The 54,783-nt window shown below is 62.7% G+C and carries 58 protein-coding genes, 1 tRNA gene and 1 pseudogene (1 of these 60 only partly in view); 35 read left to right on the top strand and 25 right to left on the bottom strand.

Annotation, left to right across the window (positions count from 1 at the left end):
* A protein-coding gene (locus DQW77_RS00305) for an ABC transporter substrate-binding protein (RefSeq protein ID WP_113256181.1) crosses the window boundary here: on the bottom strand, positions 1-1,540 show its 5' portion. Its footprint begins 41 nt before the window's first position; 1,540 of the gene's 1,581 nt are visible here — the first part of the coding sequence; it begins with the start codon at positions 1,538-1,540; its stop codon lies off the left edge, out of view.
* Positions 1,541-1,641: 101 nt separating this feature from the next.
* Here DQW77_RS00305 and DQW77_RS00300 point away from each other — a divergent pair, with 101 nt between their 5' ends.
* Positions 1,642-2,307 carry a DUF1028 domain-containing protein gene (locus DQW77_RS00300; RefSeq protein WP_113256180.1) on the top strand — a complete coding sequence of 222 codons (666 nt, stop codon included), beginning with the start codon at positions 1,642-1,644 and terminating at the stop codon, positions 2,305-2,307.
* A gap of 13 nt (positions 2,308-2,320) precedes the next feature.
* Here DQW77_RS00300 and DQW77_RS00295 read toward each other — a convergent pair whose 3' ends face one another.
* Complete coding sequence (locus DQW77_RS00295; protein ID WP_147094911.1) at positions 2,321-2,872, bottom strand: hypothetical protein; 552 nt, start codon at positions 2,870-2,872, stop codon at positions 2,321-2,323.
* A gap of 200 nt (positions 2,873-3,072) precedes the next feature.
* Positions 3,073-4,173 (bottom strand): GTP cyclohydrolase FolE2, encoded by a 1,101-nt coding sequence (gene folE2, locus DQW77_RS00290; protein WP_113256178.1) that lies wholly within the window; start codon positions 4,171-4,173, stop codon positions 3,073-3,075.
* Between the two features lie 301 nt (positions 4,174-4,474).
* Here folE2 and DQW77_RS00285 point away from each other — a divergent pair, with 301 nt between their 5' ends.
* Positions 4,475-5,227: a hydroxypyruvate isomerase family protein gene (locus tag DQW77_RS00285; protein ID WP_113256177.1), complete on the top strand. Its 753-nt coding sequence runs from the start codon at positions 4,475-4,477 to the stop codon at positions 5,225-5,227.
* Between the two features lie 25 nt (positions 5,228-5,252).
* Here the strand turns inward: DQW77_RS00285 and DQW77_RS00280 are convergent, their stop codons facing one another.
* The 4 genes from DQW77_RS00280 to DQW77_RS00265 form a co-directional block, all read right to left on the bottom strand.
* Positions 5,253-5,666: a universal stress protein gene (locus tag DQW77_RS00280; RefSeq protein WP_113256176.1), complete on the bottom strand. Its 414-nt coding sequence runs from the start codon at positions 5,664-5,666 to the stop codon at positions 5,253-5,255.
* Between the two features lie 283 nt (positions 5,667-5,949).
* Complete coding sequence (locus DQW77_RS00275) at positions 5,950-6,822, bottom strand: class I SAM-dependent methyltransferase (RefSeq protein ID WP_113256175.1); 873 nt, start codon at positions 6,820-6,822, stop codon at positions 5,950-5,952.
* Between the two features lie 70 nt (positions 6,823-6,892).
* A complete protein-coding gene (locus tag DQW77_RS00270) occupies positions 6,893-7,927 on the bottom strand; it encodes a polysaccharide biosynthesis protein (RefSeq protein WP_309301300.1) in 1,035 nt (344 codons plus the stop codon).
* Between the two features lie 316 nt (positions 7,928-8,243).
* Positions 8,244-8,320 (bottom strand) — tRNA-Pro (locus tag DQW77_RS00265).
* A 150-nt stretch (positions 8,321-8,470) separates the two neighbouring features.
* Here DQW77_RS00265 and DQW77_RS00260 point away from each other — a divergent pair.
* The gene (locus DQW77_RS00260; protein WP_113256173.1) at positions 8,471-10,036 is read left to right on the top strand and encodes a Na/Pi cotransporter family protein; all 1,566 of its coding nucleotides are present in this window, start codon (positions 8,471-8,473) and stop codon (positions 10,034-10,036) included.
* 26 nt (positions 10,037-10,062) lie between these two features.
* Here DQW77_RS00260 and leuB read toward each other — a convergent pair whose 3' ends face one another.
* The 3 genes from leuB to DQW77_RS00245 all read right to left on the bottom strand — a co-directional run bounded on the left by leuB (position 10,063) and on the right by DQW77_RS00245 (position 12,945).
* Positions 10,063-11,169, bottom strand: coding sequence for a 3-isopropylmalate dehydrogenase (gene leuB / locus DQW77_RS00255; RefSeq protein ID WP_113256357.1), 1,107 nt, complete (start codon positions 11,167-11,169; stop codon positions 10,063-10,065).
* Positions 11,170-11,288: 119 nt separating this feature from the next.
* A complete protein-coding gene (locus DQW77_RS00250; protein WP_113256172.1) occupies positions 11,289-11,954 on the bottom strand; it encodes an OmpA family protein in 666 nt (221 codons plus the stop codon).
* Positions 11,955-12,078: 124 nt separating this feature from the next.
* On the bottom strand, positions 12,079-12,945 hold the full coding sequence (locus DQW77_RS00245) for a bifunctional helix-turn-helix domain-containing protein/methylated-DNA--[protein]-cysteine S-methyltransferase (RefSeq protein WP_113256171.1): 867 nt from the start codon (positions 12,943-12,945) through the stop codon (positions 12,079-12,081).
* 99 nt (positions 12,946-13,044) lie between these two features.
* On the opposite strand from DQW77_RS00245, the gene nth reads away from it, so the two are divergent.
* Complete coding sequence (gene nth / locus DQW77_RS00240) at positions 13,045-13,689, top strand: endonuclease III (protein WP_113256356.1); 645 nt, start codon at positions 13,045-13,047, stop codon at positions 13,687-13,689.
* On the top strand, positions 13,686-14,672 hold the full coding sequence (locus tag DQW77_RS00235) for an adenosine kinase (RefSeq protein ID WP_113256170.1): 987 nt from the start codon (positions 13,686-13,688) through the stop codon (positions 14,670-14,672). Before nth ends, DQW77_RS00235 begins: the two co-directional genes overlap by 4 nt.
* A gap of 265 nt (positions 14,673-14,937) precedes the next feature.
* Here DQW77_RS00235 and DQW77_RS00230 read toward each other — a convergent pair whose 3' ends face one another.
* Together DQW77_RS00230 and DQW77_RS00220 are read right to left on the bottom strand one after the other, a co-directional pair.
* A complete protein-coding gene (locus DQW77_RS00230) occupies positions 14,938-15,687 on the bottom strand; it encodes a phosphate ABC transporter ATP-binding protein (protein ID WP_113256169.1) in 750 nt (249 codons plus the stop codon).
* Between the two features lie 223 nt (positions 15,688-15,910).
* Positions 15,911-16,729: a sulfotransferase family protein gene (locus tag DQW77_RS00220; protein WP_113256167.1), complete on the bottom strand. Its 819-nt coding sequence runs from the start codon at positions 16,727-16,729 to the stop codon at positions 15,911-15,913.
* Positions 16,730-16,877: 148 nt separating this feature from the next.
* On the opposite strand from DQW77_RS00220, the gene DQW77_RS00215 reads away from it, so the two are divergent.
* Together DQW77_RS00215 and DQW77_RS00210 are read left to right on the top strand one after the other, a co-directional pair.
* On the top strand, positions 16,878-18,452 hold the full coding sequence (locus DQW77_RS00215) for a DUF5928 domain-containing protein (protein ID WP_113256166.1): 1,575 nt from the start codon (positions 16,878-16,880) through the stop codon (positions 18,450-18,452).
* Positions 18,453-18,460: 8 nt separating this feature from the next.
* Positions 18,461-18,847, top strand: coding sequence for an HIT domain-containing protein (locus tag DQW77_RS00210; protein WP_113256165.1), 387 nt, complete (start codon positions 18,461-18,463; stop codon positions 18,845-18,847).
* Positions 18,848-18,880: 33 nt separating this feature from the next.
* Here the strand turns inward: DQW77_RS00210 and DQW77_RS00205 are convergent, their stop codons facing one another.
* On the bottom strand, positions 18,881-19,810 hold the full coding sequence (locus DQW77_RS00205; RefSeq protein ID WP_113256355.1) for an ABC transporter ATP-binding protein: 930 nt from the start codon (positions 19,808-19,810) through the stop codon (positions 18,881-18,883).
* A 74-nt stretch (positions 19,811-19,884) separates the two neighbouring features.
* Here DQW77_RS00205 and DQW77_RS00200 point away from each other — a divergent pair, with 74 nt between their 5' ends.
* The 3 genes from DQW77_RS00200 to polA all read left to right on the top strand — a co-directional run bounded on the left by DQW77_RS00200 (position 19,885) and on the right by polA (position 23,451).
* The gene (locus tag DQW77_RS00200) at positions 19,885-20,064 is read left to right on the top strand and encodes a zinc-finger domain-containing protein (RefSeq protein WP_113256164.1); all 180 of its coding nucleotides are present in this window, start codon (positions 19,885-19,887) and stop codon (positions 20,062-20,064) included.
* 19 nt (positions 20,065-20,083) lie between these two features.
* Positions 20,084-20,458, top strand: a complete 375-nt coding sequence (locus DQW77_RS00195) for a diacylglycerol kinase (RefSeq protein WP_113256163.1) — start codon at positions 20,084-20,086, stop codon at positions 20,456-20,458.
* A gap of 185 nt (positions 20,459-20,643) precedes the next feature.
* The gene (gene polA / locus DQW77_RS00190) at positions 20,644-23,451 is read left to right on the top strand and encodes a DNA polymerase I (protein WP_113256354.1); all 2,808 of its coding nucleotides are present in this window, start codon (positions 20,644-20,646) and stop codon (positions 23,449-23,451) included.
* Between the two features lie 75 nt (positions 23,452-23,526).
* On the opposite strand, the gene DQW77_RS00185 is transcribed toward polA, so the two are convergent.
* Positions 23,527-23,838 (bottom strand): SH3 domain-containing protein, encoded by a 312-nt coding sequence (locus tag DQW77_RS00185; RefSeq protein WP_181711161.1) that lies wholly within the window; start codon positions 23,836-23,838, stop codon positions 23,527-23,529.
* A gap of 300 nt (positions 23,839-24,138) precedes the next feature.
* Between DQW77_RS00185 and DQW77_RS00180 the strand changes: the two genes are divergently transcribed.
* The gene (locus DQW77_RS00180; protein WP_113256161.1) at positions 24,139-24,816 is read left to right on the top strand and encodes a hypothetical protein; all 678 of its coding nucleotides are present in this window, start codon (positions 24,139-24,141) and stop codon (positions 24,814-24,816) included.
* Positions 24,817-24,863: 47 nt separating this feature from the next.
* Here DQW77_RS00180 and DQW77_RS00175 read toward each other — a convergent pair whose 3' ends face one another.
* Both DQW77_RS00175 and DQW77_RS00170 read right to left on the bottom strand, forming a co-directional pair.
* The gene (locus DQW77_RS00175) at positions 24,864-25,217 is read right to left on the bottom strand and encodes a cytochrome c (RefSeq protein WP_258523617.1); all 354 of its coding nucleotides are present in this window, start codon (positions 25,215-25,217) and stop codon (positions 24,864-24,866) included.
* A gap of 105 nt (positions 25,218-25,322) precedes the next feature.
* The gene (locus tag DQW77_RS00170) at positions 25,323-26,897 is read right to left on the bottom strand and encodes a lysine--tRNA ligase (RefSeq protein ID WP_113256160.1); all 1,575 of its coding nucleotides are present in this window, start codon (positions 26,895-26,897) and stop codon (positions 25,323-25,325) included.
* Positions 26,898-27,012: 115 nt separating this feature from the next.
* Here DQW77_RS00170 and DQW77_RS00165 point away from each other — a divergent pair, with 115 nt between their 5' ends.
* The 7 genes from DQW77_RS00165 (at position 27,013) to DQW77_RS00135 (ending at position 32,343) form a co-directional block, all read left to right on the top strand.
* Positions 27,013-27,438, top strand: coding sequence for a tellurite resistance TerB family protein (locus tag DQW77_RS00165; RefSeq protein ID WP_113256159.1), 426 nt, complete (start codon positions 27,013-27,015; stop codon positions 27,436-27,438).
* 99 nt (positions 27,439-27,537) lie between these two features.
* Complete coding sequence (locus DQW77_RS00160; RefSeq protein WP_113256158.1) at positions 27,538-27,774, top strand: Lrp/AsnC ligand binding domain-containing protein; 237 nt, start codon at positions 27,538-27,540, stop codon at positions 27,772-27,774.
* 41 nt (positions 27,775-27,815) lie between these two features.
* Positions 27,816-28,958 carry an ABC transporter substrate-binding protein gene (locus DQW77_RS00155; RefSeq protein WP_113256157.1) on the top strand — a complete coding sequence of 381 codons (1,143 nt, stop codon included), beginning with the start codon at positions 27,816-27,818 and terminating at the stop codon, positions 28,956-28,958.
* Between the two features lie 56 nt (positions 28,959-29,014).
* Positions 29,015-29,935 (top strand): branched-chain amino acid ABC transporter permease, encoded by a 921-nt coding sequence (locus DQW77_RS00150; protein WP_113256156.1) that lies wholly within the window; start codon positions 29,015-29,017, stop codon positions 29,933-29,935.
* On the top strand, positions 29,932-30,915 hold the full coding sequence (locus tag DQW77_RS00145; RefSeq protein WP_113256155.1) for a branched-chain amino acid ABC transporter permease: 984 nt from the start codon (positions 29,932-29,934) through the stop codon (positions 30,913-30,915). Before DQW77_RS00150 ends, DQW77_RS00145 begins: the two co-directional genes overlap by 4 nt.
* Positions 30,908-31,657, top strand: a complete 750-nt coding sequence (locus DQW77_RS00140) for an ABC transporter ATP-binding protein (protein WP_113256154.1) — start codon at positions 30,908-30,910, stop codon at positions 31,655-31,657. Before DQW77_RS00145 ends, DQW77_RS00140 begins: the two co-directional genes overlap by 8 nt.
* Entirely contained in the window at positions 31,654-32,343 is a 690-nt protein-coding gene (locus DQW77_RS00135; RefSeq protein WP_113256153.1) for an ABC transporter ATP-binding protein, read from the top strand. Before DQW77_RS00140 ends, DQW77_RS00135 begins: the two co-directional genes overlap by 4 nt.
* A gap of 9 nt (positions 32,344-32,352) precedes the next feature.
* Here DQW77_RS00135 and DQW77_RS00130 read toward each other — a convergent pair whose 3' ends face one another.
* Positions 32,353-32,895, bottom strand: a complete 543-nt coding sequence (locus tag DQW77_RS00130) for a glutathione peroxidase (protein ID WP_113256152.1) — start codon at positions 32,893-32,895, stop codon at positions 32,353-32,355.
* 120 nt (positions 32,896-33,015) lie between these two features.
* On the opposite strand from DQW77_RS00130, the gene DQW77_RS00125 reads away from it, so the two are divergent.
* Entirely contained in the window at positions 33,016-34,422 is a 1,407-nt protein-coding gene (locus DQW77_RS00125; RefSeq protein WP_113256352.1) for an FAD-binding oxidoreductase, read from the top strand.
* 1 nt (position 34,423) lies between these two features.
* On the opposite strand, the gene hemC is transcribed toward DQW77_RS00125, so the two are convergent.
* Entirely contained in the window at positions 34,424-35,371 is a 948-nt protein-coding gene (gene hemC / locus DQW77_RS00120; protein WP_113256151.1) for a hydroxymethylbilane synthase, read from the bottom strand.
* 96 nt (positions 35,372-35,467) lie between these two features.
* Between hemC and hemE the strand changes: the two genes are divergently transcribed.
* Positions 35,468-36,502 (top strand): uroporphyrinogen decarboxylase, encoded by a 1,035-nt coding sequence (hemE, locus tag DQW77_RS00115; RefSeq protein WP_113256150.1) that lies wholly within the window; start codon positions 35,468-35,470, stop codon positions 36,500-36,502.
* Positions 36,503-36,529: 27 nt separating this feature from the next.
* Here the strand turns inward: hemE and DQW77_RS00110 are convergent, their stop codons facing one another.
* Positions 36,530-36,853: an HNH endonuclease gene (locus DQW77_RS00110; RefSeq protein ID WP_181711159.1), complete on the bottom strand. Its 324-nt coding sequence runs from the start codon at positions 36,851-36,853 to the stop codon at positions 36,530-36,532.
* A gap of 68 nt (positions 36,854-36,921) precedes the next feature.
* On the opposite strand from DQW77_RS00110, the gene DQW77_RS00105 reads away from it, so the two are divergent.
* The 6 genes from DQW77_RS00105 (at position 36,922) to DQW77_RS00080 (ending at position 41,378) form a co-directional block, all read left to right on the top strand.
* On the top strand, positions 36,922-38,100 hold the full coding sequence (locus DQW77_RS00105) for a TIGR03862 family flavoprotein (protein ID WP_113256149.1): 1,179 nt from the start codon (positions 36,922-36,924) through the stop codon (positions 38,098-38,100).
* A gap of 160 nt (positions 38,101-38,260) precedes the next feature.
* On the top strand, positions 38,261-39,085 hold the full coding sequence (gene trmD / locus DQW77_RS00100; RefSeq protein ID WP_113256148.1) for a tRNA (guanosine(37)-N1)-methyltransferase TrmD: 825 nt from the start codon (positions 38,261-38,263) through the stop codon (positions 39,083-39,085).
* Positions 39,086-39,187: 102 nt separating this feature from the next.
* On the top strand, positions 39,188-39,496 hold the full coding sequence (locus DQW77_RS00095; protein ID WP_113256147.1) for an EthD family reductase: 309 nt from the start codon (positions 39,188-39,190) through the stop codon (positions 39,494-39,496).
* 284 nt (positions 39,497-39,780) lie between these two features.
* Positions 39,781-40,164 (top strand): 50S ribosomal protein L19, encoded by a 384-nt coding sequence (rplS, locus tag DQW77_RS00090; RefSeq protein WP_113256146.1) that lies wholly within the window; start codon positions 39,781-39,783, stop codon positions 40,162-40,164.
* An 11-nt stretch (positions 40,165-40,175) separates the two neighbouring features.
* The gene (rpmE, locus tag DQW77_RS00085) at positions 40,176-40,397 is read left to right on the top strand and encodes a 50S ribosomal protein L31 (RefSeq protein WP_113256145.1); all 222 of its coding nucleotides are present in this window, start codon (positions 40,176-40,178) and stop codon (positions 40,395-40,397) included.
* Positions 40,398-40,568: 171 nt separating this feature from the next.
* Positions 40,569-41,378 carry a division plane positioning ATPase MipZ gene (locus DQW77_RS00080; protein ID WP_113256144.1) on the top strand — a complete coding sequence of 270 codons (810 nt, stop codon included), beginning with the start codon at positions 40,569-40,571 and terminating at the stop codon, positions 41,376-41,378.
* Between the two features lie 89 nt (positions 41,379-41,467).
* Here DQW77_RS00080 and DQW77_RS00075 read toward each other — a convergent pair whose 3' ends face one another.
* Together DQW77_RS00075 and DQW77_RS00070 are read right to left on the bottom strand one after the other, a co-directional pair.
* Complete coding sequence (locus DQW77_RS00075; protein ID WP_113256143.1) at positions 41,468-42,337, bottom strand: DMT family transporter; 870 nt, start codon at positions 42,335-42,337, stop codon at positions 41,468-41,470.
* Positions 42,338-42,392: 55 nt separating this feature from the next.
* Entirely contained in the window at positions 42,393-42,836 is a 444-nt protein-coding gene (locus DQW77_RS00070; RefSeq protein ID WP_113256142.1) for a MarR family winged helix-turn-helix transcriptional regulator, read from the bottom strand.
* A 66-nt stretch (positions 42,837-42,902) separates the two neighbouring features.
* Between DQW77_RS00070 and hmgA the strand changes: the two genes are divergently transcribed.
* The 3 genes from hmgA to DQW77_RS00055 are packed head-to-tail and all read left to right on the top strand — an operon-like array spanning position 42,903 to position 46,077.
* Complete coding sequence (gene hmgA / locus DQW77_RS00065) at positions 42,903-44,264, top strand: homogentisate 1,2-dioxygenase (RefSeq protein ID WP_113256141.1); 1,362 nt, start codon at positions 42,903-42,905, stop codon at positions 44,262-44,264.
* On the top strand, positions 44,261-45,118 hold the full coding sequence (locus tag DQW77_RS00060; protein ID WP_113256140.1) for an MBL fold metallo-hydrolase: 858 nt from the start codon (positions 44,261-44,263) through the stop codon (positions 45,116-45,118). The genes hmgA and DQW77_RS00060 overlap by 4 nt, the downstream gene beginning before the upstream one ends.
* Positions 45,115-46,077, top strand: coding sequence for a fumarylacetoacetate hydrolase family protein (locus DQW77_RS00055; protein WP_113256139.1), 963 nt, complete (start codon positions 45,115-45,117; stop codon positions 46,075-46,077). The genes DQW77_RS00060 and DQW77_RS00055 overlap by 4 nt, the downstream gene beginning before the upstream one ends.
* On the opposite strand, the gene DQW77_RS00050 is transcribed toward DQW77_RS00055, so the two are convergent.
* Positions 46,074-46,697, bottom strand: coding sequence for a DUF2585 family protein (locus DQW77_RS00050; RefSeq protein ID WP_309301299.1), 624 nt, complete (start codon positions 46,695-46,697; stop codon positions 46,074-46,076). The two genes, DQW77_RS00055 and DQW77_RS00050, sit on opposite strands and share 4 nt — an antisense overlap.
* Here DQW77_RS00050 and DQW77_RS00045 point away from each other — a divergent pair.
* Entirely contained in the window at positions 46,691-47,641 is a 951-nt protein-coding gene (locus DQW77_RS00045) for an MBL fold metallo-hydrolase (RefSeq protein WP_113256138.1), read from the top strand. The two genes, DQW77_RS00050 and DQW77_RS00045, sit on opposite strands and share 7 nt — an antisense overlap.
* Positions 47,642-47,792: 151 nt before the next feature.
* Here the strand turns inward: DQW77_RS00045 and DQW77_RS00040 are convergent, their stop codons facing one another.
* The gene (locus tag DQW77_RS00040) at positions 47,793-48,365 is read right to left on the bottom strand and encodes an HdeD family acid-resistance protein (protein ID WP_113256137.1); all 573 of its coding nucleotides are present in this window, start codon (positions 48,363-48,365) and stop codon (positions 47,793-47,795) included.
* Positions 48,366-48,476: 111 nt separating this feature from the next.
* Between DQW77_RS00040 and DQW77_RS00035 the strand changes: the two genes are divergently transcribed.
* Positions 48,477-50,072, top strand: a complete 1,596-nt coding sequence (locus tag DQW77_RS00035; protein WP_113256136.1) for an FAD-dependent oxidoreductase — start codon at positions 48,477-48,479, stop codon at positions 50,070-50,072.
* Between the two features lie 3 nt (positions 50,073-50,075).
* Positions 50,076-50,273 (top strand): DUF2783 domain-containing protein, encoded by a 198-nt coding sequence (locus DQW77_RS00030; RefSeq protein ID WP_113256135.1) that lies wholly within the window; start codon positions 50,076-50,078, stop codon positions 50,271-50,273.
* Between the two features lie 37 nt (positions 50,274-50,310).
* Here DQW77_RS00030 and DQW77_RS00025 read toward each other — a convergent pair whose 3' ends face one another.
* Complete coding sequence (locus DQW77_RS00025; protein WP_113256134.1) at positions 50,311-50,721, bottom strand: VOC family protein; 411 nt, start codon at positions 50,719-50,721, stop codon at positions 50,311-50,313.
* Positions 50,722-50,804: 83 nt separating this feature from the next.
* On the opposite strand from DQW77_RS00025, the gene DQW77_RS00020 reads away from it, so the two are divergent.
* The 3 genes from DQW77_RS00020 (at position 50,805) to parE (ending at position 54,543) form a co-directional block, all read left to right on the top strand.
* Complete coding sequence (locus tag DQW77_RS00020) at positions 50,805-51,578, top strand: aldolase/citrate lyase family protein (protein WP_113256133.1); 774 nt, start codon at positions 50,805-50,807, stop codon at positions 51,576-51,578.
* The gene (locus DQW77_RS00015) at positions 51,568-52,503 is read left to right on the top strand and encodes a glucokinase (protein ID WP_113256132.1); all 936 of its coding nucleotides are present in this window, start codon (positions 51,568-51,570) and stop codon (positions 52,501-52,503) included. Before DQW77_RS00020 ends, DQW77_RS00015 begins: the two co-directional genes overlap by 11 nt.
* Positions 52,504-52,584: 81 nt before the next feature.
* The gene (parE, locus tag DQW77_RS00010) at positions 52,585-54,543 is read left to right on the top strand and encodes a DNA topoisomerase IV subunit B (RefSeq protein ID WP_113256131.1); all 1,959 of its coding nucleotides are present in this window, start codon (positions 52,585-52,587) and stop codon (positions 54,541-54,543) included.
* A 108-nt stretch (positions 54,544-54,651) separates the two neighbouring features.
* Here the strand turns inward: parE and DQW77_RS00005 are convergent.
* Positions 54,652-54,783 (bottom strand): annotated as a pseudogene (locus DQW77_RS00005) (IS481 family transposase); the annotation flags it as partial.

Genomic DNA, 54,783 nt, shown 5'->3' with positions numbered 1-54,783 from the left:
GTGCGAGGCGGAAATCCTCGACCCGGTCGTTGGTCACGGCGTTCTGCTTCCAGTTCGCCACGAAGACCCAGGGTGCTTCCTCCTGCACGATCACCTGCATTTCCTTGTAAAGGCGGGCGCGCTCGGCCTGGTCGGTGGCAGTGCGGGCCGCTTCGAGAAGCCGGTCCACCTCCTCGTTGGCATAATAGCCCGAGTTGAAACCGCCCTTGTCGGGCCACGCTTCCGAACGCAGTGCCAGGTAGGGCAGGGTATCGGGATCGTTGGTCATCCAGGCCATTTCGGCCATGTCGGCCTTGCCTTCCAGTCCCGGATTCACCTCGCCCAGGAAGGTATTCCACTCATATGTTTCGATGGTCACGTCGAAGCCGACGGCTTCAAGGTCGGCCTGGATCGCGGTTCCCATCGGCACCGGGTCAAGCATGCCCGAGCCGCCCTCGGTCACGTAGAATGTCAGTTCCGCGCCTTCCGCGCCGGCGGCCTTGATCAGTTCGCGCGCCTTGTCGGGATCGTGGGGATAGGGATCGAGATCCTCGTTATACGCCCATGCGAAAGCCGGCGGCGTGGGGCCAGCGGCAACCGTTGCCGTGCCTTCCAGGACATCGTTTGCGATCGCTTCCTTGTCGATGGCGTAATTGGCCGCCTGGCGCACGCGCTTGTCAGCGAACGGGCCTTCCTTTGCATTGAGGATCAGGAACCAGACATGCGGGCCGGCCTGTTCGTGCACGGTGTACCCGTCACCCTGAAACTGACCGAGAGAGGTTGGCGGCACTTCGACCATCAGGTCGATTCCGCCGGCCAGCATTTCGGCCACGCGCGTATTGGCGTCGGTGATCGGCCGGAAAACGATCGCCTGGCTGGCGGCGTTTTCCCCCCAGTAATCCTCGTGGCGGTCAACCACGACACGCTCGTTCGACTTCCATTCGACGAACTTGAAAGGGCCTGTACCGACGGGGTTGCGGCCCACGTCCTCGCCATGTGCCTTAACCGCGGCGGGTGAAACGATCAGGCCGGTGGGATAGGCAAGATTGGACAGGAACGGCGCATATGGCGCGTTCAGGGTGAATTTCACCGTCATGTCGTCGATCACTTCGGTTTTCTCGACGGAGCCGAAAAAGAAGCTCAGCGGGAAGGGGCCGGTATCATGGTAGGGATGGTCCTCGTTGAGCATCCGGTCGAAGTTGAATTTCACCGCCTCGGCGTTGAAGGGCGTGCCATCGTGAAAGGTCACGCCCTCGCGCAGGGTGAAAGTGTAGACGGTGCCGTCCTCGCTGATCTCCCATTCGGTCGCGAGCGCCGGTTCGGGTTGCAGGGTTCCGGCCTTGTAGCGCGTCAGCCCCTCGTAGAGATTGACGAGAATTCGGAAATCGTTGACCGCCGTAACCGCCGCCGGATCCAGCGATTTGGGTTCGGCGATCTGCCCCACGATCAGCACGTCTTCGGGCGTTTGTGCCGAGGTTGGTGCGGGTGCCCCGCCCAGAGCCAGAACCGCCCCGATCGCAAAGGCCGCAAGCCCTCGGCGGGTCCATGTCACGAGTTTCATTTGATCGTCTCCCTGTTGGTTTTGATGGTTTTATTTATCATGATAAATTGCGCCGGTCAATTTTTCATGATAAACGAGGTCGAAATGACCGAAGAAAACAGATGACATTTTCAATTCTTGTGCAGGATGCCGAAACAGGCGCCATTGGCGGAGCCGCCGCCACGGGGAGCCTGTGTGTCGGGGGCTGGGTTTTGCGCGGTGACATCGACGCGGGTATGAGCGCCAGTCAGGGCGCCGCGCCAAGCACCTTCTGGGGGGAAGACGTGTTGCGTGCCATGCGTGACGGGGCCTCCGCGACAGAGGCGGTAGCGCGTGTTACCGCGCCCGACAGCGGGCGGGAATGGCGTCAGCTGGCCAGTTTGGACCTGGCCGGGGGCACTGGCGCCTTCACGGGAAAGCATAACGAGCCCGCGCGTGGCAGCCACGTCTTTTCAGGGGGCATTGCAGCGGGCAACGTGCTCAGTGGTCCGTCGGTCCTGTCGGCGATGGCCGAGGCTTTCGCCGGCGCGTCGGGCAGCATCGCCGAGCGGCTGATGGCGGCGCTGGATGCTGCGGAGACCAGCGGCGGAGACAGCCGCGGCTTGATGTCCGCGGCACTCCTTGTGCTCAGGCGGGATGCCCCGCCGCTGAACCTGAGAATCGATCATGCCGCGGCCCCGCTGCCGGCGCTTCGGGCGCTGCACGACCGCACCACCAGCGGTGATTACCATGATTGGACAACCCAGGTGCCCTGTCCGGACGCGCCTGAAAGACGTCTTAGGGACTGAGGGGCGGGCCGGGTTATTTCCCGGATGCGTCCTCGGGTGTCGTGGTCCGGTCCGGCAACGCCGGCGGTGCTGACGGTGACCGGGATCGCTTGGGCGAAGCCGCCCCGGACCCGGTTTTCTTCGTGGCGCGTTTGCTATCCCCTGAAGCCGCGGCAGGCTTGCGCGGGCTGTCCGATCCCGCCACTTGTTCCGGGCGCGCGCCGGTCCTGGTGCGGGGCTTGGATGTGGTCTCATTCGTGAGGGCGGGCGCGGATACGTTCTCCTCCGGTTTGGCGGGCTTTGCGGTGACGGCCGTTGCAGGTGTGACTTGTGCCGGGGCCGCCGGCTTGGGTTTCTCCGATGCCTTGGGTGTTGCAGGGGCCGGGCCGGGAAGGATGCCCTCGCCGGGGGACGGGTCCACCCGGCGGCCGTGATAACGCTTTACCCCGGCAGGAGCGAGAAACGGGTTGGCCCGGATCGCGGCCACGCCAAAGACCTGCGCCACGCGCATGTGGTTCTCCAACATGTATCCGGCCATTCGAAGACCGGCGGCTGACATTCTGAGTTGCGGTGTGACAAATGACATCTGCGGATCCTTTCGATCTGACGGTAAGGACCATACACACCGAGAGTGACAGGCCCGTGAAACCGTGCAGACGGGTCGATCTCATGCTGCGCCTCGGAATTCAAGGTCTTGGCCCGCCATCGCGTCAAGCACAGACCTTCTCGGGCGGCAAGTGACCGATAAAGAGGCGCTTTTGCCGGATTGTCAGCAAAGCATGGTCGTCAGCCGCCGTGAACCAGGGTTCCGAAAAGCTTCGGGTCAATGCTTCCGGCGGCGAATGTCTCGCCTTCGGTGACAATGCTCACGGCGTCATGGCTGTGCAGGCTTTCCTGATGGCTTGCGATAACCCGGAAATCCCCGATGCGCTGATCCTTCAGCAACTCCGCGCAGAAAAGCCGCGCAGCATCCTCCACGAAGATCGGATTGGCCGCGTTGAGTTCGGCAAAGGCCTGCTCGTCCTCGCGTTTGACCATGACCTGCGTCTCGGTGGGAACGGCCGAGCGGGCGGCGTCGATCAGGTCCTCGAACCACAACAGGCTGCCCGGTTCGACGGCGACGGAAATCCGCGCCACCGACCGCTGTGAATGCGGGGTTGCCAGCTGTCCTCGTGTCTGTCTTGCGTGCTCGCTCAGTTCGAGGGAACACGGACAGGTCGACGAATAGACATAATCAAGATGCATGTAATGGTGGCGCCTTCCCTCATGCTCCACCAGTTCCAGCGCGATATCGTAATATTGGTAGCCGCTGATCCCCGAGCGCAACGACCGGATTTCCGTCGGATAGGAAAACCGCATCTGCAGGCGCGCATCGATGCTTTGAAGATCCGCAATGTAGTCATCCAGCGCCGCTTCCATCACCTCGAAGCTGAAGGTCTTGCCGGCATGCTTGTAGAAGCTGCGCATGATCCGGGACATGTTGATGCCCTTCTTGCCCGCCTCCAGACTGACCGTGCCGGTCACCGAGGTTTCAAGCGTCAGGTCGCTTCCGTCCCGGCTGTGAAAGCGGATCGGCAGACGGAAATTGGAAATGCCCACGTGTTGAAGATGCTGACGCGCACCGCGGATCAGGGAGCTGGGCCCGTTCTGCAAATCGGGAAGCGACCGGCGGTAGTCATCGGTCACCGTGAACTCCCCGGGGTATTCGCGCGACAGGTCCGGATAATCCGAGGGCGCGCCCCCGGGCAGGAGCCGGGCGATGGCCGGATCAAGATCCGCGATCTCGTCCTCGCTGGCGGAACTGGCCCAGCGACGCAGGAGTGCCAGCGCATCCCGCGCCTCCTCGCGCTCGGGGGCGCTGTCCAGATCCTTGGAGTGGAAATTCATGCCGAAGCTCCCTGTCCGTGCCGACAGACCATTACATAAGCCCTGCCGGCCTATTTGCCAATTGTTGTCCGGTCTACGCCGCAAGCGACGCCGCGGATCACAAATCGCCGTGCCGAAGCGCGGAGCGGCAGAACCACGGCACCATGCAGGCCCTCCGGATCCCGGGGCAGGGCCGCGGGGCGTTCAGGACTGCGATGTCGCGGCTCAGGGTATCCGGCCACGGACCGGCCGACCTGAGCAGGCTTTCGCCGTCGAAGTTCACTACCCGTGTCAGATCAGCGCACAGGATGTATGATAAGTCATGCCACGTTTCGCCGCCAACCTTTCGATGCTGTTCCGCGAGGTTCCATTGCCCGAGCGTTTCGCGGCCGCCTGGGCCGCCGGGTTCGAGGCGGTCGAGGTGCTTTTCCCCTACGATGACCCGGCCACGGAATTGCGACGGGCGCTGGATTCGGCCGGGCTGCCGCTGATCCTCTTCAATACGCCACCGCCCAACTGGACCGGCGGCGAGCGCGGCTTTGCCGCGGTGCCCGGGCGCGAGACGCGCTTTCGCCATGATTTCACCCGCGCGTTGCGCTACGCCGAGCTGCTTCGTCCGCGGATACTGCATGTCATGGCCGGCATGGCCGAGGGCGAGGAGGCATACCGGGTCTTTGTCGACAACCTAAAGTGGGCTGCTGCCGAGGCGCCGCACCTGACCTTGACGATCGAACCCATCAACATCATCGACATGCCGGGTTATTACCTTGATGATTTCGGCAGGGCCGCCGCGGTTCTCCAAGAGGTTGACGCGCCCAATCTCGCCCTGCAATTCGACGCGTACCATGCCCACAGGATCACCGGGGACGTGATGGGGACATGGGTGGCTCATGGCCACCTCGCCGCGCATGTACAGGTGGCCGGGGCGGAAGGCCGCCATGAGCCGGTGCGCGGCGCCATCGACTACCCGGCCTTTTTCGACCGGCTGGACGCGGATGGTTACACCGGGTTCGTGAGCGGCGAATACACGCCCTCGGGCCCGACCACGGAGGCCGGGCTCGGCTGGATGCGCTGATCTGTCAGGCGGTACCGCGCCTGCCTCAACCGCGCACCACGTAGACCGAGCATTCGGCGTGGGTCACGACATGGCTGGCCGTGGTCCCGAGAAGGTAGTCCTGCACCTTGGGGTTGGCCGCTTCCATCACGATCAGATCGACCTTCTGATCATCGGCCAGCTTGACGATCTGCCGATGCACGGCCCCCTTGCGAACCATTGTGGACACCTCGACCCCGTCGGCAGGATGCGTGGCAAGGAATTTCTTGAGCTCGTCGCCCCAGTACTTGTCGGAATCGTAGATGTTGAGATTACGCTCGATCTCGGGGGCGACAGTCGCCACGATCAGGCGCGCACCGCGACGGCGAGCCATCTCCACGGCCTCGGTATAGGCGTTGTATTCGACTTGCGCGTGGCGCAGATTGACGGGGCAAAGGATCAGCTTGGTTTCGCGGGGCATGGGGCACCTCTCGTGGCCTAAAGAGCGCAGGATGCACCGCTCTAGACGATTCGCAAAATCCGGAGTGGTCAACTGCGCCGGATCGAACGGCAAAAACGTCACCCCGGTTGAATGGGCTGACCTGTGTGGAACGGCAAGATGAACCTTTCCAGGAACGCCCCCGCCTCGTCCGACATGACAGCCGTTCTTCGTGGATCCTTGCAGACCGACCTTGACACATTCACACGATCGAAGGGCGATCGCACCAGCAGAACCCGACGAAATCCTGCCTGTCGCCTTGCATTCATTTTCTTTGGGCTAGAAATGCCTGGGAACGAAAATCGAGATTCCAAGCTGCGCCATCTTCAACCACCTCTCGTATGGAAAGCCCGGCTTTTTCGATCACGTCAAAAACCACTTTTTGTGGCAATATATGCATCTCCATTGAATCGGTATTCTCCAGAAGATCTGAGTCCGAGCTGTAGCTGTAGCCCACCTTGTATGTTGGAATCTGGACATACAGAAAACCGCCACGCTCAACACGGGAACAAAGCCTCGAAAGCAGCTCTCGCATGACGGGCGGCGGATTATGTTGAAGAACGATTATACTGTACACAAGATCGCATTTTTGCAGAGTCTCGATCTCGCTCACGCTTGTCAGTCTACTCGTCTGTATGTTTTCAATCCCCAAACTCCTGAAGCAGGAATTCGCCTCCCGCAAATGGCTGGCCGAAATATCAACACCGATCACCTTATCAAAGTGACGCGACAAGATAACAGACAAGCGGCCGACACCGCATCCGAAATCCATAACAGATCGCACCCTGGACAATTGCGCGCCCGCGCGTTGCAAAGCGGCCAAGAGTCTTTTGACATCCCCCTCGCCCATGTCGAAGAAATCCGTCAGAGTATCGTCAATATTCTCCTTACGGAATTTATTGTCCGTGATCACCGACCAATGTGCATCTTCTTCTCCCAGCCTGGACCAGGTCCTTTCAACACGCGCCTGCAACCTCGCGAAAGTATCCGGATCAACCTCGGTTTCTATTTCATTTGGCGGCGCTTCGGAGTGACGCATGAGTAAATCGAAGAAATCGGCCAGCGCGACTTGCTCGTCCGGTTGGGGTGTTTCGCGGGAATTGCGGGGAGCTGGAAGGAATTTCTTGAAGAAGTTCATCGTAAACGCCCAAGCAGCCGGTCTTTGGCTAGCCGCGATGTGGATCTTTTCGAGAGTGACACGGATGCGCTCACCGACTCGATTGCCACGCCGAAAGTTCTTCACGCAGTGGCGGAAGGCTCAGCAACAAGTCCCTGACTTCGGCGCGCGACAAGCATCCGGTGTTATGCGAACTGTAATCATCGGCGCTTTCCCCGGCCGCTTTTGTGGGTTCAAGGTAGGCCCCGTAGTTCAGGTCCCGACCGTCCATTCGGATACGCAGGTAATCACCCAGATCTTCCGAGTTGATCATTTCCTGAGCACTGGCAAGGGTTTCGTATCTTTTCTCGGCATGCCGCAACCCGATGACCTCGACCGGATGGTCCGGGACGTCGAATATCTCCTTGAGTGCCTCGACAAGATCGGCAAGTGTCGATGCGCTTGCCTTGCGAATGAAAAGGTCGCCGGGGCGCGCGTAATCGAAGGCATGGTTCACCAGGTCGACACAATCGGCCGAGGATGTCAGGAAACGGGTCATCGTGGGATCGGTGACGGTGATCGGCTTGCCGGTGCGGATCTGACGCACGAAGAGCGGCACCACCGATCCGCGCGAATAAATGACATTGCCGTACCGCACACATGATATCATGGTGCGTGCATCTTCCCCGAGTTCGCGCGCGGCTGCCTGCGCCGCCTTTTCCATCATGGCCTTGGACAGGCCCATGGCGTTGACCGGGAAAACCGCCTTGTCAGTAGACAGGCAAACAAGGCTGCGCACCCCGGCCGCGATGGCCGAACGGATGACGTTCTCGGACCCCTGGATATTGGTCCGCATGGCCTCGATGGGGAAGAACTCGCAGGACGGAACCTGCTTGAGCGCCGCGGCGTGAAACACGCAGTCGACGCCCGCCATCGCCTTGTCGACGCTGTCACGATCGCGGATATCGCCGATATAGAACCTCACTCGGCTGTCGCGAAGCTCTCTGCGCAGCGCGTCCTGCTTTTCCTCGTCCCGGCTGAGGATTCGCACCTCGCCAACGCTCTGGGCAAGGAGATGACGCAGCATGGTCCTTCCGAAAGAGCCCGTGCCGCCCGTGATCAGGATTGGGGATTTCGTTCTGCTCAAGTCGCGCTTTCAGGCTTTGGTTGCTCGGAGCCGATCAGACGGCAATCTGCATGTTGTTTGCTGTATCAGTTCTGGAAAAGCAACCTTAGAAGCCATGACCGCTCACTATTTCGACTGCTTTTCAACCAGATGCGTGCCGCATGGCCGAATTGCCCGCAAGCCTGCCTGTACGCGGCGTGGATTTCCGTCCGGTGGTCGCAGGTCCGGTCAGACGCCATGAAGCGATGAGGCCGATCCTGCTGATCCCGAGGCCCGTGGCCAGATCCGCATCAAGACAATCAGGGTACACCATAAAGGCTTGTTCGTGGCGGGAAACTGGTCGGAGTGGCAGGATTCGAACCTACGACCCCTGCCTCCCGAAGACAGTGCTCTACCAGGCTGAGCTACACTCCGACCGTGGGCACGCCGATTAAACCTCGCTCGAAGGATTTGCAAGGGCGTTGATGACCGATAGGGAATTGATTTCCCCGGTTCGCGGCGCGAAAGCAAGGCCGGCCTTGTACACACCACAGAGCCGGATAGGCTTTGTTGAGAGATGACCCCATGAATGACGCAATACTATTCATCCTCGGCGGTATCGGCCTGTTCCTGATCGGCATGAAAACCATGACCGAAGCCTTGCGCGAGGCAGCAGGCACACGGTTGCGGCAGTTCGTCAGTCGCTTCACCACCACACCACTGAGAGGTGTTCTGAGCGGCACCGCAGTCACCGCGCTGGTGCAATCCTCAAGCGCGACGACGGTCATGACTGTCGGCTTCGTGGGGGCCGGGCTGCTGAGTTTCCAGCATGCGCTCGGGGTGATCTACGGGGCCAATATCGGCACCACCGTGACCGGCTGGATGATCGCGCTCCTCGGGGTCGAGATGGAACTGGGTACTCTCGCCCTGCCGGGCATTTTCCTTGCCAGTCTGCTGACCCTTGTCTCGAACGGTCGGGGCGCGCGCATCGGTCGGGCCGCGGGCGGGTTTTGCCTGATCTTCATCGGGCTTGACATGATGCAGGACGGCGCTTCGGGTTTCGACAAGGTGCTGACTCCGGACAGCCTGCCCTCCGGCGGTCTTGCGGGGCTTGTCCAGCTGATGCTTCTCGGGCTTGCGATGACCGTGGTGATGCAATCCTCAAGCGCCGCAATGGCGGTTGCGCTGGTTTTCCTGGCCGGAGGAACGATATTGCTGGAACAGGCGGCGGCCATGGTGATCGGAATGAACCTGGGCACCACGGTCACCGCACTTCTGGCATCTGCCGGGGGCGGACGCATGATGCGCCGTACGGCCGTGGCGAACGTGATATTCAACGCTGTGACCGCCCTACTGGCCTTCCCGATCCTTTTCCTCGGGGCGGCGGCGTTTGCCGGCTTGGCACAGCGGTTCGGAGACGCGACTGCGCTGGTCCTGTTTCATTCCGCCTTCAACTTGGCGGGGGCCGCCCTATTCGTGCCTGCGACGACGGTTTTCGCACGTGTCGTGACCCGCCTGATGCCGGATGAGGGTGATCGGCTGACCAGGACACTGGATCCGGCCCTCCTGAGTGACGAGGGTGCGGCGATGGATGCGGCGCAGGCGGCGGCGACGGCGATCACCGATCTTGTCTTCGGCGCGCTCGGCAGGGCCTTGCAGGCCGAGGCGCCGGAGGATGGGCTGACGCGGCTTTGCCGTCGAACCGATCCCGCACTGAACGAACTTTCCGACTACGTGGCGCGCATTCAGGTCCCCGAAGGAAAACCGCAGGAGGCGGCACGTCTCACCGCGATCCTGCACCAGATCGACCATCTGCGCCGTCTGAGCCGCCGCGCCGGACGCGAGGGGCTCATAACCCCGCTTCTGGACGATGACCGGTTGCGCCGCCCGGTTCAGTTTTTCGCCGCCGTCCTGCGCGACGGCGCCACGCCCGATCGCCGGGCGCGACGGCTCGCTTGGCTTTCGGCACATGTTGCGGGTCTGACCCGGACCCACAGGCGCGCGACCCTTCTGAGCGAACATGTCGGGCTGATCACCGTATCCGAGATGTTCAAGCGCACGGATGCCCTGCGCTGGTTCTCGCGCAACCTGCACCACGCAGAGCGGATTGCGCATTACGCCTGCCTCGGACGGCACGACCCTGCGCCCTGACCCCGCCGAGGCCGAAATCACGTCAATCAGAGGCTCTTTTCGAGGGCGGCGACGATCGCATCGCCCATCTCGACGGTGGAAACCGGGCTGCCGCCCTCCTCTCCCAGCAGATCGCCGGTGCGCAGACCGTCCGCCAGAACCTGTTCCACGGCCCCTTCCAGACGCGACGCTTCATCCCCGTTGTCAAAGCTGTAGCGCAGAGCCATGGCGAAGCTCAGGACGCAGGCGATCGGATTGGCCTTGCCCTGTCCGGCGATATCCGGAGCGGAGCCATGCACCGGTTCGTAAAGTGCCTTCGGTCTGCCATTTGGCATCGGCGCCCCCAGCGAAGCCGAGGGCAGCATGCCAAGCGATCCGGTCAGCATCGCCGCCGCATCCGACAGAAGATCGCCGAACAGGTTGTCGGTGACGATGACATCAAACTGCTTGGGCCAGCGGCAAAGCTGCATCGCACCCGCGTCGGCATACATGTGGCTGAGCTCGACATCGGGATAATCGGCGTCATGTACCTTTTGCACGACCTCGCGCCACAGGATGCCGGATTCCATCACGTTGGCCTTTTCCATGGAACAGACCCTGCCATCGCGTTTGCGGGCAAGATCGAAGGCGGCGCGCGCGATGCGGTCTATCTCGGACTCGGTATAACGCTGTGTGTTGATGCCCACGCGTTCGTTGCCTTCCTCGAAGATCCCGCGCGGTTCGCCGAAATACACGCCCGAGGTCAGTTCGCGCACGATCATTATGTCGAGACCGGCCACGACCTCTTTCTTGAGCGAACTGAAATCGGCCAGCGCGTCGAAACACTGCGCGGGACGCAGATTGGCAAAAAGGTCCATCTCCTTGCGGAGCCGCAGCAACCCTCGTTCGGGTTTCACCGAGAAATCCAGATCATCGTATCTCGGCCCGCCCACAGCTCCCAAAAGGACGGCATCCGCTTCCTGGGCGCGCGCCATCGTGTCATCATGGAGGGGGACACCATGCGCATCATATGCGGCGCCGCCCACAAGATCCTCCTCAACGGTAAATGTCAGGCCGCGCCGGTCGCCAAACCATGCGATGACCTTGCGGACCTCGGCCATGACTTCGGGGCCGATCCCGTCACCGGGCAGAATGAGAAGCGAGGGCGTGCTCATGAGGCGGTATCCTTCCTGTGGATGCATGGGCAACCGCCTATCCCGAACCCTGCGAAGCGTCAAGAAAGCACGCCTGTCAGCCCGTCAAGACGGCCCCCGCGCCACGACCGAACTGAGGTTCAGCGCGCGTTTGGCAGGATCACGATTTCCACGCGGCGGTTCTGCGCCCGGCCTTCCGGTGTCAGGTTCGATGCAACCGGCTGATCCTCGCCACGGCCTATCGTCTGGATGCGCCCGAAGGACACGCCGCCGGACATCAACACATCCGCCACCGCGTTCGCCCTGCGTTGGGAAAGGGCCTGATTGTAAGATGCCTCGCCGGTGTTGTCCGTATGGCCCACGACCTGCACGCTGGTGTCCGGATAGGTCTTGAGGCTGTCGGCGACGGTCAGAAGATCGGATCTCAGGACCGGGTTGACCTCGGAACTGTCAGTCTCGAAGAGAATGTCCTGCGGCATGGTCACGATCAGGCGGTCGCCGGTATTGGTGATGCCCACGCGCTCGTTTTCAAGGTCGCGGCGCAGTTCGGCCTCCTGCTTGTCCAGCGCGTTGCCGATCGCCGCGCCGCCAGCGGCGCCAACGGCCCCGCCGATGATCGCGCCCTTGGCCTTGTCGTCGCTCGCAAGCGCGCCGGTGATGGCGCCGAAAACACCCCCCAGGAGGGCACCCTGCTTTGTCTTGCGATTTGGATCGTCGGGATTCACGGTCGCCGGATCGGTGCAGGCACTCACCGCCAGAAGCGATGCGCCGGCCATCAGGGAAATCGCGGATTTTGCTCTTGTCATGATCTCAGCCTCTAATTCGTCGCCCGCCGTTCCGGGCCTGTGGCCGGAACTATATGTACTGTCGCGGCTCAACCCAACGACAAAAGGAGAAACCTTGGCATCATTCCGCCCAGAAGGGGCGATTTCATACGCCGGCGCGGGCGGACTCCCAGGCCAGGATCGCACGCTTCACGGGCAATCCCCAGTGATAGCCGCCAAGGCCGCCCGACTTGCGAAGCGCCCGGTGACAGGGGATCAGGTAACTGACCGGATTGCGCCCGACCGCTGTGCCCACGGCGCGTACGGCGCGCGGGTTGCCGACCGACCGTGCGATCTCCGAATAGGTGGTCACCTGGCCTGACGGAACCTGCAGCAGGGCCTCCCAGACCTTGATCTGGAACGGCGCGCCGATGAGGTGCAGTGGAACCTCGTTCTGCGGCCGGCTGGCGACGTGACCGGCGCTGCCATTGCCGAAAACCGTCTCGATCCAGGGCGACAGCGCCGCCGGCCTCTCCACGAACCGGGCTTCTGGCCAGCGCCCGGCAAGATCCTCCATCGCTGCCGCCTCGCCGGTTTCCCCGGCAAATCCCATGCCACAGATTCCCCGCTCGGTTCCCATCACGAGGACCGGGCCGAACGGGCTGTCGAACCACCCCCAACGGATTTCCAGCCCCGCCCCCTTTCGGGCGAACTCGCCAGGGCTCATCGCTTCCCACCTGAGGAACAGATCATGCAGGCGCCCGGATCCGGAAAGCCCCAGTTCATGCGCTGTCTGAAGCGTCGTGAAGCGCCGCGACAAAAGGGACTTTGCGTGATCCAGCGTGAGGTATTGCTGATACCGCTTGGGCGACACGCCAACCCATGCCGTGAAGACACGCTGGAAATGCGATGGGCTCATCTGCATCTCTGCCGCCAATTCGTTCAGTGTCAGCGCCGCTTCCGCACCATCGATCAGACCGATTGCGCGCCGCATGACATGGTAATGGTAACTGTGATCGTTTCGTCGGCTCATTGCGTCCCGTCCGGCTGCTTGCGAACCCAATACCGGTGCCGGCTGGCGCCTGCGACCCGAATGTTGCGCATTGGCGGTTTTGTGGGCATACGGATGCCCATGCAGTCGCAGATGGATTACCACACCATGCGCGCGGTCTTCGAGCGATTCCGCAGCGCCGAGCCAGAACCGCAAGGCGAGCTGTCGCATGTCAACGCCTATACTCTGCTGGTGGCCGTCGCCCTGAGCGCACAGGCCACGGACGCGGGCGTCAACAGGGCCACGCGGGATCTCTTCGAAGTTGCCGACACACCGCGGAAAATGCTCGAATTGGGTGAGGAAGGTCTGATCGGGCATATCCGCACCATCGGCCTTTACCGCAACAAGGCCCGCAACATCATGAAACTCAGCCGTATCCTCGTGGAGGAATATGGCGGTGACGTGCCCAGTTCGCGCGCGGCGCTCCAGTCACTGCCCGGCGTCGGGCGCAAGACCGCGAACGTGGTTCTCAACATGTGGTGGGGGTTGCCCGCGCAGGCCGTGGATACGCATATTTTCCGGGTCGGCAACCGCAGCGGAATCTGCCCGGGCAAGGATGTGGCCGCGGTCGAACGCGCGATCGAGGACCATGTTCCGGCCGAATTCCAGCGCCATGCGCATCACTGGCTGATCCTGCACGGCCGCTATACCTGTCGCGCGCGCAAGCCCGCCTGCGGCGCCTGCCTTATCAATGATCTCTGCAAGTTCGAGGACAAGACCACATGAGCGAATACCAGGCCGTCGGGATCGGCAATGCCGTCGTCGACGTGATCAGCCAATGCGACGATATTTTCCTCACCCGCATGGGGATCGAGAAGGGAATCATGCAGCTTGTCGAGCGCGAGCGCGGCGAGTTCCTTTATGACGCGATGGAGAACCGCCACCGGCTTCCGGGCGGGTCTGTCGCGAATACCATCGCCGGGCTCGGGGCTCTCGGTCTTTCCACCGGGTTCATCGGGCGGGTTCAGGATGATGCCCTGGGGCGCTTTTACGCCGATGCGATGGCACGGGACGGTACGGTTTTCGTGAATGCCCCCGTGCGGGGTGGCGAGTTGCCGACCTCACGCTCGATGATCTTCGTGACGGCAGATGGAGAGCGGTCGATGAACACCTACCTTGGCATATCCGCCGAACTGGGCAAGGAGGATGTCCCGGATTCGGTCGCAGGGCAGTCGGGCCTGCTTTTTCTCGAGGGGTATCTCTACGACAAGCCCAAGGGCAAGGAGGCATTCACGGAAGCGGCCCGCGCCTGCCGGGCGGGTGGCGGCAAGGCCGGCATCGCCCTCTCCGATCCGTTCTGTGTCGACCGCCACCGCGATGATTTCCGACGTCTGGTCCGCGAACTCGACTATGTGATTGGGAACGAGCACGAGTGGAAATCGCTTTACCAGACCGAGGATCTGGGTGCGGCGCTGGAACAGGCGGCGGCCGATAGCGGGCTTGTCGTCTGTACCCGGTCGGGCCACGACGTGGTGATCGTGGAAGGCGAGGAGAGCGTATCGGTTCCCGTGGACGAGATCACCCCGGTGGATGCCACCGGTGCCGGAGACCAGTTCGCTGCCGGCTTTCTTTACGGCGTGGCGAAAGGGTTCCCTCTGAGGGTATCCGGGCGCATGGGGTGCATAGCCGCCGCCGAGGTCATCGGTCACTACGGCGCGCGCCCGGAACGCGACGTCAAGGCCATGTTCGCAGCCGACGGCCTGATCTGAACGTCGCTTGTCCGTCCTTGCGGCCCGCCTCGGCAAGAAATGCGGTGCAGCGACACCGGGAATTTCCGGACGCGGAATGACAGCGCGCCCGGCTCCTGCGTTGCCCGGCCCGTCACCGAGGCAGGCGAACGCCGGCGCGCCATCACCATTGGCGGTCATCGGCTTTCTGCCTTCACCGCCCACCCTTGCGGTCATGTCACGGCTGGTGATCCACCACGAGCGGCCGGCGTCCAGAAGATGCCCGCGACGCCGTGGGTGGCTGGCACTACCCGAATTTTCCTTCGACGAAGCGGCGCGCCTCGTCGCTGCGGGCGGCGGAAAAGACCTGTTCGGTCGGGCCGATTTCCAGAAGTTCACCAAGATGGAAATAGGCCACCCTGTCCGCAAGGCGGCGCGCCTCCATCATCGAGTGGGTCACCACGACGATCGAATGATCGGCCCGCAGGTCGAGCATCAGTTCCTCGACACGCGCCGTGGCGATCGGGTCTATCGAGCCCGTGGGCTCATCCATCAGCAGGACATCGGGCCTTGTTGACAGCGCCCGCGCGATACAAAGCCTTTGTTGCTGACCGCCGGAAAGGTCCGTGCCCTCCATGCTGTGCAGGTTGTCCTTCACCTCGTCCCAAAGACCGGCACGGCTCAGGCACTCGGTCACGTGTTGCTCCAAATCGGCACGCGATGCGGCAAGCCCGTGCAGCTGCGCACCGTAGGCGACGTTCTTCCAGATCGACATCGGAAACGGGTTCGGTTTCTGGGCCACCCAGCCGAAGCGGCGCCGGTGCATGGGCGGGTCGATCTCCGGGTCGTGGATGTCGTGGCCCTCCATCTCGATACGGCCCGAGATGGTGACGTCCGTAGTGTTGTCGTGCATGCGGTTGAGGCACTTGAGCGCAGTGGACTTGCCGCAGCCTGACGGACCGATGAAGGCGAGAATCTCGCCTGTGAAAAGCTCGAAGCTCACGTTGAAAAGGGCCTGCTTGTCCCCGTACCAAAGATTGACGTCTTTCAACGTCATCAAGGGTGCATTGTTGGACAAGGCCGGGGCGGCTTCGCAAAGCGTATCGGGTGCGGCGTACATCGGGCGTCTCCTGCTTCTGACTGGCCCGATCCTGCCCGACCGACATGACGCCCATTTCGATCCAGATCAAGAAAGACAAATCTTCATGAAAATTTCACAAAACGGTCAGGTCGGAACATGACCCGCTGGTGCGTCGGCTCACACGATCATGGTGGGCGCCTCATTCGCCCAGCTTGGCATGCACCTCGTCGAGGTCGATCTCGCCCACCGGCATCTTGTTGGAGGGATCATCGAAGTCGTATTTGAAGAGTTCGAAGTCGCGGTGATAGATTTCCCTGACCAGATGCATCGACAAGTCATCGAAATAGTCTTCGACAGGGTGCGCGCGTTTCGGACCGTGACCTTCCGATTCGTTGAAGCGGGGAATGTTTCCCAGATCGACCTGTTGTGGCGCCGGGATCGACGACAGGATCTGGCCCATCCCTTCGTTGAACTTTTCGGTCCAGAATATCCTGTCATAGGTGCCGCCGTTCACGATGAAGGTCGAGACATGGCCGGACATTGCGGACCAGTGAATATCCGGCTCCATCGGCTTGCGCCAGCGGATGGTATCGCGGGCGAAGAGCAGGAAACGGCGAAAGCTGCGGATCTGGTCGAACTCTTCCTTGCCGTCCTCGCCGCCCACCTCGATTCCGTATTTCTGGACCAGAAGGGGCACCAGCTTGCCACGATACCGTTTGCCGTTGCGCTGAATGCCGCAGATCTTGTCGAAGAAGCTGGACAGGATGCGCGTGTAGGGATTGCGCACGCAAGTGAATGCAAAGGATCGGTGCGAGGTGATGTTGTCGGTGATCAGGGCCTGGCTTTCATCCAGCGCCCATTTGTGCATACCACTCCGGGCATCATGTATGTCGCCGTCGAAGAAGGTGCCGTGATCGGAATAATACATGATCTGGCCGATGGTCGAGCAGGCGCATTTGGGCACCACGCGGTAGACCACGCTTTCGCTTTCGGTCATCCATGTTCCGGGAAATCCCATGCCTGCCGCCCTTGACAACCTCCGCCTCACCAGACGGATACTCCAGTTTCTAACCCGTTAAAAAAACCAAAGAAAGCATGTTTATTCAACGCCTGTTCAGGACTATCACTGTAGTTATCCGCAACAAGAACGGGGAACGGCGCCGCCGATGGCGAAAATCGCTTACATACTCCTTTGTCACAAGGATCCCGAGGCGATCATTCGCCAGGCGGAGATGCTGACCGCCGCCGGTGACTACATAACGATCCATTTTGATGCCCGGGCCGCCACGGAGGATTTCAACACCATCCGCAACGCGCTTGCGGGCAATGCGAATGTCGTGTTCGCCCGCCGCATCAAGTGTGGCTGGGGCGAATGGTCCCTTGTGCAGGCGTCTATCAATGCCGCCGGCGCGGCTGTCGATGCCTTTCCGCGGGCCACGCATTTCTACATGTTGTCAGGTGATTGCGCAGCGATCAAATCGGCCCGGTTCGTGCATGATTTCCTCGATGTGGAGGATGTCGATTACATCGAGAGCTTCGATTTCTTTGAAAGCGACTGGATCAAGACAGGCATCAAGGAAGAACGGCTGACGTATCGCCACTTCTTCAATGAACGCAAGCGCAAGTGGCTTTTCTACACCTCCTTCAACATTCAGCGGAGACTGGGGCTCAAGCGTGCCATCCCCGCGGATATCGAGGTTCAGATCGGAAGCCAGTGGTGGTGTCTTCGCCGGCGAACCATAGAGGCGATCCTTGATTTCACCCGCGAGCGGCGGGATGTGATGCGTTTTTTCCGCACCACGTGGATTCCGGACGAGACGTTTTTTCAGACACTGGTGCGCCACCTGGTGCCGGAATCGGAGATCCGGACCCGGACGCTCACTTTCCTGTTGTTTACCGACTACGGTATGCCTGTCACTTTCTACAATGATCACTACGACCTTCTTATCAGCCAGGATTTCCTTTTCGCCCGCAAGATCAGCCCCGAGGCGACATCCCTCAAGCAACGCCTCGGCGCGCTCTATTCCGACGATACGGCGGAATTCAAGATCTCCAACGAGGGCCGCAACCTGTTCATGTTCCTCACCGGGCGCGGACGGATCGGCAAACGGTTCGCAAGCCGCTTCTGGGAAACCGAGAGCAGCCTCGGGCGGCACCGTGAACTGATGATCGTGATCTGCAAGAAGTGGCACGTCGCCAAGCGCGCGCTGGAGAGTATTCGCCAGGCCACCAACATGCCGGCGATCGAATACCTTTTCAACGAGGAGCACACCGCGCTGCCCGATCTGGGCGGCATCCAGGGAACGCTGGCCAAAAGGACACGGCACCGCCGCGCGCTGATGCGGATGCTTTTTGATTACTACGAGACCGATCAGTTGATCATCTGCATGGATCCCGGGAACATCGAGCTTCTGCACGATTTCTGCGGCGACAGGTCGATCACCCGGCTGCTGGAAATCAAGTGCGAATTCAGTGACGCTTTCCTGATGGGCCATGCAATGCGTGTCGGTCTGGCGGGTGAACAGACCCCTCTGGAAACACTGGAACGGCTGCTGCCCGCGATCCGCGGCGACATCACCTTCGAAAGCGACCGGATCCGGGACGCCGGGTTCGAGAACCATTACCGCATCCGGCAAACCGACACGCCCGAACAGAATGCCGGACCGATCGCGAAGTTCCTTGATATTCCATACGACAAGGCGCAGGAGATCGCGGAGACAGACCACTTGTTTGCCGATTGAGGTTCCAGATGCCCTATGATTACGACGATCAGAACATTTTCGCCAAGATCCTGCGCGGCGAGATCCCCAACGACACGGTGTTCGAGTCCGAGCACACACTTGCTTTCAAGGACATTGAGCCCCTCGCCCCGGTGCATGTCCTGGTGATCCCGAAGGGCCGCTATGTCAGCCATGACCATTTCACCGCCGAGGCCAGCGATGCCGAGATCCTGGATTTCATGCGCGCAACCGCCGAGGTCTGCCGTATCACCGGTGTTTCTCCGGGCAATGGCGGCGACGGGTTCCGCACTATCTCCAACGCCGGCGAAAACGGGGTTCAGGAGGTTCCGCATTTCCACCTTCACATCCTCGGCGGACGCCATCTTGGCCGGATGTTGTCGCGCAAGGACGACTGAGCAAGAAGCGTCCCGCCGGCCACAACCACGGACTCAGCGCGTGCGCGTCAGCTCCAGGAAAACATCCTGAAGATCGGCCTGTTCGGTCTTGACGTCGCGAATGCGGATACCCGCCCCGCGCACCGCTTCCAACACCTCCTCGGCCGGTGTTCGGGCGGAGTGATAACTCACGACAAGGGCGCCGTCCGCGCGCTCTTCCACCTCCAGGCCCGGCGCTTCGGGCAATCGGGCCGGCCTGGTTTCGGGGTGGATGATCATGGTCTTGGAATCCAGCCGCCCCAGAAGATTCTCGGTACTGTCGCGCGCAACAACCTGTCCCAGGTTGATGATCGCGATCTCGTCGCACATTTCTTCCGCCTCTTCGAGGTAGTGCGTGGTCAGGATGATGGTCATGCCCTGTTCGTTGAGGCGCCGCACATTTTCCCACAGCATCCGGCGCAGTTCTATGTCCACCCCGGCCGTGGGTTCGTCCAGTACCAGGATCTGCGGATGATGAACCAGCGCCTTGGCCAGAAGCAGCCGCCGCCGCATCCCGCCCGACAATGTGCGCGCATACGCTTCGGCCTTGTCCTCCAACCCCACGAGGCGCAATATCTCGTCGCTGCGGCGCTGCGATTTGGGCACTCCGTAAAGACCCGCCTGAACTTCCAGCGCGGCGCGCGGCGTAAAGAACGGATCAAGGTTCAACTCCTGCGGCATCACCCCGATCGAGGCCCGGCTCTGACGCGGGTTCACGTCCTGGTCGAAGCCCCAGATCATGACCTCACCGGCACTCTTCACCACCAGCCCGGCAAGGATGTTGATGAGTGTCGATTTGCCGGCTCCGTTCGGCCCCAGAAGGCCAAATACCGATCCTTGCGGAATGTCGAGGTTCACGCCGCTCAGCGCCGTCTTTTCCGGTTCGCTCCGGCGGCCCGAGTAAGTCTTGGTCAGACCGCGGATTTCGATTGCGTTGGCCTTCATGCCCGTCTTGCCTCTGCCCTGTTGATCGCTCATAGTCGCCGTACTGGAATTGAGGTCGAAAGGAAACGCCCGGCATGACAACCGAAGCTCCCGAAACCCGGATCGTGGACAGCTACCGCGTGGCCTGTGACGGCGGCGAGGGTGCGCTGGGACATCCGCGCGTATGGTTGCAGATTCCGCTGGAGCAGGGCTGGGTCGAGTGCCCCTATTGCGACGCCAAGCTCATCCATCGCGATTTCGAAGGCAAGGTCTAGGCCGCTTGAGAAGCCGGACATGAGCGAACAGGGCCTCACGGGACTGGCACGACTCATCGCCGCGTTCGGCAATTCCGCCGCGGGCTTCCGCGATGCATGGCGCGGTGACGAGGCGTTTCGCATCGAATTCGTGATCTTCCTCGCCTCGATCCCCGGCGCCTTCTGGCTGGGCGATGACGCGGGAACAATCGTGCTGCTGATCGCTTCGGTGCTCTTTGTCGTCGTTGTCGAAGTGCTCAACAGCGCCATCGAGGCGGTCGTTGACCGGATCGGTCCCGAGCGCCACGAACTGTCGCGAATGGCAAAGGATCTCGGCTCTCTCGCGGTGCTGCTGTCGGCCTTCGTGCCGGGCCTCATCTGGCTCGCCGCGCTGTGGCAGAAACTGAGCGGCTAGCGCAACGGCAGGGACGCGGCAGTACATTTCGCCCATCCGGGATCCCATGACCGTGTGCCGCCGAACACTCATCACCGTTCAAGAGGCCGCCGGAGCTTTGTCCGACCCGCAAACTCGCCACTGGCCCCGGCATTCGGCGCATGGCATATCAGATCATGCACCAACAATATCCGGAGGGCGCGAGCATGACATTCGGCAAGGGCTGCCATCTGCACCTGATCGACGGGTCGGCCTTCATATTCCGTGCCTATCACGCGCTGCCGCCGCTCACGCGCAAATCCGATGGTATGCCGATCGGCGCGGTCTCGGGCTTTTGCAACATGCTTCAGCGATATATCGACGGCAATACCGGCGCTGATGCGCCCACTCATCTGGCCGTGATCTTCGACAAGGGCAGTCATACCTTCCGCAACGATCTTTATGCCGAATACAAGGCCAACCGCGAAGAAATGCCCGAGGAATTGCGCCCGCAGATCCCGCTCACGCGGCGGGCGACAGAGGCGTTCAACATTGCCTGCAAGGAAACCGAAGGCTACGAGGCCGATGACATCATTGCCACACTTGCCTGCCGGGCCCGCGAGGCCGGCGGCCGCGTCACCATCATAAGCTCCGACAAGGATCTGATGCAGCTTGTGGGCGGCGGTGTCGAGATGCTCGACGCGATGAAGAACCGCCGCATCGACACCGAGGCGGTGGAAGAGAAGTTCGGCGTTGCGCCAGACCGCGTGGTTGACGTTCAGGCCCTGGCCGGCGACAGCGTCGACAACATCCCCGGCGCCCCTGGTATCGGCATAAAGACGGCCGCGCTTCTGATCAACGAGTTCGGAAGCCTTGAAAGCCTGCTCGACCGAGCCGAGGAAATCACCCAGCCAAAGCGTCGGGAAACCCTGATCGCGAAGCGTGCGCAGATCGAGTTGTCCCGCCAGCTGGTGCAGCTCGATTGCGATACTCCGCTGGATTTCACACTCGATGATCTGGAGGTGCGCGACCCTGACCCGGAGGTTCTGCTGGGGTTTCTCACCGAGATGGAGTTTCGCACCCTGTCCAAACGGATCGCCGAGGCCCTTGGCCGGGAAGCGCCGGTCATCCCCGATACCAACCCTGCCGGTGCCAACCCCCCGGACGAGGAGGAGGCACCGCAATGGCCTGCCATCGACCCGGAAGCTTATGAACGCGTCGATACCATATCGTCACTTCAAGCCTGGATCGACAGGATCATCGCGCGTGGCATCGTGGCCGTGGATACCGAAACAACATCGCTTAACGAGATGCAGGCGGGACTAGTCGGCATATCGCTCTGCGTGGAGCCGGGGCAGGCGTGCTACATTCCGCTGGGTCACCGTGACGGGGATGCCGGCGATCTTTTCGGCAGTGCCGCACTGGCCGAGGGGCAAATGAACACGGAGGAGGCGCTCGGCGCGCTCAAGCCGATCCTGGAGGACGACGCAATCCTCAAGATCGGGCAGAACATGAAGTACGATGCCAAGATCTTCGCGCAGCTGGGCATCACGGTGGCGCCCATCGACGACACGATGCTGCTGTCCTATGCGCTCAATGCCGGCATTCACGGTCACGGGATGGACACGCTCAGCGAACGCTACCTGTCGCATTCGCCGATTCCGATCAAATCACTTCTGGGCACCGGCAAGTCCGCCATCACCTTCGATCGTGTTCCGATCTCCGAGGCGGTCGGGTACGCGGCCGAGGACGCGGATATCACGTTGCGGCTCTGGCATGTGCTGCGCCCGCAACTGCACCGTGAACGGGTTACCGCTGTGTATGAGACCCTCGAACGACCGCTTGTGCCGGTGCTGGCGCGCATGGAACGCCACGGCGTGAAGGTGGATCGCGAGACCCTGCACGCGATGTCGGGCAAGTTCGCGCAGAAAATGGCGGCACTCGAAGAGGAGATTCATCAACTGGCGGGTCACAAGTTCAATGTCGGCTCTCCAAAGCAGCTTGGCGAAATCCTGTTCGACGAATTGGGTTACGAGGGTGGCAAGAAGGGCAAGACAGGGGCCTATGCCACAGGTGCGGACGTGCTGGAGGATCTGGCCACCATCCACGATCTGCCCGTCCGGGTTCTGGACTGGCGCCAGCTATCCAAGCTCAAGTCCACCTACACGGACGCCCTGCAGGATCACATAAACCCGGATACGGGCCGTGTGCACACCTCCTACGTACAGACCGGCGCCAATACCGGGCGATTGGCCTCGACAGATCCCAATCTTCAGAACATCCCGGTGCGCAGCGAAGAGGGCCGTCGCATCCGCGAGGCTTTCGTGGCCGAGGAGGGCAACCTTCTGGTCAGTCTTGATTACTCACAGATCGAGTTGCGCATCCTCGCGCATGTGGCCGGGATCGATGCCCTGAAGCAGGCCTTCAAGGAAGGTCAGGACATCCACGCCATGACCGCAAGCGAGATGTTCGATGTCCCGATGGATGAAATGACGCCCGAGGTGCGCCGCAAGGCCAAGGCGATCAATTTCGGGGTGATATACGGCATTTCCGGCTTTGGGCTTGCCCGGAACCTGCGTATCCCGCGAGGTGAGGCACAGGGCTTCATCGACCGTTATTTCGAGCGCTTCCCCGGCATCAAGGCCTACATGGACGAAACCGTGGCCTTCGCGAAGGAGCATGGCCATGTCGAAACCCTCTTTGGTCGTCGCATACACACCCCCGAGATTTCCGCCAAGGGTCCGCGTGCGGGGTTCGCCCGCCGCGCGGCCATCAACGCGCCCATTCAGGGCACCGCGGCCGACGTGATCCGCCGCGCGATGATACGCATGCCCGCAGCCATCCGCGACTTGCCCGCAAAGATGTTGTTGCAGGTCCACGACGAATTGATCTTCGAGGTGACGGCGGGCGCCGAGGAAAAGTTGATAGGATCCGCCCGCGCGATCATGGAAGACGCCGCCAACCCGGCTGTGCATCTGGACGTGCCTTTGGTGGTGGATGCCGGACAGGGGGCGAACTGGGCGGAGGCGCACTGATCACCCTTCAAGGGTTAAGACCCCGTCAGCGCGCCGATGACGGGATCATTCGTTTTTCACGATACGAGGCGCAAATCAGTAGCTGTAGCCCTGATTATGCTTTTTCTTCTTCTTCTGGTAAGTGCACGCGCTGGTCTGCAGATACTGCGTTGAAACGTAGTAGTGACTGCCGTTCCACGAGAACTTGGTCCAGCCGTTATAATTCTGGACAACGTGGATCGGCGTGCAGGGGTTGAGCGTGGCAACCACATGGTAGTGCGTTCCCGGACCCGAGCGGGCGTTCAACCAGACACCGTGCTGAACATAGTATTGTGTCGCTGCCGCGGCACCGGCCGACACCGCCATTGTGGCACCGGCGACAAGGGACAGAATGCGAGACGTCTTCATGGTATTACCTCCAAAAAAACCAGGATTATCTTTGCGCCACACTCCGCCTTGTCCTTGGTTGTTTCGGCGGCATGATTGCGGGACAACATCGAATGAACATAACATACCACCACCTTTGTAATCGGTCGAGTGACAAGAAGGCGGGTATTCCATACCCTGCTTCAGTTGACGGGTATGGAAACCCTTACCCGCCTCGCCGGGTCTGAATGTTCGCGGGTCTGGATTTGCGTCCGATCCCGCCGGCAGTCTGTCGCGCTCCGGGCTTCGTGCTGACGTTTGATGATTGATGGGATGCCAAGAATGCGCCTTTTCATCCTCATCGCCTCGATTGCCACACTCGCCGCATGTGGCCGCTCCCTTTCCACGGCCGAGGAAAGCTTTGCCGCCGAAATCTTCGGACCATCGATCGAACCCGCCCGCATCCGTTTCATCGACGGCGCACTTGTCGGCCAGGTGACGCAAACCCGCGCCCCACGACCCCGGCTTGCCTGCCGTGAACGCATCCTGCCCAAGCCCCGGGGGGACACTGTCAAGGTTTCGCCAGCGGGTGTTGCGATCCACAACCGGATATTCTTTGCCAGCGACTGGTACCGTCGCGACTACCTGCCGGACTGGCCCCAGCGCATGAGGCTTGGCAGTGCGATGCTTCTGGCGCACGAACTCACCCACATATGGCAATGGCAGAACCGGGAAGTGACCGGCTATTCGCCCCTGCGCGCGGCGTCCGAGCATGGCGTCGGCACGGATCCCTATCTTTTTGACATCGACACCGGATCTGAATTTCTTGATTTCGGGTATGAGCAGCAGGCCGGGATCGTGGAGGAATATGTTTGCTGCGCCGCCCTGGATCCCCACGCCCCCCGGACCCGGCGGTTGGCGGGCTTGCTGCGCGGGGCGTTCCCGATACAAAGGCTGACGATCCCCGATACCGTGGCCCTGCCGTGGCCCGATGCGCAAACCAAGGACATCTGCCGGTAGACCGCGCGACATGCAGTCCCGATCCACCAAAAAGCCCGTGACCTATGTCAAGGCTCCTGAATGCTTTCCAGATAAATCATAAGCGCCGCCAGCGGCCGCGGCGTGGGCGTCATTACCCCGTCACCAACATCGACCGGAACGGTATCGCCGCGTAAGAGCAGGCCGAATTCCGGCATCTCCTTGCCGGGCAGGCCGGTGCGGTCATACCCGTCGATGACTGATAGGACATGCGCCCGCGGAAATTCGCCGTTTTCCGAAAGTTGCGTGAGATCGGTCGGTGGCGGATTCATGGCAGCCGCCCATGGTCCTTGCCCGCGCCCATCCTCACCGTGGCACTGGGCGCAGTTTTCTGCAAACAGGGCCTGCCCCTCGGAAGGTTCGGGCATGCTCACGGTGCGCATGCAGGCCGCCGCCACAAAAATCATCAAAATCAATGCATAACGGATCATACGCGCCACCTTCCAGGATACAATATCAAGCGTCGCATGTCGCGGCAATGATCCAGATCAGGCCAGTTTGCCTTCCAAGGCGTCGTCAATCAGGCGCACGGTCTCATCGACACCATAAAGAGCGATGAAACCGCCGAAGCGCGGACCCTGGCTGGCGCCCAGAAGAACCTCGTAAAGCGCCTTGAACCAGTTCCGAAGGGGATCGAAACGGTCGCGCCCGACGGCATAGACGACGGATTGAAGCGCCTCGTCCTCGACCGGACCATCATACGCCGACAACGAATCCCTGAGTGCCTGAAGGGCCTCGCGCTCGGTTTCGGTGGGTTCCCGGTATTGCTTCTGCGGTGCGACGAAATCCTCATAATATCTCACCGCGAACCCCGCCGCCGCATCAAGATCGGGATGGCTTTCGGGGCTTGCATCGGGCGCGTAGCGGCGGATGAACCCCCAGAGCTGTTCCTTGTCATGGGCATGTGCCACCGAGGCGAGATTCAAGAGCATCGAGAACGGAATGATCATCCGGCTTTCGGGCACTGACCCCGAATGAATGTGGTAAACGGGATTGTTGACCTTCGCCTTGGGCTCCTGCGTCGGATAGGCGCGTAACTGCTGGTGATATTCATCCACCGCACGCGGGATCACGTCGAAGTGAAGCCGCTTGGCCGTGCGCGGCTTCTGGTACATGAAATAACTCAGGCTCTCGGTCGAGGCGTAGCTGAGCCATTCGTCGATGCTGATCCCGTTGCCGGAAGACTTGGAAATCTTCTGACCGTTATCATCCAGAAACAGCTCATAGGTGTAGTGTTCCGGTGCCTTCCAGCCGAGGATCTCGCAGATGCGGTCATATATCGGCGTGTTGGTCGAGTGATCCTTTCCGTACATCTCGAAATCCACGCCGAGCGCGGCCCAACGCGCCCCGAAATCCGGCTTCCACTGTAACTTGACGTTGCCGCCCGTGACGGGCAGTGTCCATTCTCGCCCGTCCTCGTCGTCGAAGGTGACGGTGCCATCCTTCGCATTCACCTCCTTCATCGGCACATAGAGCACGCGGCCTGTTTCGGGGTGCAGCGGCAGGAAGATGGAATAGGTTTGCCGGCGTTCCTCGCGGAGCGACTTGAGCATCACCTTCATGATGTCGTCATAGCGTTCGGCGGCACGCTGCAGCACGTCGTCGAACCGACCGGAACGGTAGAATTCGGTGGCGGAGATGAATTCGTACTCGAATCCGAAGGTATCGAGGAAGCGGCGCAGCATGGCGTTGTTGTGATCGCCGAAGCTGTCATGCGTACCGAAAGGATCCGGCACCGAGGTCAGGGGCTTTTGCAGGTGCTCTGCCAGTTTCTCCCGGTTGGGCACATTTCCGGGAACCTTGCGCATGCCGTCCAGATCGTCCGAGAAGCAGACCAGCTTCGTGGGGATGTCGCTGATGACCTCGAAGGCACGTCGTACCATCGTGGTCCGCAGGACTTCGCCGAACGTGCCGATATGTGGTAGGCCCGACGGGCCGTAACCGGTTTCGAAAAGCACATGACCCTTCTCCGGCGGCGCGGTTTCATAGCGTTTGAGCACACGCCGCGCCTCCTCGAAAGGCCAGGCTTTTGAGGCAAGAGCAGCATCGCGCATCTCGGACATTGTCGGTCTCCCGGTTTCCCGCGTGATCCGGCGGCGCGGGGTTGGCCGCTTCCTATTGCCCGCCGCCGAGACAGTCAATATTCTGCACCGCAACGAAACCCCGAGAGGATCCCGCATGCCCAACCAGATACCGCACCCGTTGACCCCGCAGGATTGCCTTGTGGCGGTCATGATCGCGGTGTCCGCATCAGACGAGAAGATCCGGACATCGGAACTGGTCAAGATCGAGGACGAGGTGAACAACCTGCCGATCTTCGGCAATTACGACCTTGATCGGATGCAGACCATGTCACGAACCGTGCTGGATCTGTTCGAGCAGGAAGAAGGGCTTGACGCGCTCTTTGGCCTGATACGGGACAACCTTCCGGAACGCCTTTACGAGACCGCATACGCGCTTGCCTGTGACGTGGCCGCCGCCGATGGTACACTCAACGAAGGCGAACTGCGCCTGCTGGAAGAGATCCGGTATGAGCTTGATCTTGACAGGCTTCATGCCGCCGCGATCGAGCGTGGCGCCCGCGCGCGTCACCTGACCGAATGATCCGGGCCGGCAGCGGGCGGCGGCACCGTCAAATTCCCCGTTTCAATCCGGGACGAAATTGGTCTTAATGGGCACCGGCAATGAGGGGAGGTTCGAACCATGCGATGTGTCTTCGTGAATATCCGTTGCCGGCCCGGTACATCCTACCGCGTGGCCGAGGAAATCGCCCTTCGGGAGATACACTCGGAACTTCACTCCACGTCCGGGCCGTTCGATCTTCTGCTCAAGCTCTATGTTCCGGAAACCGAGGACGTGGGAAAATACATCAATGACAACCTGCTGGACATAGACGGGATCGAACGCACCGAGACGACACTCACGTTCAAGGCGTTCTGACCGGCGCGGAAGCATGGTCGAAAAAACAAGGGAGACAGAAGATGAGAATGAAATCCTTAATTGCGGCGGCTTGCATGGCAGTTGCAGGGGTCGGCGCGGCCTCCGCCGAGGGCAAGGTGAAGGTCGGGATGATCACCACGCTTTCGGGCGGTGGCGCGGGCCTGGGCATCGACGTGCGCGACGGCTTCCTGCTGGCTGCGAAGATGGCCGGCAACGATGACCTGGAGATCGTCGTCGAGGATGATCAGCGCAAGCCTGATATCGCGGTGCAGCTGGCCGACAAGATGATACAGTCCGAGAAGGTGGACGTCCTGACGGGCATCATCTGGTCCAACCTCGCGATGGCCGTCGTTCCCGCAGCCACCGCACAGGGAAAATTCTACCTTTCTCCCAATGCAGGCCCTTCCGCGCTTGCCGGCAAGGGATGCCACGCAAACTATTACAATGTGGCGTGGCAGAATGACAACCTGCACGAGGCCGCCGGCGGCTACGCCAACTCCGCCGGATTCGAAAACTCCTTCATACTGGCCCCCAACTATCCCGCGGGTCAGGACGCGCTGACCGGCTACAAGCGCATATACGATGGTGCCCTTGCAGGCGAGGTTTTCACCAAGCTGGGCCAGAAGGACTATGCTTCGGAAATCGCGCAGATCCGCGCCTCGGATGCCGACAGCATCTTCTTTTTCCTCCCCGGTGGCATGGGGATTTCGTTTCTCAAGCAATACGCCGACAGCGGTCTTGATATCCCCGTGGTCGGTCCGGCGTTCAGCTTCGATCAGGGCATCCTGCAGGCCGTGGGCGATGCAGCGCTTGGCGTGAAGAACACCAGCCAGTGGAACAAGGACATCGACAACCCGGCCAACAAGGCGTTCGTGGAGGCGTTCCAGGCCGAGTATGGCCGGCTGCCCTCGCTCTATGCCAGCCAGGGCTTTGATACCGCCAACCTGCTGTTGAGCGCCATGGACAAGGCCGATATCGGCGATGCCGAGGCGTTCCGCGCCGCGCTGCGGGAAGCCGATTTCGACAGCACCCGCGGGGATTTCGAATTCGCCGCCAACAACCACCCCGTACAGGACATCTACGTGCGCGAGGTGATCAAGGAGGGCGACGTCTACACCAACAAGATCATCGGTGTGGCGCTCGAGGATCACAGCAACGTCTACGTGGACGAGTGCGAGATGTAAGACCTGACGCGCGGGGATCCAACGTGCCCCCCGCGCGCATTCCGGGGCGTCGCTTCGTGACAATCATCCTATTCATCGAACAGGTCCTGAACGGGATTCAGTTCGGGGTCATGCTGTTTTTGATGGCCGCGGGCCTGACCCTCGTTTTCGGGGTCATGGGACTCATCAATCTCGCTCACGGTTCACTTTACATGGTCGGCGCCTTCGCGGCGGCGGCGGTGGCGACGGCGACCGGATCCTTCCTTCTGGCCATAGCCGCTGCACTCGCTGCTGCTGCGGCGGCAGGCGCGATCGTGGAGATCGTCGTGATACGTCGGCTTTATGCCCGCGATCATCTGGATCAGGTGCTTGCAACCTTTGCCCTCATTCTGATCTTTTCCGAAGGAGTTCGGTGGATCTTCGGATCCTTTCCGCTGTATCTGGACATACCGGCCTACCTTTCGGGGCCGGTTTCGCTGCCGGGCGGGATCGAATATCCGCGGTATCGGCTTGCCCTCATCGGGGTCGGACTGTCGATCGCGGCCGGACTTTTCTGGCTCATATCGCGCACGCGGCTTGGTGTTCGAATCCGGGCCGGTGAAAGCGATCGAGAGATGATCGCGGCACTCGGGGTTGACATATCCCGGCTCTACACGGTCGTCTTCGCCCTCGGCGCGGCGCTTGCAGGGTTGGCCGGCGCGTTGGTCGGTGCAATACAATCGGTGCAGGTCGGCATGGGAGAGCCGGTGCTGATCCTGGCATTCGTCGTGATCGTGATCGGCGGGATCGGGTCCATAAAGGGGGCGCTCATCGGGTCGATTCTGGTCGGGCTCACCGATACGCTTGGCGGCGTTCTGCTGCCCGAGGTCTTCCGGCTCTTCATGGATAACTCCGCGGCCAGCTCAACCGGCGCGGCGCTCGCGTCCATGCTGATCTACATTCTCATGGCGGTGGTGCTCGTCTGGCGGCCGCAGGGATTGTTCGGAGGCACCGCATGAGCCGTGAGGGCTTGATCAATGCCGCCCTGCTCGCGGGGCTCGTCGCGATTCCGCTCTGGGCCTGGGCGGGGGACGAGCCCTTCACGATAACGCTGGCCACTCGGGTTGCGATCCTCGCGCTCGCCGGCGTGGGCCTCAACATCGCGCTCGGTCTGGGCGGGCTGGTCAGCCTCGGGCATGCGGCCTTCTTCGGTATTGGCGGCTACGCAATGGGCATACTGGCAAGCCACGCGCAGGCCTATGATCCCATCATGGAGTCCCCGATCCTGATCGAGGGCACCAAACTCATGCCTGTTATCTGGATCATAGCGATCGTTGCCGCGGCCCTGGCGGCCGTGGTGATCGGGGCGCTGAGCCTGCGAACGTCAGGCGTCTACTTCATCATGATTACCCTTGCTTTCGGGCAGATGTTCTATTTCTTCTCGATAAGCTGGCCGGCCTATGGCGGCGAGGACGGGCTTTCGATTTATCTGCGCAACGACTTTCCTGGTCTCAACACCCTCGATCCGATCCAGTTTTTCGCGATTTGCATGGTATTGCTGCTACTGGCGCTCTGGTTCAACGCAAGGCTGGCGCAATCCCCCTTCGGTCTGGCCCTCGGCGCGGCGCGGCAGGCGCCAAGGCGGGTCGAAACGGTAGGCCTCAGCCCATTCCGCCTGCGGCTGGTGGCCTTCGTCATCTCCGGTGCCATAACCGGGTTGGCCGGGGCCCTGTTTGCCGATCTGAACCGGTTCGTCAGTCCCGCGATGTTCAGCTGGCAAACCAGTGGTGAAATCATCGTGCTGATCATCCTCGGCGGTGTCGGTCGGCTCTGCGGGCCGGTGGCGGGGGCGGCGCTTTTCATCACGCTTGAACATTTCCTCGGCGAGCTTTCGGAGTTCTGGCACATTTATCTCGGCTTGCTGTTGCTTGCAGTGGTCCTGTTCGCCCGGGGCGGGATCATTGGTCTGCTGGCGGGGAGGGCGGCAACCCATGACTGACCCTGTCCTGGCCACCTACGGGCTTACCAAGCGGTTCGGCGCTGTCACGGCTTGCGACGGGGTAAACCTGGACCTTCGGGCAGGTGAAATCCATGCCGTCATCGGGCCGAACGGGGCCGGAAAAACCACTTTGATACAGCAGATCTGCGGCACGCTGAGCCCGGATGCGGGGCGTATCGAATTTCTGGGGCATGACGTCACCGCTACCGGCGCGCAGGCACGGGCGCGGGCGGGACTGGCGCGAACCTTCCAGATATCGGCGCTGGCGATGGACGACACCGTGCTTCAGAACGCGACCCTCGGTGCCCTGGGTGCGCGGGGCGGTGCCTTCGGAATGCTCCGCAAAGCACTTGACGACAACAACTTGCGCAGCGTTGCGATGGCCGCGCTGGACCGCGTCGGGCTGGCCGATCTGGCAACCATGCGCACCGCCGAACTGTCGCACGGGCAACGGCGGCAACTGGAAGTCGCGGTGGCTCTTGCGCTGGCCCCGCGCGCTTTCGTCATGGACGAGCCGATGGCTGGCATGGGCGCCGAAGGGTCCCACCGGATGACCGCGTTCCTCGATGGGCTGCGTGCCGAGGCGCCAATTCTTCTGGTCGAACATGACATGGATGCCGTCTTCGCGCTGGCCGATCGGCTTAGCGTTCTGGTCTACGGCAAGATCATCGCCACCGGCACCCGCGACGAGATCCGCGCCGACCGTGCGGTGCGCAAGGCGTATCTGGGAGAGGACGCATGAGCCTTCTGACCCTGTCGGACGTATCGGCCTTCTACGGGGCGAGCCAGGCGCTTTTCGATGTTTCGCTGTCGCTTGCCGAAGGCGAGGTCATGGCGCTCATGGGCAGAAACGGAATGGGCAAGACTACAACAATCAAGGTGATCTGCCGAATGCTGCCGATTGCCGGTGGCGACCTGAGGTTTGACGGGCATGACCTGCGGCCGCTGCCCTCTCATCGGGCCGCAAGGCTGGGAATAGGTCTGGTGCCGGAGGGACGGCGTTGCTTTCCAAATCTGACGGTGCGGGAAAATCTTTTCGCGACGGCAAGGCCCGGTGAATGGGAGATGGAACGCGTTACGGGCCTTTTTCCCCGGCTCGAGGAACGGCGCAACCAGAGTGCGGCAACTCTTTCCGGCGGCGAGCAGCAGATGCTCGCCATAGCCCGTGCGCTGATGACCAACCCTCGGCTGCTGATCCTCGATGAGGCAACCGAGGGGCTTGCGCCGCTCGTGCGGCAGGAAATCTGGGACGCGATCAGGCAGTTGAAGCTGCAAAGCGGCATGGCCATCCTGATCGTCGACAAATCCCTCAGGGAGCTCGGCACCATTGCCGATCGCGCGGTGATCCTTCAACGCGGTAGCACGGTCTGGTCGGGTCATTTCGGTGATCTCGACGAGACGGTCACCAATGCCTATGTCGGCGTTTGACCAAACCGCTCAGCCTTGCGGCAACAACTTCTCGACCTCTCCGGTCACTGTCTTCGAGAGAGGACGGGTGGCCGAACCATAGGTCGCAACAACCGCTCCATCCGGCCCCAGAAGCACCTTGTTGAAGTTCCAAGAGGGTACGAAGCCGTGCGCTTCGGCCAGCCATCTGTAGAATACGTGCGCGCCCTCTCCGCGCACCGGCGTTATGGTCGTCATCGGCAGGTCGAGGTCATAATTCAACTCGCAGAATTCCTTGACCTTCCTGTCGCTGGAAAGCTCCTGGCGAAAATCCCCCGATGGCACCGCCAGAACGATCAACCCGCGGTCACGATACCTGTCATATAGCGCCTGAAGGCCGTCATACTGCTTGGTAAAAGCGCATCTTGACGCGGTATTCACCACCAGGACCGGCCGTCCTTCCCAGTCCGCCAGTGACAGCGTTCCACCGTCGATCGAAGCAAAGCTGTACCCGGGTCGATCCGAGGCCATTGCCGGCAGAGCCAGAACAAGGATGACCGCGAGAATGCGGAAGGGTGCTGTGGGTCCCGGCATGCTTGCGCTCCTTTGTTTTCACCAACCAAAAATAGGCCGGTTTCGATGCGGGTCCAGCCCAGGCTTGCGCGAGGCAGGAATGTGGCGCATTTTCCCGGCGCAAAACATCGGGATGCGCGGATGATCGAAGAACTGACCGGCCTTCTGGGCAAGGATCATGTGCTGACCGGCGATGACGCCGGGAACTGGGGTCAAGACTGGTCAGGCGCGCCGCAAGGGCAGCCGCTTGCGGTCTTGCGTCCCGGGACCACGGAGGAGGTTTCGGAAGTCCTGCGGCTTGCCAACGCGCATCTTGCACCAGTGGTGCCGGTATCCGGCAATACCGGTCTGACCGGCGGCACCCGGGCCGAAGGGGCGTTGCTTCTGTCCCTGGACAGGTTCCACAGGATTCGTGAAATCCGCCCCGATGCGCGGATAGCGGTTGTCGAGGCGGGTGTCGTGCTCGCGGCTCTGCATGACGCTACGGAGGATCATGGCCTGATCTTTCCATTGACATTCGGTGCGCGCGGTTCGGCCATGGTGGGCGGTTTCCTGTCCACCAATGCCGGCGGCTCGAACGTCCTGCGTTACGGAAATGCACGAAACCTCTGCCTCGGTCTCGAGGTCGTGTTGCCCGATGGCGAGGTGATGAACCTGATGAGCGAACTGCACAAGGACAATTCGGGCTTTGACCTGCGCGACCTGATGATCGGTGCGGAGGGTACGCTCGGCATCATCACCGCAGCCGTCCTGAAATTGCACCCAAAGCCCGCGGCCCATGCCACCGCGATGGTCGCGGCGCCGTCAGTGTCCGAGGCGTTATCGCTTCTCAATGAGTTGCAACAGGATACCGGCGGCGCCGTCGACGCCTTCGAGTACATGCCACGCAGCTACATCGAAGCCTATCTTGAACGGTTTCCCGATGCGCGCCCGCCTTTTGAAGCCCCCCACGAGGTGAATATTCTGGTCGAGATCGGGGCGCTTTCCGCGCGGGATGCGCAGCCCGGCCCGGATGGCGCCATCCCCGTGACACGACGGCTTGAGGAAATCCTCGGAGAGTTCTTCGAAGCCGGGAAGGTGATTGATGCCGTCGTCGCCCGTTCCGAAGCGGAACGGCGGGAGATGTGGGCCCGGCGCGAGGCCGCCGCCGAGGTTTCCCGCCTCCACGATCCTGTGGTTGACAACGATATCGCGGTCCCGCCGGACAGGATGCAGGCATTGCTGGACCGGATCGCGGTGCGTTGCGACAGCCTTGATCCGGGACTTCGCTCGATTTCGGTGGCGCATCTGGGTGATGGCAATCTGCACTTTGCAGGATGGCCCGAAACGCGGGATCCCGAAGTTCATGCCGCGATCCGCACGGCGGTAGAGGCGGAAACAATCGCACTCGGCGGAAGTTTCTCGGCGGAACACGGGATCGGACTTGCCAAGAAGGGCGCAATGGCCCGGCACAAGGACCGGACCGCCTTGAGAACAATGCGCAAGATAAAACGGGCACTTGATCCCAACGGCATTCTCAACCCCGGGAAAGTCCTGCCGGAAGACTGACCTACTGCCGCCAGTAGAAGAAATCCGGACCGGCCTGTTCCAGCATCCGGCGGGCCATCTCGCGACCCAGAGCGGCACCGTCCTCGATCGTGACAGTCCTGTCGTCGGAAAGGCGTTCGGACCCGTTCGGGCGCAGGATTTCGCCGCGCAGACGGAGGTGCCCGTCCGAAAGCTCCGCCAAGCCGGCGATCGGTGTCTCGCAGGAGCCGTCGAGAGCCGCGAGAAAGGCACGCTCCGCCGCCAGCCTCTGCCCGGTTTCAGCATCATGGATGGCAGAAAGCATTTCGGCGGCGCGATTGTCATCACAGCGGCGTTCGATGCCGATGGCGCCTTGCGCGATCGCTGGCAGCATCACGTCGGGGTCGATCGCCGCGGTCGCCACGTCGGCGCGATCGAGGCGGTTCAGCCCGGCCATCGCCAGGAAAGTGCAGGCGGCCACGCCATCATCAAGTTTTCTCAGCCTTGTCTGTACGTTACCCCGAAACTCGACCACCTCCAGGGCTGGAAAGGCGACCAGAACCTGGGCCCGCCGCCGCAGCGATGACGTGCCAACCTTCGCCCCTTCCGGAAGATCGGCGAGGGCACCGGCCGAGGGTGACACGAACGCGTCGCGCACGTCCTCGCGGGGCAGGTAGGTGTCAAGGATCAGATTGTCAGGCTGCAGGACGGGCATGTCCTTCATCGAATGCACGGCGATGTCGATGTCGCCCGAAAGCAGCGCCTCCTCGATCTCGCGCGTGAAAAGACCCTTGCCGCCGATTTCCTTCAGGGGGCGGTCGGTCACACGATCACCGGTTGTCTTGATTACAAGTATTTCAAAGGCATCACCGGGAAGGTCAAACGAAGCCGCCAATCTGTCGCGGGTTTCATGCGCCTGGGCCAGGGCCAGCGGTGACCCGCGGGTGCCGATCCTGAGCGGGGAGTCGGGTGTCGGAAGAACAAGTGTCATGACAGTGGTTTAGACTTGGCAGCCGACAGTGGCAAGGCGGCGGCGCTTGACATCGGGGCGCGGCAGGGTGACGACGTGACAAACGGAGGATAGTGGATGGCCGGAAGGAAGACGATATTGCGCGCATTGGCGGGCGAAACACTGGATACGCCACCGATCTGGATGATGCGTCAGGCCGGGCGCTATCTTCCGGAATACAAGGCGACCCGGGCGGAGGCCGGTGATTTCCTTTCCTTGTGTTACAACAGCGATCTCGCCACCGAGGTGACGCTGCAACCGATCCGGCGCTACGGCTTTGACGGGGCCATCCTGTTTGCCGATATCCTGCTCGTCCCTCAGGCTCTTGGCGCCGATCTTTGGTTCGTGACGGGGGAGGGGCCGCGGCTTTCGACGATCACCGACCGGGCCGGTGTCGACCGTTTGAAACCGGCCGCGGAAATCCATGAGACCCTGAATCCTGTTTACCAGACCGTGCGCAACCTGTCCGGCGCCCTGCCCGCCGATACCACGCTCATTGGTTTCGCCGGTGCGCCCTGGACAGTGGCAACATACATGATCGCCGGTCGCGGCACCCCGGATCAAGGGCCGGCGCACGCGCTCAAGGCCGAAAACAAGGAGGTTTTCGACATCCTGATGGAGCGGCTTACCGAGGCGACGATCGAATACCTCTCGGCTCAGATCAGCGCCGGCGCGGAATGCGTGAAGCTGTTCGACAGTTGGGCGGGATCGCTCAAGGGTGAAGATTTCGATACGTACGCGATCGCCCCCGCACGACGGATCATTGCCGCGCTCAAGGCCAGGCACCCCGGCATTCCGGTGATCGCCTTCCCGCGTGAGGCAGGCGACAAGTATATTGGATTCCATGAAAAAACCGGTGCTGATTGTGTTGCATTGGATGATTCGGTCAGCCCTGAATGGGGCGCCGGGAATGTTCAGGTCGCGGGTTGTGTTCAGGGCAATCTTGCGTCGTCGCACATGGTCACGGGCGGTCAGGCGCTGGTGGACGAGACCCGCCGGATCGTTGACGCCTTCAGCGGCGGGCCGCATGTCTTCAATCTCGGCCACGGGATCACCCCGGATGCAGACCCCGAGAACGTGCAGCGCATGATCGACACGGTGCGCGGCGGATGAAGATCGGACCGCCCGCGCGGCGCCGGTTCAGCGCCGCCGCCGCTTGCCGGGCGTGCGCGAATGGAATTCCGGCGGGCGCTTGGCAACCCAGCGTATGAATCGTGACAGTCTCGGGTGCGCGCGCAGGGCCTCGATGGTGAAATGGTCACGGGCAAGTTCGGCCTCGGTAAGGGTAGCGTGGATCTCGTTGTGGCAGATCTGGTGCAGCAGGACGGTGGGCCCGCCCTTGCCGCCCTTCAGTTTGGGAACCAGGTGGTGCAGGCTTTGCCGCGCGCCGGGCGGGATCGGCCGTCCGCAGAGCGGGCAGACCGGCACTTCGCTCAATCGGTGCCGGGCATCGGAGTCGGTCATCTCCTGATCCTTTCTCGGGTCATGGGCAAGAGGATGGGGGTGGCACGCGTGAAGACAAGAGGTTGCGGATGAGCGGCCCCGCAAGGATCGACGCGCTGGTGGTGGGGGGCGGCCCGGCGGGGCTGATGGCCGCCGAGGCGATGGCCGGTGCCGGGCGCCGCGTTCTGGTCGCCGAGGCCATGCCCTCACCGGCGCGCAAGCTGCTGATGGCCGGGAAAACCGGGCTCAACCTGACCAGGATGGACCCTTTCGACGAATTCCTGGCGGCCTATGGTCCTGCTGCCGCGCGGCTTGAGCCGATGCTCGGGCAATTTGGCCCGGCAGCCGTCCGCGACTGGGCCGAGGGCCTTGGCCAGCCCGTCTTCACCGGCTCGACCGGGCGCGTCTATCCCCGGGCTATGAAGGCGTCGCCGCTGCTGCGGGCATGGCTTGAGCGGCTCGGAGCGATGCGCGTGACGCTGCGGCGGCGCTGGCGCTGGGCGGGCTGGGACGGGCCGGAAACCCTGCTCTTCGACGTCCCGGAGGGGCGGCGCGCACTGCGCCCGGCGGTCACGGTTCTGGCCTGTGGCGGCGCAAGCTGGGCGCGGCTCGGGTCGGACGGGACATGGGCGGCGCACATGGCCGGACGGACAGTCCCTTTCCGCCCCGCAAACATGGGGTTCAACGTCGAGTGGTCTGCACATATGGAAGCTCACTTCGGCGCCCCGGTGAAGAACGTCGCGCTGTGCGCGGGCGGGCAAAGGTCGCGCGGAGAGTTCGTGATCTCGCGCCGCGGCCTCGAAGGAGGCGGCATTTACGCGATCGCGGCCGCGATGCGCGACGGTGCGCCGCTGGTGCTCGACCTCATGCCCGATCTCGACATCGAGACGCTGCGCACCCGCCTGGCGCGGCCCCGCGGCCGGCAAAGCCTGTCCAATCACCTGCGCCGCACCCTCGGGCTCGACCGCGCCAAGCAGGCCCTGCTGATGGAATTCGCCCGTCCGCTGCCCCCGGATGCCGCGCCGCTGATCAAGGCGCTGCCGGTGCGGCACGCCGGTCCGCGTCCGCTGGACGAGGCGATCTCGACCGCGGGCGGACTGCGCTTCGACGCGCTCGATGCGGGGCTGATGCTGCGCCACCGGCCGGGCATTTTCGCCGCCGGCGAAATGCTTGACTGGGAAGCCCCGACCGGCGGTTACCTGCTGACCGCCTGCCTGGCCACCGGTCTCTGGGCTGGACGTCACGCGGCGGCCTATCGGCCGGCCTGAACATTCATCTTTCCCTGAATACTCCCGCCGGAGGCCCCCTCGAAGGACGCCGGAGGCGGACGGCGAGGCAGGCCGGCGCGCCCGCAGGGCGCACGATTCCGGGCCCGCCGGCGACCGGGTGCTTGCCACGGGTCGGCAGACCGCGCTAAAGGCGCGGATCATGACCGACCGCAACAGATCCCATGGAGTCAAGTCCATCACGGCCAGTACCGCGCCCCGGGCGCTGGTCACGCCGGCGCCGCGCCTTGCCGGGGTCTGGACCGCGAAGGTCATCACGCTCCTGCCGCAGGCCTTTCCGGGGGTTCTGGGCGAAAGCCTGACCGGCCGGGCCCTGAAGGATGGGCTTTGGCAGCTCGAAACGATCGACCTGCGTTCTTTCGGCGAGGGGCGCCATCGCAACGTGGATGACACGCCGGCGGGCGGTGGCGCCGGCATGGTCCTGCGCCCCGACGTGATGGGCCAGGCAATCGACCATGCCCGCACCGGCATGACGCCGGGCTGGCCCATCCTGTATGCCAGCCCCCGCGGTGCCCCCTTCGACCAGGCCATGGCCCGGCGCCTTGCCGCCGGACCGGGGCTGACGGTGATCTGCGGCCGGTTCGAGGGGCTGGACGAGCGCGTGATCGAGCATTACGCGATCGAGGAGGTCAGCCTCGGCGATTTCGTCCTGTCGGGCGGCGAGATCGCGGCGCAGGCGATGATCGATGCCGCCCTGCGCCTGCGTCCCGGTATCCTCGGCAACGCGGCTTCCATCGAGGAGGAGAGCTTTGCCGACGGGCTGCTGGAGCATCCGCAATACACTCGCCCATCCGACTGGAAAGGCCGACCGATCCCACCGGTGCTGTTGTCCGGCAACCACGCCGAGATTGCCCGCTGGCGGCAGGCACGCGCCCGGGCGCTGACCCGTGCCCGCCGCCCCGACCTGTGGCAGGCGTGGCGGACCCGGATGGCGGATGCCGCAGACGACACTGAGGATCGCGGGTAACGAATGCGTGTCACGGGCTGTCGCGGTGGCGCCGGCGCGGATAGCCTGCCAGCAATGCAAACGTGCCCGCCCCCACCGGATCCCAGAAGGAGACCGCGGACCATGACACTTTCATTGCAGGTGATCTACCCGGTCGGAGACTCGACCCGTTTCGACATGGATTACTACCTCGCCACGCACATGCCGCTTGCCGACAAGCACATGGGGCCGCACCTTGAAAGCGTGCAGGTCACCCGTGGCGTGGCTGGCGGCTCCGATGCCCCGGCGCCTTTTCACGCGATCGCGACGATGACATTCGCGGGTCAGGCCGCGCTGGACGCCGCGATGGCAGCCGCCGAACCGGTTGTTGCCGACATTCCGAATTTCACCGATGCGGCCCCGCTGATGCTGATCGGCGAGTTGGTGCTCTGACGGGGCCGCGCCGGGCGCGCTCTTTGGTCTTGAATTCCGCCTGCAGTTCTGGTTTACCGCGCGCATTCCGGCGGTGCTGGCAATCCCGGGTCCCGTTTTCTTCTGACGAGGGGGCGAGTTGCCGATGTAGCGGCGCCGACAATGTCACGTTCGACGACGAAAGCAAGACGACCTGTACCTCCGGCGGGCGCATTCCACGGAATGGGAACCCGAGAGAAGACCGCGAGCTCTGAGGGCGCAGCAAACTTTGCGGGGCAAACCGCAAGCAGATTAGGAGAGAAGCGATGGATCTTATCGCTCAACTGGAATCCGAGCAGATCGCGGAGCTCGGCAAGACCATTCCGGATTTCAAGCCCGGCGATACCGTGCGCGTCGGCTACAAGGTGACGGAAGGTACCCGTTCGCGGGTCCAGAACTTCGAGGGCGTGTGCATCAGCCGCAAGAACGGCGAGGGCATTGCGGGGTCCTTCACGGTGCGCAAGATATCCTTCGGCGAAGGGGTCGAGCGGGTGTTCCCGCTCCACGCGACCAATATCGACAGCATCACCGTGGTGCGCCGTGGCCGTGTCCGCCGCGCCAAGCTTTACTACCTGCGCTCGCGCCGCGGCAAGTCGGCCCGTATCGCCGAGAACACGAACTACAAGCCCCGCAAAGGCGCTCAAGCGTAAGGACCGCGACGATGAAAAAAGACATCCACCCAGATTACCACCTGATCGACGTCAAGCTGACCGATGGCACCGTGGTTCCGATGCGCTCCACCTACGGCGCGGAAGGCGACATGCTGTCGCTCGATATCGACCCGTCCGTGCATCCGGCCTGGACCGGGGGGTCCTCCCGTCTCATGGACGCCGGTGGGCGCGTCTCGAAGTTCAAGAAAAAATACGAGGGGCTGGGCTTCTGAACCCTGGCCTGATGACAGTGAAGCGGCGCCGTCCCGGTCCCTCCGGGGCGGCGTCTTGCGTTTTGTCGGCCTGTCAGGCGCGGCTTGCGCACATCCTCTTCCCTATTGACCGGGCAGCGGATATTGTGCGCCGAACGTCACGGGCTTACACGTGAGACAGGGGAACGGGACATGGCGCATATCATCGTTGTCGGCAACGAGAAGGGCGGTGCGGGCAAATCGACAGTGGCCATGCATGTCGCCACGGCCCTGGCGCGAATGGGCCACAAGGTCAGTGCCCTTGACCTCGACCTGCGCCAGAAGACCTTCGGACGTTACTGTGCCAATCGCCGCGCCTTCATGGAGAAATCCGGCCTCGATCTGCCCTGTGCCTTCTTCCACGATCTGCCCGAAGTCGACCAGGCCAACCTGAAACCGGGCGAGAACCTCTATGACCGGCGCCTGTCCGAGGCGGTGGCCGATCTCGAACCCGACAGCGATTTCATCGTGATCGACTGTCCCGGCTCCCATACCCGCCTGAGCCAGGTCGCCCATTCGCTGGCTGATACGCTTGTCACGCCGCTCAATGACAGTTTCGTGGATTTCGACCTTCTGGCGCATGTGGACAGCGACGGCAGCACGATCCTCGGCCCCTCGGTCTATTCCGAAATGGTCTGGAACGCGCGTCAGCTCCGGGCCCAGGCGGGACTGAACCCGATCGACTGGGTGGTGCTGCGCAACCGCCTGGGTGCACAGCAGATGATCAACAAGGAAAAGATGGGGGCGGCGCTGGATACGTTGGCAAGGCGCATCGGATTTCGCACCGCGCCGGGATTTTCCGAACGGGTGATCTTCCGCGAACTCTTCCCACGCGGCCTCACGCTGCTCGACCTCAAGGATGTGGGCGTGAAGCAACTCAACATTTCCAATGTCGCGGCGCGCCAGGAATTGCGTGAACTGATCAGGGCACTAAGGCTCCCGGGCGTCGATCCGGATTTCTGAACCCGCGCCGGCCCGGTCTTCTTCTGGCCGGAAATATCCCGGGGTGAATTGCCCGAAGGGCAAGAGTGGCAGCGCCCCTGCTCGGGGCATCACCCCTGCGTCCCACGACGCCGGCGCAGGGCGATCAGGTTGGACACGAACAGCGCCCCGATCACCACCGCACCGCCCAGGATCGCCCAGCGTCCGGGATCCTCGCCCACCACGACCCATACCAGCAGCGGCGCCAGAACGGACTCCAGCAATATCAGCAGCGACACCTCCGCCGAGGTTATGTAACGCGGCCCCAGCGTAAGCAGGCATGTCGCCATTGCGATGAACGCTCCGTGTCCCAGGAAAAGCGGCCATTGCACCGCGAAGGCCGGGCCGGGATCGGCCATTGGCCACATCACCAGCGCGGCGCCGATATAGGCTATGGGGATGGCCGGTATCATCGAAGTGGCCCGCAGCCTGCGTACCGCGGTCAACGCGGCGGCATAGCTTGCGGCGACGCCAAGCGCCCAAAGATCTCCGCGCCACGACGCGATCTGGGACTCGTGCGATCCGTAAGCGATGATACCCAGCCCCACGAGCACCACCGCCATCGTCAATATCAACCGACGGCTGATCGGTTCCCCCAGGAAGATCCGGCTGAACACGGCGGCGAAAATCGGGATCGAGGCGAAGATGAACACCACGTTCGCAACGCTCGTCTGGCTTACGGCGAACACGAAGCCCGGAGCGGTCGCCCCCATCAGCACGATGTAGATCAGCCCCGGCCAGCCGGTACGGAATATCGGAGCGAATCCCCGCGTGCCCTGCCAGACAAGCAGGCCCGCAAGGATCAGCCCGCCCGAGGTGATACCACGCCAGAAGGCGGTGGTCAGTTGCCCGGCGTCGATCAGGCGCACGAAAAGCGAATCGGGCACCACTAAGAGAACGGCCAGGGTGGTGATCAGAAGGCCTTTGAGGTGGTCGTTCATGAAACAGATCTGTCGGTGCTTTCGCGGTGATTGTAAAGTGGCGCCGTACCGCCGTTCAGGATCGTCCCCGCGTCAGCTGCCGGAGCATGGCGCGCAGCCTCTCCGCCTCTTCGGTGCCCAGATCCCCGACGAGGGCGGCATCATAGTCACGGGCGACGTCCCGAAGATCGTTATAGGCCGCGCGCCCCGCGCCGGTGAGCGCCAACGTCTCGCGCCGCCGGTCACGGCGGTCGCGTGTGCGGCTCAGGAAACGCCGTTGCTCCAGCCGCGCCACCGCGCGGCTGATCTTGGTCTTGTGGATGCCGGCGCGGGCGCCGATTTCCTTTGCGGTCATCCCGCCGAAGAGCCCGAGATGAAAGAGCACTCGCCACTCGGTCCGCAATATGCCGTAGCGTGCCTTGTAGATCGCCTGAAACTCCAGGCTGCTCGCATCCGCTGCGCGGTTGAGCAGATAGGGCAGGAAATCGCGCGGGTCGAAATCATCATCTTGAGAGGTCATTGGCGCCGGCTACAGCTTGTTAGTTACAAATTCAACTGTTAGCTCCGTAGACAAGGAGGACACGCCATGACCACCCATCCCCCGGCACAGGAATCCGTACAGGCAGTGTCCGTGCGGGGCACCCATCCCGGATACATGCCCGGCTTCGGAAACGATTTCGAGACAGAAGCCCTGCCCGGTGCCCTGCCGCAGGGTATGAACAGCCCGCAGAAATGCAATTACGGCCTTTACGGAGAGCAGCTTTCGGGGACGGCCTTCACCGCGCCCAGCCACCAGAACGAGCGCACCTGGTGCTATCGCATCCGCCCCTCGGTCCGGCACTCCTCGCGCTATGCGAGGATTGACCTGCCCTACTGGAAATCCGCACCGCATGTCGATCCGGACGTGATTTCACTGGGCCAGTACCGTTGGGATCCTGTGCCTCATTCGGATCAGCCGCTGACCTGGCTGACGGGGATGCGCACCATGACCACAGCCGGTGACGTGAACACCCAGGTGGGCATGGCGAGCCATATCTATCTGGTGACGGCGTCCATGCAGGACGCCTATTTCTACTCCGCCGACAGCGAGCTTCTGGTTGTCCCCCAGGAGGGGCGGCTGCGGTTCGCCACCGAGTTGGGCGTGATCGACCTTGCCCCGCAGGAAATCGCGGTGATCCCGCGTGGTCTGGTTTACAGGGTGGAGGTCATCGAGGGGCCGGCGCGCGGCTTCGTCTGCGAAAATTACGGCCAGAAATTCGAGCTTCCGGGGCGCGGACCGATCGGTGCCAACTGCATGGCCAACCGGCGTGATTTCAAGACACCGGTCGCCGCCTACGAGGATCGGGACGCGCCCTCTGACGTGACGGTGAAGTGGTGCGGGCAGTTCCACCGTTGCGCAATCGGGCATTCGCCGCTCGACGTGGTGGCATGGCATGGCAATTACGCTCCCTGCAAATACGACATGAGCAATTACTGCCCCGTCGGCGCTATCCTCTTCGATCATCCCGATCCGTCGATCTTCACGGTTCTGACCGCGCCGTCCGGGGTGCCCGGTACGGCCAATATCGATTTCGTGCTGTTCCGGGAACGCTGGATGGTGATGGAGGACACATTCCGCCCCCCCTGGTATCACCGCAACATAATGTCCGAACTGATGGGCAACATCTATGGCCAGTATGACGCCAAGCCGCAGGGCTTTGTTCCCGGGGGCATGAGCCTGCACAACATGATGTTGCCGCACGGCCCCGACCGGGAAGCCTTCGAGAAGGCCGCGAATGCCGAGCTGAAACCGGAGAAGCTCGACAATACCATGTCCTTCATGTTCGAGACCCGGTTTCCCCAGCATCTGACCCGGTTTGCCGCGCAAGAGGCGCCGCTCCAGGATGATTACATCGATTGCTGGGCCGATATTGAGAAGAAATTCGACGGCACGCCGGGTATCAAATGAGCATCCAGAGTGTAACTCTTCTGGGCACCAAGGGTGGTCCGGCCGTGCGCCCCGGCTGGGCGATGCCGACCTCCACGCTGGTGTGCATGGACGGCAAGACAATCCTCGTGGATGCCGGCATCGGTGCGACCGTCGGGTTGACCCGGGCCGGTGTCGCGCTCACCGAGCTTGACGCTGTGGTCATCACCCATCTGCATTCCGATCATTACCTTGAGCTTGGTCCGTTGCTGCATACCGCCTGGACCTCGGGCCTCCGACGGCCGATTCCGATCCATGGCCCCACTGGCACGGCGGACTACTGGGACGGGTTTCGCGCCTCGATGGTCTATGACATCGAGACACGCATCCAGGACGAGGGGCGGCCGGATTTCGATACACTGTTTCCGCTGCACCCGCTGGACGAAAGCCTTGATCTGGAGCTTGGGGGGGTGCGCGTGACGGCGCTGCGCAACCACCACCCGCCGGTGACCGACAGCTTCGCCCTCAGATTCGAGGGGGGCGGCCGGAGCGTCGTGCTTTCGGGGGACACCGCCCTGATCGACGCGATGGCGGGATTCGCGAAAGACGCCGATCTTCTGGTCCACGAGGCGATGCTGACCGACCGCGTGACCGAGAGCATCCGGAAAATGGGCTACGCCGATGACCGGCTGCTCAGGCATGTGCTGCGCAGCCACACGGATGCGGCCGACGCCGCCCGCATCGCCCACCGGGCCGGGGTAGCGGCGCTGGCGCTCAATCATCTCGTGCCGTCGCACGAACCCGGGGTGACGGTGGCCGACTGGCAGGCCGCCGTGGAGCCACATTTCGGCGGGCGGCTTCACGTGGGCGAGGACGGCATGGTGATTGCCCTATGATCTGTGCCACGCTGGACGACGGCACGCCCGACGGGCAGCTTGCCCGCGTGTCGGAAGACCGTACCACATGCCGTATCGCGCCGGGGATGAGCCTGCAGGCGATGCTCGACGGGGCCGAGCCGGCGTGGTCCGGTCCGGAATGTCGCTTCGATCCCGCCGCGTGCCTGTCGCCGCTGCCGCGCGCCTACCAGTTCCTCGATGCCTCGGCCTACGTCAATCATGTCGCGCTGGTGCGCCGCGCGCGCGGGGCCGAGATGCCCGAAAGCTTCTGGCACGACCCACTCATGTATCAGGGCGGCTCGGACGGGTTCCTGGCCCCCACCGCGCCGATCGAGGGCGATCCGGAGTGGGGGATGGATTTCGAGGCCGAGGTGGCGGTGATCACCGGCCCGGTCCGCATGGGCGCCACGCCACGGGAGGCGCGCGACGCGATCCGCCTCGTGATGCTGTGCAACGACGTGTCGCTCAGGGCACTCATCCCCGGCGAGCTGTCCAAGGGATTCGGGTTCGTTCAATCGAAACCGGCCTGCGCCTTCTCGCCGCTGGCGGTGGCGCCTGGCGCCTTGCCGGGCTGGGACGGTGGCCGGCTTCATGGTGCCCTCCGGGTCGACCTCAACGGGATGCCCTTCGGGCGCGCCGATGCGGGGCACGACATGACATTCGATTTTCCCGCGCTCATCAGCCATGCCGCGAAGACGCGGGCGCTTGCGGCCGGCACGATCATCGGCTCGGGCACCGTGTCCAACCGCGACTCGGATGGCGGGCCGGGCAGGCCGGTGGCGCAGGGCGGCGCGGGGTATTCCTGCATCGCCGAACAACGGATGGTGGAAACCCTGCTGTCGGGTAGTCCCTCGACACCGTTCCTCCAGCCGGGAGACCGGATCAGGATATGGATGGAGGACGCTGCCGGCGTTTCCCTTTTTGGCGCCATCGAACAGGAGGTCGCGGCATGGCCCTAACCGCCCATTTGCCAATCCCTGATCGACTCGACAGGCCAGACGACCATCAGCACGTTGAGCGTCAGCCCGTCGCGGATGGCAAGGACGGCCAGCACCTCGAGGCCGATGACGACCGCCACGCTTGCCGGGACCGGTGCCAGACGGGCCAGCCCGAAACCAAGCAACATCGCCACGATGTCGGAGGTGGAATTGAGCACGCTGTCGCCGATGTAATCGACCGAAACAGTCGCATCGCGGTAGCGCCTGATCATCGCGTCGGTATTCTCGAGGATTTCCCAGGCGCATTCCAGCACGGTGGCGATGGTCAGCCGCCAGCCGACGCCGATCCTGCGCGCCGTCAGCCAGAGCGCCGCGTAAAACAGGATTCCGTGCAGGACATGGCTGGGCGTGTACCAGTCCAGAAGCTGCATGTTGGCCTCTTCGCTGCCAACCGTGCCCCAGAGATCGACATGCCCGCAGGGGCACCACGGCGCGCGCCCCATCAACAGAAGAATGAGGACGGTGGCCAGCACCACCGCCGCCGTGACAAAATGAGCAAACCGCCGGTCCCCGATCATCCCGGCAGACAAGCACAGCGCCCCGGCGCTGTCCATTGACGAAAGGAGCACCGCGCATGGCACGGGCCTTTGCCTCAGCAGGCGACATGAGCGAAAAGACCATCAGTTTCACCGAGATCGGAAAGGGCATTCATGCCTTCACCGCCGAGGGTGATCCCAATTCCGGCGTCATCATCGGTGATGACAGCGTCATGGTCATCGAGGCGCAGGCGACGCCGCGACTGGCCGGGAAGGTGATCGAGAAGATCCGCGAGGTCACCGACAAGCCGATCACGCATCTGGCGCTGACCCATTACCACGCCGTTCGTGTTCTGGGTGCGTCGGCCTATGGCGCGGGGCAGGTCATCATGTCGGACACGGCGCGCGCCATGGTTGCCGAGCGCGGGCAAGAAGACTGGGACAGTGAATTCCAGCGATTTCCGCGCCTATTCGAAGGGCATGAGAGTATTCCCGGCCTGACATGGCCGACCACCACCTTCAGCGAAGCGATGACCGTTTACCTGGGCAAGCGCCGGGTCGATCTGATGCACCTCGGACGGGCGCACACGGCGGGAGACATCGTCATCCATGTGCCCGATGAAAACGTGATGTTCACCGGTGACATCGTCGAGTACCATTCCGCATGCTATTGCGGGGACGGGCATTTCGGAGACTGGGGAGACACCCTTGATGCGATAAGGCGGTTCGATGTTGATGCGATCGCGCCGGGGCGGGGCGATGCCCTTGTGGGCCGTGATATGGTCAATGCCGCTATCGAGAATACTCGTGATTTCGTTGACAGCACCTACCGGCCTGCGGCGAGGGTCGCCGCGCGCGGCGGCCCCCTGAAGGACGCGTGGTACGCGGTGCGCGAAGCCTGCGATCCGAAATTCGCCGATTACGCCATCTACGAACACTGCCTGCCGTTCAACGTCGCCCGCGCCCATGACGAGGCGCGCGGCATCGACACGCCGCGGATTTGGACCGCCCAGAGGGACCTGGAAATGTGGGAGCAACTTCAGGGATGAAAAGATGAATCAGCTCCAGGCGCTTCCAGGGCTGATGCCGTTGAAAGGCGCGTGACCGCATGCCCGGCCTCCGGACCAATCATCGGCCCTCCCCGCGCCGCATCTTGATGGTGCCACGACGTGACGATCGGGCCGGGGTGGTCGTAGCGGATCAGCCGTGCCGATGCCGCCAGGCGTTCCAGGCGAGTCCGAGGGTTGCGGCGCCCGACATCGTCAGGTCGATGCCGAGGAGGATACCGAGTATACCGGCCGCCGCTGCGGGAAGCCCCAGAACGATAAGAACGGCAAGCGCAAGCGAGACGGCCCCCGAAGCCAGAAGCCAGCCCCACCCCTCGCGGGGCCGTTCATTCAGGGCCAGCGCAATGCGCAGCCCGCCCATCAGGGCGAACAGCATCGCCACGAGGATCGTAAGCGTCACCAGACCGGCCAGCGGATTGGCGATAAGCGAAATTGCCAGCACCACGAGGGCCAGCCCGAGAGCGCCGGAAAGCCACCTGTCGCCGCTTGTGCCCGCCCGGCCGGTGAACGCCAGCCAGAGCTGCAGCGCCCCGACGATCAGAAACGCGGCGCCGGCCACGAATTCCACCGTCAGGGAGGCGGCAAACGGATTGAGAAAGGCCACGAAACCGCCGACGACCATGAGAAGGCCAAGCAGGGCCAACCCTTTCCAACCAGGACCGAAAAGCTGTTGTTCATCTTCGATTTCATGTGTGGTGGATGTCATGAACCCTCCTTTTATTTTTAAGTTACAGTGTGTTGTGACTTTTCCCAACTGTCGGGACATGACGTGTGAAGCTGGCGGGCAAATGTCAACCGCCCAATCGGACAGGCTGTCATGACCCGGATCTTCGAAACTCCTCTCTATCCCTACGCGCGGTCCCGCGATCAGGATGCGCAAGCCACGATACGCCATCCCGTCATCGTTGCGGGGGCCGGGCCCGTGGGCCTTGCAGCCGCGATCGACCTGGCGCAGCAAGGCGTGCCGGTGGTCGTGCTGGACGAGAACGATCGCGTCTCGCACGGATCGCGCGCCATCTGTTTTTCCAAGCGTACGCTCGAGATCGCCGACCGCCTCGGATTCGGCGAACAACTTGTCCAAAAGGGGGTCCGTTGGAACCTTGGCAAGGTGTTCTTCGGCGATCGCAAGGTTTATGAATTCAACCTTCTGCCCGAGGAGGGGCACCGCCGCCCCGCCTTCATCAATCTTCAGCAGTATCACCTTGAACACGACATGGTATCGCGGTTGCGACAATTGCAGGCGGCGGGTGCGCCGATCGACCTGCGGGGACGCAACCGTGTGACGGCTGTCGTGCCGCATCCCGATCACGTTGTCCTGACCATTGAAACGCCGGAGGGTCCTTATGCGCTTGAGGCGGACTGGCTGATCGCCTGCGACGGGGCCGGATCGCCGGTTCGCGAGATGCTGGGCATGGGCTTCACCGGCCGCGTCTTCGAAGACAATTTCCTGATCGCGGATGTCACCATGCAGGCGGATTTTCCCACCGAACGGTGGTTCTGGTTCGATCCGCCCTTCAACCCCGGCCAGTCCGCGCTTCTTCACAAGCAGCCCGACGGGATCTGGCGTATCGACCTGCAACTCGGACAAAGCATTGACCGCACGCGCGAAACCGAGCCTGAGCGCGTTAAGGCACGACTGCGACAGATGCTTGGCCCGGAGGTGGATTTCGAGCTTGAGTGGGTTTCCATCTACAGCTTTCAGTGCCGTAGGATGGAGCGGTTTCGCGAAGGCCGGGTCATCTTCGCCGGCGACGCGGCCCACCAGGTCAGCCCTTTCGGCGCACGCGGTGCCAATTCCGGCCTCCAGGACACCGACAACCTGTGCTGGAAGATCAAGCTGGTTCTGGATGGCACGGCACCGGAGACGCTTCTGGACAGCTACACGGCCGAACGCATTCAGGCCGCGGACGAGAATATCCTCAACTCGACCCGCTCGACCGACTTCATCGCTCCGAAATCGGCCAACAGCCGCATGTTCCGCGATGCAGTGCTGGACCTGAGTGCGGCGTATCCCTTTGCACGGCCGCTGGTCAATTCGGGACGGCTTTCACTGCCCTGCACGCATGATGACTCACCGATCAACGGCCCTGACGGGTTGGCGGACGGGCCGTCCCGCACCCGCCCCGGAAGCGCCTGTCCCGATGCGCCGCTGGCAAGTGGCGATTACCTGCTTGACCAACTCGGCAACGGGTTCACTTTGATGGGGCTTGCCACGGATGCCCCCGGTATCTCCGGGCTGCGCGTGGTCGATCCCGGGGGACGGATCACACCAGAGCTGCGGGCGCGGTACCTTGGCGACGCGTCCTCGGCACTTTACCTTATCCGGCCCGATCAGCATGTGGCGGCGCGCTGGTCAACGGCGGATGGCGCAACGGTGGAAGCCACGCTGGCGCGCGTGAAAGCAGGAGGATGACCCATGACCGACCTTGTTCTCGAGCCCAATATCGACCGGCCCGATGATCTTTATGCCGATCTTCTGGAAGCGCACGAGGGGCTGGACGAAGCGGCAAGCGCGGCGCTCAATGCGCGGCTTATCCTGGTTCTCGCCAATCACGTAGGCGACCGCGAGCTTTTCCGGGCCGCCCTTGCCGCCGCCCGCAACGCCGGATCCTAGCGCGGCAGCCTGCAAGGGCTGACAAGCGGCGCGGCCTTCAGCCTATCACCTGGTGGACCTCGATAACGTTGCCGTCGGGATCGTAGAAATAAATCTGGTGCCATCCGTTGACCGCGGATGTGCCCCAATCCGAATAGGGCACGCCCCGCGCTTCCAGGTGCGTCTTGAACGCGGCGATGTCGTCACAGCGATAGGCGATATGGCCGCGCGCCACCGGGTTGACGATCTGGCCGGTCCGGAAACCGGCCTCCACGTCCTTGCGCGCCACGTGCAGATGGGTTTTTCCATCGTCCAGAAACGCGACGTCACCGTCATAGACATCCTTGTCGCCGCGCAGGCCGGGCACATCGTCCTGCGCCTGACCGAGCCCCATGACTTCACGGTAGAAGCTGTCCATCTCTTCCACCTTCTCGGTTGAAAGGTTGATATGATGAAGGGTCAGTTTCATGCCTGTCTCCCACGGTCGTGGCTGGACCCCCACTCAACAACACGCTTTAATCCCTGCCAAGACCAAACAGCGAAAGCCGCGCCATGCCCGCACCGGAAAACCGATTCAAGGCCGCCCTCGCCGGAGGCACCGTGCAATACGGATGCTGGGCCGCCTTCGCCGACGCCTATGCGACCGAGGTGCTGTCCACCGCCGGGTTCGACTGGCTGGTGATAGATGGCGAACATGCCCCCAACGACCTGCGCAGCATCATGCATCAGCTTCAGGTGCTGGAGGGCCGCCACAGCGCACCCGTGGTTCGCCTGCCGATGGGCGAGGCATGGGCGATCAAACAGGTGCTCGATGCAGGCGCGCAGACCCTCCTGATCCCGATGGTCGAAAGCGCGGCACAGGCGCAGGATCTGGCCCGTGCCATGCGCTACCCGCCCGAAGGCATCCGCGGATCGGGTGCGGCGCTGGCTCGTGCCTCGCGTTTTTCCGACATCGCCGATTACACCGCAACCGCCAACGATCAGGTCTGCCTTCTGGTGCAGGTCGAAACCCGCGCCGGGATCGGGGCTCTGGACGCGATCCTCGAGGTCGCTGGTGTTGATGGCGTCTTTATCGGGCCGTCGGACCTGGCCGCCGACATGGGGCAGGCGGGCGACAGCGCGCACCCGGAGGTGCAAAGCGCCATCCGCGACGCATTGGCACGGATTGCCGCGTCCGACAAGGCGGCGGGCATCCTTGCCACCGATCACGACACGGCCCTGAAATACCGTGACTGGGGCGCGCGGTTCCTTGCCGTGGGCATCGACGTGGTGATGCTGGCCCGGGCAGCGCGCGAGACCATGGCGCGCTGGAACGATGACGGATGAGCGTCAGCTTGTCGTGGATGCCGGCGGCACCAATACCCGTGTCGGGCTGGCCACAGCGCAAGGGCTGATCCCGCAAGCCGTGCGCAGTTATCCGAACGCCGGTCATCGCGACCTCTCAGGGGTGCTGATGGCTTACCTGGAGGCGCATCCCGGCCCCTTGTCCGCGCTTTGTGCCGCGGTGGCCGGTCCGGTACGGGGCAATCGCGCCAGGCTCACCAACCACGCCTGGACCATCGAAACCACCGATCTGGCGCGGGCCACAGGTGCAGTACACGTCGCGCTGATCAACGATCTTCAGGCGCAGGGGCTTGCCCTGGACGACCTGCCGGAGCACCGCATCACCCCCCTGCGGCCCGGCCTTGCCGCGGCGGGTGGCGCGCGGCTGGTGCTGGGGCTGGGAACCGGGTGCAATGTGGCCGCGATCCATCGGGTGGAGGGGCAACTTTTCGTACCGGCCTCCGAAACGGGACATACCGGGCTTTCTGACCGGCCCGGGCTTCGGGCGCTGTACGATCACCTGCGCGCGGCGCATTCTCACCTGCCCGTCGAGGCGGCGCTTTCAGGGCCGGGGCTGTCCAGCATCCACCGTTGGGTGGCTGGCCGGACCCTGCCGCCGGAGGCGATCCTCGCGGCCCGCGCGGAGGGTGACGGGCAGGCGCGCGAAACACTGCGCGTATTCTCGGATCTGCTGGGCGATCTTGCCGGGAACCTGTGTCTCGCGCACATGGCCACCGGGGGGCTGTTCCTGAGCGGCGGCACCGCCCGGGCGGTCGCCCCGGTATTGGACCGCGCGGCTTTCGAAGCAGCCTTCACGGCGCGAGGCCCCTATGCCGGAATTGTCGGCGACATTCCCGTTGCCCTGATCATCGACGACACGGCGGCCCTGCGCGGCTGTGCCCGCCACCTGCGGCAGCAGACCGCCTGACGCGAGGGTCCGGGGCCACTTCCCCCGCTTCGTGCCCTCTGTCATACTGCCTTCCAATCAACAAAGACGAGGGCAGCGAGCATGACGGACGATCTTCTTCAAGGGAGCGGTCAATCCGAATACGACGCCTCTCATATCGAGGTTCTGGAGGGGCTGGAACCGGTCCGCAAACGCCCCGGCATGTATATCGGCGGCACCGATGACAGGGCACTGCATCACCTCGTGGCCGAAGTTCTCGACAATTCGATGGACGAAGCCGTGGCCGGCCACGCCAACCGGATCGAGGTGGAGCTGCACGATGATCATTCCGTCACCATCCGTGACAACGGCCGCGGAATCCCCATCGAGGAGCACCCGAAATTTCCCGGCAGGTCCGCGCTCGAGGTCATCCTCTGCACGCTTCATGCGGGGGGCAAGTTCTCGGGCAAGGCATATCAGACCTCGGGCGGGCTTCACGGCGTCGGCGCAAGCGTGGTCAACGCCCTTTCCGACCGGATGACCGTGCAGGTGGCGCGCAACCGCGAACTGCATGAACAGAGCTTTTCGCGTGGCAAGCCGCTGGGCCCGATCGAAAAGGTGGGGCAGGCGCCCAACCGCCGTGGCACCACCGTCACCTTCCACCCCGACGAGGAGATCTTCGGCTCCCACCGGTTCAAACCCTCGCGGCTTTTCCATTCGATCCGGTCAAAGGCGTACCTATTTTCCGGGGTCGAGATCCGGTGGAAATCCGCGTTGGAAGATGGCGACACCCCCACCGAGGCCACATTCCATTTTCCCGGCGGACTGGCCGATTACCTGCGTGAGACGATGGCCGGGGCGGCCTCCTACGCCGACAATCCCTTTGCCGGCACCGTCGATTTCCAGGAACGATTCGGCCGGCCCGGCAAGGTGGAATGGGCGATCAACTGGACGCCGTCGCGCGACGGGTTCCTGCAAAGCTACTGCAACACGGTACCCACGCCCGAAGGCGGCACCCATGTGGCCGGCTTCTGGGCGGCGATCCTCAAGGGTATAAAGGCGTATGGCGAACTTGTGAACAACAGGAAGGCGGCGCAGATCACCCGCGAGGATCTTACGGCGGGGGGCTGCGCGCTGGTTTCGTGCTTCATCCGCGAGCCCGAATTCGTGGGTCAGACCAAGGATCGCCTGGCCACTGCCGAGGCTACCAGGCTGGTCGAGAACGCGGTGCGCGACCATTTCGACAACTGGCTGGCCAGCGATACCAAATCCGCCGGCGCGATCCTCGATTTCCTGGTGCTCAGGGCCGAGGAACGGCAAAGGCGCCGCCAGGAGAAGGAGACGCAGCGCAAAACCGCCACCAAGAAGCTGCGCCTGCCCGGCAAACTTGTGGACTGCACCGCCACCAACCGCGCGGGAACCGAGCTTTTCATCGTCGAGGGCGACAGCGCGGGCGGATCGGCCAAGCAGGCGCGCGAACGCAAGACACAGGCGCTGCTGCCGCTCCGGGGCAAGATCCTCAACGTGCTGGGGGCGGCAAGTTCCAAGCTGGGAAGCAACCAGGAGATCAGCGATCTCACCCAGGCGCTTGGTACCGGGCTGGGCACGCGCTTCAACCTTGACGACCTGCGCTACGACAAGGTGATCATCATGACGGATGCGGATGTGGACGGCGCCCATATCGCCTCGCTGCTGATGACCTTCTTCTTTTCGCAGATGCGCCCGATGATCGACGCAGGCCATCTCTACCTCGCCTGCCCGCCGCTCTTTCGCGTGACGCAAGGCGCGAAGCGGGTCTATTGCCTTGATGAGGCCGAGAAGGAGGCCGCCGTCGAGAAGGGACTTGGCGGCAAGGGCAAGGTCGAGGTGAGCCGCTTCAAGGGGCTGGGGGAGATGGACGCCAAGGACCTCAAGGAAACCACGATGGACCCGGCGACCCGCAAACTGATCCGGGTGACCATCGACGAGGACGAACCCGGCGAAACCGGCGACCTGGTGGAACGCCTGATGGGCAAGAAGCCGGAACTGCGCTTCCAGTATATCCAGGAGAATGCTAGGTTTGTTGTGGAGTTGGATGTTTGAGTGAGGATAGACAATCCGGCCTCAACAACTTACAACCTTGAGTAAAGAAGGTGCCGAAACTGAGGGGTAAATAGTTTTATGGCGACGGAAACCGAACATCGTGCGCAGCTAAGTGTCGGATCCCGGAAGGTAGTATGGCCGTTTCCTGAACAGGTCGGGCTTGAGTTTGTGCCAGTCTTTCATCGCCTGCAAGGGCGTCTTGCTGCCCAGGGCTGATTGCGGGAGCTGCTGGTTGTAGAG

Origin of the sequence: Roseovarius sp. TE539, assembly GCF_003298505.1 — a bacterium.
Lineage (GTDB): Bacteria > Pseudomonadota > Alphaproteobacteria > Rhodobacterales > Rhodobacteraceae > Roseovarius.
Note: the sequence above shows the minus strand (reverse complement) of the source record. Positions and strands in the feature narration are given on the sequence as shown.

Excerpts from the sequence above, each read along its gene's own strand:
- DQW77_RS00300 (WP_113256180.1), top strand. The coding sequence starts at position 1,642 with ATGACATTTTCAATTCTTGTGCAGGATGCCGAAACAGGCGCCATTGGC.
- DQW77_RS00295 (WP_147094911.1), bottom strand. The coding sequence starts at position 2,872 with ATGTCATTTGTCACACCGCAACTCAGAATGTCAGCCGCCGGTCTTCGA.
- folE2 (WP_113256178.1), bottom strand. The coding sequence starts at position 4,173 with ATGAATTTCCACTCCAAGGATCTGGACAGCGCCCCCGAGCGCGAGGAG.
- DQW77_RS00285 (WP_113256177.1), top strand. The coding sequence starts at position 4,475 with ATGCCACGTTTCGCCGCCAACCTTTCGATGCTGTTCCGCGAGGTTCCA.
- DQW77_RS00280 (WP_113256176.1), bottom strand. The coding sequence starts at position 5,666 with ATGCCCCGCGAAACCAAGCTGATCCTTTGCCCCGTCAATCTGCGCCAC.
- DQW77_RS00275 (WP_113256175.1), bottom strand. The coding sequence starts at position 6,822 with ATGAACTTCTTCAAGAAATTCCTTCCAGCTCCCCGCAATTCCCGCGAA.
- DQW77_RS00260 (WP_113256173.1), top strand. The coding sequence starts at position 8,471 with ATGAATGACGCAATACTATTCATCCTCGGCGGTATCGGCCTGTTCCTG.
- leuB (WP_113256357.1), bottom strand. The coding sequence starts at position 11,169 with ATGAGCACGCCCTCGCTTCTCATTCTGCCCGGTGACGGGATCGGCCCC.
- DQW77_RS00250 (WP_113256172.1), bottom strand. The coding sequence starts at position 11,954 with ATGACAAGAGCAAAATCCGCGATTTCCCTGATGGCCGGCGCATCGCTT.
- DQW77_RS00245 (WP_113256171.1), bottom strand. The coding sequence starts at position 12,945 with ATGAGCCGACGAAACGATCACAGTTACCATTACCATGTCATGCGGCGC.
- nth (WP_113256356.1), top strand. The coding sequence starts at position 13,045 with ATGCAGTCGCAGATGGATTACCACACCATGCGCGCGGTCTTCGAGCGA.
- DQW77_RS00235 (WP_113256170.1), top strand. The coding sequence starts at position 13,686 with ATGAGCGAATACCAGGCCGTCGGGATCGGCAATGCCGTCGTCGACGTG.
- DQW77_RS00230 (WP_113256169.1), bottom strand. The coding sequence starts at position 15,687 with ATGACGTTGAAAGACGTCAATCTTTGGTACGGGGACAAGCAGGCCCTT.
- DQW77_RS00220 (WP_113256167.1), bottom strand. The coding sequence starts at position 16,729 with ATGGGATTTCCCGGAACATGGATGACCGAAAGCGAAAGCGTGGTCTAC.
- DQW77_RS00215 (WP_113256166.1), top strand. The coding sequence starts at position 16,878 with ATGGCGAAAATCGCTTACATACTCCTTTGTCACAAGGATCCCGAGGCG.
- DQW77_RS00210 (WP_113256165.1), top strand. The coding sequence starts at position 18,461 with ATGCCCTATGATTACGACGATCAGAACATTTTCGCCAAGATCCTGCGC.
- DQW77_RS00205 (WP_113256355.1), bottom strand. The coding sequence starts at position 19,810 with ATGAAGGCCAACGCAATCGAAATCCGCGGTCTGACCAAGACTTACTCG.
- DQW77_RS00200 (WP_113256164.1), top strand. The coding sequence starts at position 19,885 with ATGACAACCGAAGCTCCCGAAACCCGGATCGTGGACAGCTACCGCGTG.
- DQW77_RS00195 (WP_113256163.1), top strand. The coding sequence starts at position 20,084 with ATGAGCGAACAGGGCCTCACGGGACTGGCACGACTCATCGCCGCGTTC.
- polA (WP_113256354.1), top strand. The coding sequence starts at position 20,644 with ATGACATTCGGCAAGGGCTGCCATCTGCACCTGATCGACGGGTCGGCC.
- DQW77_RS00185 (WP_181711161.1), bottom strand. The coding sequence starts at position 23,838 with ATGAAGACGTCTCGCATTCTGTCCCTTGTCGCCGGTGCCACAATGGCG.
- DQW77_RS00180 (WP_113256161.1), top strand. The coding sequence starts at position 24,139 with ATGCGCCTTTTCATCCTCATCGCCTCGATTGCCACACTCGCCGCATGT.
- DQW77_RS00175 (WP_258523617.1), bottom strand. The coding sequence starts at position 25,217 with ATGCGCACCGTGAGCATGCCCGAACCTTCCGAGGGGCAGGCCCTGTTT.
- DQW77_RS00170 (WP_113256160.1), bottom strand. The coding sequence starts at position 26,897 with ATGTCCGAGATGCGCGATGCTGCTCTTGCCTCAAAAGCCTGGCCTTTC.
- DQW77_RS00165 (WP_113256159.1), top strand. The coding sequence starts at position 27,013 with ATGCCCAACCAGATACCGCACCCGTTGACCCCGCAGGATTGCCTTGTG.
- DQW77_RS00160 (WP_113256158.1), top strand. The coding sequence starts at position 27,538 with ATGCGATGTGTCTTCGTGAATATCCGTTGCCGGCCCGGTACATCCTAC.
- DQW77_RS00155 (WP_113256157.1), top strand. The coding sequence starts at position 27,816 with ATGAGAATGAAATCCTTAATTGCGGCGGCTTGCATGGCAGTTGCAGGG.
- DQW77_RS00145 (WP_113256155.1), top strand. The coding sequence starts at position 29,932 with ATGAGCCGTGAGGGCTTGATCAATGCCGCCCTGCTCGCGGGGCTCGTC.
- DQW77_RS00140 (WP_113256154.1), top strand. The coding sequence starts at position 30,908 with ATGACTGACCCTGTCCTGGCCACCTACGGGCTTACCAAGCGGTTCGGC.
- DQW77_RS00135 (WP_113256153.1), top strand. The coding sequence starts at position 31,654 with ATGAGCCTTCTGACCCTGTCGGACGTATCGGCCTTCTACGGGGCGAGC.
- DQW77_RS00130 (WP_113256152.1), bottom strand. The coding sequence starts at position 32,895 with ATGCCGGGACCCACAGCACCCTTCCGCATTCTCGCGGTCATCCTTGTT.
- DQW77_RS00125 (WP_113256352.1), top strand. The coding sequence starts at position 33,016 with ATGATCGAAGAACTGACCGGCCTTCTGGGCAAGGATCATGTGCTGACC.
- hemC (WP_113256151.1), bottom strand. The coding sequence starts at position 35,371 with ATGACACTTGTTCTTCCGACACCCGACTCCCCGCTCAGGATCGGCACC.
- hemE (WP_113256150.1), top strand. The coding sequence starts at position 35,468 with ATGGCCGGAAGGAAGACGATATTGCGCGCATTGGCGGGCGAAACACTG.
- DQW77_RS00110 (WP_181711159.1), bottom strand. The coding sequence starts at position 36,853 with ATGACCGACTCCGATGCCCGGCACCGATTGAGCGAAGTGCCGGTCTGC.
- DQW77_RS00105 (WP_113256149.1), top strand. The coding sequence starts at position 36,922 with ATGAGCGGCCCCGCAAGGATCGACGCGCTGGTGGTGGGGGGCGGCCCG.
- trmD (WP_113256148.1), top strand. The coding sequence starts at position 38,261 with ATGACCGACCGCAACAGATCCCATGGAGTCAAGTCCATCACGGCCAGT.
- DQW77_RS00095 (WP_113256147.1), top strand. The coding sequence starts at position 39,188 with ATGACACTTTCATTGCAGGTGATCTACCCGGTCGGAGACTCGACCCGT.
- rplS (WP_113256146.1), top strand. The coding sequence starts at position 39,781 with ATGGATCTTATCGCTCAACTGGAATCCGAGCAGATCGCGGAGCTCGGC.
- rpmE (WP_113256145.1), top strand. The coding sequence starts at position 40,176 with ATGAAAAAAGACATCCACCCAGATTACCACCTGATCGACGTCAAGCTG.
- DQW77_RS00080 (WP_113256144.1), top strand. The coding sequence starts at position 40,569 with ATGGCGCATATCATCGTTGTCGGCAACGAGAAGGGCGGTGCGGGCAAA.
- DQW77_RS00075 (WP_113256143.1), bottom strand. The coding sequence starts at position 42,337 with ATGAACGACCACCTCAAAGGCCTTCTGATCACCACCCTGGCCGTTCTC.
- DQW77_RS00070 (WP_113256142.1), bottom strand. The coding sequence starts at position 42,836 with ATGACCTCTCAAGATGATGATTTCGACCCGCGCGATTTCCTGCCCTAT.
- hmgA (WP_113256141.1), top strand. The coding sequence starts at position 42,903 with ATGACCACCCATCCCCCGGCACAGGAATCCGTACAGGCAGTGTCCGTG.
- DQW77_RS00060 (WP_113256140.1), top strand. The coding sequence starts at position 44,261 with ATGAGCATCCAGAGTGTAACTCTTCTGGGCACCAAGGGTGGTCCGGCC.
- DQW77_RS00055 (WP_113256139.1), top strand. The coding sequence starts at position 45,115 with ATGATCTGTGCCACGCTGGACGACGGCACGCCCGACGGGCAGCTTGCC.
- DQW77_RS00045 (WP_113256138.1), top strand. The coding sequence starts at position 46,691 with ATGGCACGGGCCTTTGCCTCAGCAGGCGACATGAGCGAAAAGACCATC.
- DQW77_RS00040 (WP_113256137.1), bottom strand. The coding sequence starts at position 48,365 with ATGACATCCACCACACATGAAATCGAAGATGAACAACAGCTTTTCGGT.
- DQW77_RS00035 (WP_113256136.1), top strand. The coding sequence starts at position 48,477 with ATGACCCGGATCTTCGAAACTCCTCTCTATCCCTACGCGCGGTCCCGC.
- DQW77_RS00030 (WP_113256135.1), top strand. The coding sequence starts at position 50,076 with ATGACCGACCTTGTTCTCGAGCCCAATATCGACCGGCCCGATGATCTT.
- DQW77_RS00025 (WP_113256134.1), bottom strand. The coding sequence starts at position 50,721 with ATGAAACTGACCCTTCATCATATCAACCTTTCAACCGAGAAGGTGGAA.
- DQW77_RS00020 (WP_113256133.1), top strand. The coding sequence starts at position 50,805 with ATGCCCGCACCGGAAAACCGATTCAAGGCCGCCCTCGCCGGAGGCACC.
- DQW77_RS00015 (WP_113256132.1), top strand. The coding sequence starts at position 51,568 with ATGACGGATGAGCGTCAGCTTGTCGTGGATGCCGGCGGCACCAATACC.
- parE (WP_113256131.1), top strand. The coding sequence starts at position 52,585 with ATGACGGACGATCTTCTTCAAGGGAGCGGTCAATCCGAATACGACGCC.